We start from the raw sequence: 56,121 nt of genomic DNA on the forward strand, positions 1-56,121 counted from the left end.
CCCGCCACCCAGTGACCCGCCACCCAGTGACCCGCCACCCAGTGACCCGCCACCCAGTGACCCGCCACCCAGTGACCCGCCACCCAGTGACCCGCCACCCAGTGACCCGCACTCGCCGTGACCCGCACCCGCCGTGACCCGCACCCGCCGTGACCCGCACCCGCAGCCCGCGAGTTCAGTGGTCAAGGCCTGAGATGTCGCCATGACCGCGAGCACCTCTCCGGCCGCTCAAGGGCCGGAGGTGACCTGTGGAGACAGCTCGCCACTCATCAGATCGGAGAGACGATGCAAGCCCGCTTGCCTCTTCCCCAGGCGAAGTCCGACGTGGCCGGGAACGGTGCGGCGGGGAGCGGGACGCGAGGGCGGTGGCGGATGAGGTTCGGGCGTGGGGACCGGGGGTCGGGGACGGTTTGGGTGTTGGGGTTCGCGGTCGTCATCTGGGTGGTGGGGGTGGCGGCGATCCTGGTCGGCGGGGTTCGGGGCGCGCGGCATCGGGGGGAGGCGGCGGCGGACATGGCGGCGCTGGCGGGGGCGACGCGGGTCGCCGACGGGGGCCGGGCCGCCTGTGCGAGGGCCGAGGAGATCGCGGTCGGATCGGGGGCACGGGTGGTGCGATGCCGGGTGCGGGGAGAGGTCGTCGACGTCTCGGTGGCCGTCGATGTCCCGATGCTCATGGGGCTGAAGGGACGACGGATCGTTTCTCGGGCGAGGGCTGGCCCTGTGGAGCAGGACGGCGTACCCTGGCGCCACATGTCTCGTTGCACTGAGTGTCAATAGAGGCGGAGAGGGGTGCGGAGAATGAAACACGTTCCTCTTCGTCATCCCTCTGTGACTTTTGCTACCCGGTGGTACGTTACGCTGCCGTAAGCCCATAGTCATCGCCAGGCGCGGCGCGTCCGGCGGAAGGCCGGCGCGAGTTGTCGAAGGGATTGAGGCCGTGACCATCATTCGCAGGATCGGTGCGATCGCGCTCGCGGCACCCCTTGCGATGAGCTTCCCGGTACTCGCCGCCCTGCCCGCGCAGGCGGCCTCGACCAGCGTCATCACCCCGGCGAACGGCGCCGTGATCAGCAGCGGGTCCCAGGTGACCGCGAAGGCCCACTTCGACTTCGCGATCACGATGCAGCTGCGGGTGGACGGCCCCGGGATAGGCGACACGTTCCTCCAGGAGAAGGGTCTCTCGGGCGATATGTCCGGAACCTTCTCGATCAACCGGAATGGTCGCTACAAGGTCTACCTGCTCGGCAAGCAGACGAACCATGTCTACGACGCCAACACCTTCACCGTGCGCATCGCGCCGGCGGCTCCCACCGGCGTGTCCGCCCGCGCGTCCGGCGGCAAGCTCGTGGTGAAGTGGAACCGCGGCCTCGAAGACGACCTCACCGGCTACACGCTCGCCGGGTCGGGCGTGAAGTCCAAGGCCGGCTCGCTGAACTCCCTCTGCTCGGGAACGAGTTGCTCCACCACCCTGTCGCTGACCAGGTCCAGCGGCGCGGCCTCCGTGGGCGTCAAGGCGATCCGGGCCACGGGCACGGGTGGATCGCTCTACTCGGGCACCGCTTCGGCGACCGCCTCGCTCGGAGGCGGGACCGGGTCCGCCCCTGGCGGATCGGTACCGTCCCTGCCGTCCGGCGGTTCCGGCGTCCCCAGCGCAGGGACGCCGCTGACGCCGTTCAACAACCGGTCGCCGGTCACCCTGCCGTCCGTCCAGCCGGACGGTGCGACGCCAGGGTTCACCTACCCCGCGCCGCAGATCGCCACCGACTCGCCGAAGGCCCAGAACGTCGCGGCGACCGACCGGCTCCAGTGGGGCAAGAGCGTCGGCATCGCGCTGGTCCTGCTGATCGTCGCCGCGCACCTCGGGACCTGGACGCGCCACCTGCGCTTCGCCCAGGCGGGCACGAGCAGCAACGGCATGGCGGCCCGCATCGCGCGCGGCGGCACCGGCCGCAAGCGGGTGAGCAGGTCGCGCCAGCAGATCGCGCGCGCCGAGGCCCTCGCCAAGACCGCCCCGGTCGCCGCGGCCGGAGCCAGGCGCGCCCGCTCGTCCAAGCGCACCACCGGCACGGCCGTCCTCGACTCGAAGCCGAAGACCGGCCGCCGCCCCGCGACCCTCGGCAAGCCCGCCGGCGGAGTGAACGTCCGCCTCGCCAACCCCGGCGCGAAGCCGAAGCCCAAGCGTGGCCGCCGCCGCAAGTGATCCCCTGAACCACCTCCGACCGAGTGAAGCCCAAGCCGCCTGCGGGTGAGCTGGACGGGCTGAGCCGGTAACGGAGAAAGGTGCACTCCTTTGCCGGTGTGACCGCTCGGCTGGTGGTGAGCCGAAGGCTGCGGGCGAGCTGCTTCCAGCGCGGATGGCTGCGTCCCGGCGTGAATCATGGTGAGGGTGCGAGGGGGCGCCTGCCGTGGTCGGCTCGTGCCGGAGTGCCGGAGTGCCGGAGTGCCGGAGTGCCGGAGTGCCGGAGTGCCGGAGTGGGGCCGCTACTAGGGGGTTGGGCGGTCTTGGGTCAGGCCGGTGAGGATGCCGGTCAGGCCTCGTTCGAAGCGGTTCGTCAGGCCGGGGCGGGCGGTGAGCGTGTCGGCGACCGCTACCAGGTTCGGGTAGCGGTCGGAGGGCAGGTCGCTCAGGAAGCCGCTGATCTCGGCCAGGCGCGCCGGGTTGTCGGGGCCCTTGCCGAAGGCGGTCTCCTGGGCCGCGAAGCCGACGACGTAGAACATCAGCAGCAGGTAGCCGTAACCCGCCAGCCGTTCGTCGAAGCCCGCGCGGCGCAGCACGCCGATGATGTGGTCGGCCAGCCGCAGCCCGTTGGGGCCGAACGCGAGCCTGCCCGGCATGAGCTGAGCGACCTGCGGGTGGGCGAGCAGTGCGCGGCGGAGCGCGAGGCCGATCTCGTGGAGTTGCTCCACCCAGGGCCGGGTGTCGTCCTCGGGTAGCGGCACCTCGCCCAGCACGGTGTCGATCAGCAGGTCGAAGAGCTCGTCCTTGCCGCGGACGTGCCAGTAGAGGGACGGGGACTTGATCTGCAGCGCGGTCGCCAGCCGCCGCATGCTGAACGCGTCGGCTCCCTCGGCCTCCAGGAGTTCCAGCGCGGTCCGGGCGATCCGCGCTCGGTCCAGCCGGGTGACGCCGCCGTCGTCGGACAGGCCAAGTGCCATGGGCTTAATCTAGCACTGCAAGGGAGTCCCTAGCAGTGTTAGGGTCTCCCTAACATCGCTAGGGAGGAGTCGACCGTGCGAACGGAGATCACGACGCCCGAGGGCACGGGCCGGACGGCCGCGGGGTGGTGGCCCCTGGCCGCCATCGCCCTCGCCGTCTTCATGCTCATGTTGGACGCGACGGTGGTGACCGTCGCGCTTCCGGATCTGGGCCGCGACCTGCACGCCGGCCTGGACGGTCTGCAATGGGTGATGAACGCCTACACCCTCGCGATGGCCGCGTTCCAGCTCACGGCCGGATCGCTCGCCGACCGGCTCGGACGGCGGCGCACCTTCCTCGCCGGGGTGGTGGCGTTCGCGGTGTCGTCCCTGGCCTGTGGCCTGGCGACCGCACTGCCCGTCCTCATCGCCGCCCGCGTGGTGCAGGGCCTGGCGGGGGCGCTGATGTTCGCCACCACGCTCGCCCTGATCGCCCAGTGCTACGACGGACGCGACTGCGGCATCGCGCTGGGGGTGCGCGGCACGGTCGCGGGGCTCGCCGTCGTGCTCGGTCCGGTCGCCGGGGGCGCCCTGGTCTCCGGGTTCGGCTGGCGCTGGATCTTCCTGATCAATCTGCCGGTCGCGGCCCTGACCCTGGCCCTCGCGCACCGGTCGCTGCCACGTCGCGAGCACCTGGAGGTGAGGCGGCTCGACCTCGCCGGACCGGTGCTGCTGGCGATCACGCTGGTGCTGCTGGTGCTCGCCCTGCTGCGGGGGGCCGACGACGTCCGTCTGTATGCGGGATCGGCCACCGGGGCGGTCGCGTTCCTGCTCCTGCAAAGGCGCCGGCGCGAGCCGATGCTGGACCTCACGCTGTTCCGCAGCCGCGTGTTCACCGGGACGCAGGTGGGCTCGTTCACCGTCCAGGCGAGCGTGTTCGCATTGCTGATCTACCTGTCGCTCTACTTCCAGGAGCACGAGCACTACACGGCGCTGCGGACGGGCCTGGCGTTCCTGCCGCTGGTCGTTCCCATCCTGCTGGCCGGGCCGGTGGCGGGCGCGGTGATGGACCGGATGCCCAAGGGGGCACTGGTCGCGGGGGCGCTGGCCTCGCTGACCACGGGTATCGCGCTGATGGACGCCCACCTGACCACCGGCTTGATCGTCGCCGGGTTCGGCTGCGGCGTCGTGCTGCCCGTCCTGGGCGGCCTGGCCGTCGACATCCCCGACGAGCGGCATCTCGGGATGGCCTCGGGCGTCAACAACACCGTCCTCCAGGTCGGCATATCGGTCGGTATCGCCGTCTACGGGGCCGTGCTGGGGGCGGGTGCCCCGTCCCATGCCGATCTCGGCCGGCTCTTCTCGCTGGGCGCGGCGATCGCCCTCACCGGTGCCGTGCTCACTGCGATCATGCTCTGCGGCCGATCCCGTTGAGCAGGGCATCCGGTCGGCCGTCGAGCCGGGCGGGAAGGCGCCCGATCCGCTCGCACCCGGTGTCGAGTCCGGCCTCTTCCCGTCCGGGCACTGGAGCCCTGCCCCAGCGAGCCGTCCTGCTCCTTCAGCCGCCGATCCGCTCGATGAATCCGCCGTGCGCGTGCGGGTCTGCCGAGGTCACGGCCGTGGCGGGTGGTGTTGGGCGACGTAACGTGGGTTTATGCGTGAGCGGGGGAGCCGCCACTTTCCAGGACGGTCGGTGCCGCGGGGGGCGGCACCTGGATGCCCGACGCCCGTTCTGCGGGCGCCGCCGTGGGCGGGCTGAGGGATGGCCGGTCTGCGGGCTCGGTTGCTCGGGGGCGTGGAGTTGCGGCTCGACGGTGAGCCGCTACCGCCGCTGGAGTCCGCAAGAGTGGAGTCGCTGCTCGCCTACCTGCTGCTCCACCGGAACGTGCCGCAGTTGCGGCAGCGGCTGGCGTTCCTGCTGTGGCCGGATTCCACGGACGCCCAGGCGCGCACCAATCTGCGCAAGGTCCTGCACAATCTGCGCCGCTGCCTGCCGGAGACCGATCGCTTCATCGACATCGGCGCGCGGACGCTGCGGTGGCGCGAGGACGCGCCGTTGTGGTTGGACGTCGAGCAGTTCGAGCAGGCGCTCGCCGACGGGCGGCTGGAGGACGCCGTGCGCGTCTACCGCGGCGAGCTGCTGGAGGGCGACTACGACGAGTGGATCGCGGACGAGCGCGAGCGGCTCGCGGAGCTGCACATGGAGGCGCTCGGGGAGCTGGCGCGCTGGCATGAGCGGGAGCGGAACTGGCCCGCGGCCATTCGCCGCGCCGAGCAGCTGGTCGGGTGCGACCCCCTGCGGGAGGAAGGCCATCGCCTGCTGATCCGGGTTTCCGGCGAAGGCGGGGACCGGGTCCGGGCGCTGCGCACCTACCACGTGTGCGCCGCGACGCTGGAGCGGGAGCTCGGTGTGGAGCCGTCCCCGGAGACGCGGGCGATGTACGAAGAGCTCCTGGCGGAGACGGCCCCCGCCGCGGACGACCGGCATGCGACGTCGCCGTTCGTCGGGCGCGAGGAGGAATGGGGCCGGCTGGCGGGGACGTGGCGGGCGGCCGCCGGCGGAGCCGCGCGGTTCGTGCTGGTCAGCGGGGAGGCGGGTATCGGCAAGACCCGGCTGGTGGAGGAGTTGCGCGTGCGCGTCAACGCGATCGCGGTCGAGGCGCGCGCCTACCCGGCGGAGGGGACGATCGCCTACGGGGTGGTGGCGGCATGGCTGCGCTCCCGTCCGGTGGCCGCGCGGTTGGCGAGGCTCGACCGCGCGGGGCTGACCGAGCTCTCCCGGCTGCTCCCCGAGCTGGACGGCGACGTGGCACCGCCGGCGCCGGTCTCCGAGACGGAGCTGCGGCGGCGGCTGCCGCGCGCCATCGGCCGTGCGCTGCTCAACGCCGGCGCGCCCCTGCTGCTGGTCGTGGACGACGCGCAGTGGGCGGACGCGCAGTCCCTGCGGTTGATCCACTACCTGGTCCGGGCGGCGCCGTCCGCGCGGCTGCTCGTCGCCGCCACCGCCCGCCGCGAGGACCTCGACGCGGGTCACCCGCTCGGCACGCTGATCGGGTCGCTCCAGTCGCTCGACCGGTTCACCGAGATCGGGCTCGGCCGGCTCGGCCGGGCGGAGACGGCGCTGCTGGCCGAGCGCGTCGCGGGAGCCCCGCTCGACGCCGGGCGGCTGCGCCGCCTCCACGGCTACAGCGAGGGCAATCCGCTGTTCGTGGTGGAGGCCATGCGGGCGGACGCGCCGGCGGACACCGCGAAGGTGCAGGCGGTGATCGCGGGACGGCTGGAGCGGCTGTCGCGGCCGGCCGCGGAGCTGGCGGGCATCGCCGCGGTGGTGGGACCCGCCTTCCCCGCCACCGTCCCGGCGAGGGTGAGCGGCTTCGACGAGCGGACGTTCGTCGCCGCGCTGGACGAGCTGTGGCGCCGCGGGATCGTCCGCGCGCACGGCCCCGGCGCCTACGACTTCAGCCACGGCCGGATCCGGGACGCCGCCTACGCCGCGCTGGGCCCGCCCCGCCAGCGTCGCGTCCACCTCGCGGTGGCCCGCGTGCTGGAGGAGTGCGGCGGCACGGCGGCGGCGCTGGCCTCGCACTACGAGAGGGCCGGGGCGGTCGCGGACGCCGTCCGGTGGCATGAGCGGGCGGCCGGGGACGCGCAGTGGCTGCACGCGCACGCCGACGCGGCCAGGGAGCTGGAGCGGGCGCTGGCCCTGTCGGAGGGCTTGCCGCCGGGTCCTGACACCGCCAGGACCCAGCTGCGGTTGCTCACCGCGCTGCCCGCGCCGCTCGTGGCCTGCGAGGGGTACGGGTCGGAGCGGATGGCGCGGGTGCACGCGCGGGCGCTGCGGCTCGCGGACCGGCTCGGCGCCGAGCCGGAGCCGCCGCTCGTGTGGTCGCTCGCGCTGGCCGCGCTCACGCGCGGCGAGTGGGCGGCGGCGCACGACTTCGGCGAGCGGCTGCGGGACCGCGCCGAGCGCGACGGCGACCAGGTCCTGCGGGTCGAGGCCGACCACGTCCGCGGGATCGCGGCCTACTGGTCGGGCGACCTGGAGCGGGCCCGCCGCCACTTCACGGCCGCGATACGGCGGTCCCGGCCGGCGCGGCGCGGTGCGCACGTGCTGCGCTACGGACAGGACACGGAGCTGATCGTCCGGCTGCGCCTGGCGCACGCGCTGTGGCTGCTCGGCCGCGGCGCCGAGGCCGACCGCGAGCGCGACGCGGCCCTGGCGGTCGCGCAGGGGTCCACCCATGCCTACAGCCGGGCGGTCACCTGGCTGTGGGCGGCGGTCGACGCCGTGGACCGCGGGGACGACGCGCAGTTCCGCCGTCACGTGCGCGGCTTGGAGGCGGACCTGGTGGAGGACGCTCCACGCCAGGTCCGCGTTTCCATGGAGCTGTTCGGCGGATACCTCGACCTCCTCGCCGGACGGAGGGGTCCGGGCCTGGCACGGCTGCGCCGCTTCCGCGACCAGGTCGTCCACGGGGAGGCGCCCGCGCCGGGCCTGCCGGGCGTCGCGACGCGGCTGCTCCTGGAGGGGTACGCGGTGGCGGCGGAGCCGGCGGCCGGGCTGGCCCTGGCGGACGAGGCGCTCGGCATGGGACGCGGCGCGCGGCTGTGGGAGGCCGAGATCCGGCGGCTGCGCGCGACGTTCCTCGCCACGCTCGGCGCACCGGACGGGGAGGTGGACGCGGAGCTGCGGCGGGCTCTCGCGGCGGCGCGCCGCCAGGGGCAGCGGGCGTTCGAGGAGCGGGTGCGCGGAACGCTCGCGGAACGCGGCCTTCGCCAGGATCGTGCCATCTGATCCGAGGAGGAGCCATGGCCACGATCGACCCGGTGAACGCCCTGCGCGGCGCGCTCTCCGGCACGGTACTGCTGCCCGGCGAGTCCGGTTACGAGGAGGGGCGCCGCGTCTTCAACGCGATGATCGACCGCCGTCCGGCGGCGATCGCCCGGTGCGCCGACGCGGCCGACGTCGCGATGGCCGTCGACACCGCCCGCGAGCACGATCTCATCGTGGCGGTCCGCTGCGGCGGCCACAGCATCGCGGGTCTCGGCACCTGCGACGACGGCATGCTGATCGACCTGAGCGGGCTCAAGTCGATCAGCGTGGACCTCGCGGCGCGGACGGCGACGGCGGGCGGCGGCGTCCTGTGGGGCGAGTACGACGCGGTGACCCAGGAGTTCGGGATGCACAGCCCCGGCGGGCGCGTGACCACCACCGGCATCGGCGGGTTCACCACCGGCGGCGGCTACGGCTGGACGTCGTCCAAGTACGGTCTGGCCTGCGACAGCCTCGTCTCGGCCGAAGTGGTGCTCGCCGACGGGAGCATCGTGCGGGCGAGCGAGCGCGACAACCCCGAACTGTTCTGGGGGATCCGGGGCGGCGGCGGCAACTTCGGCGTCGTCACCGAGTTCGAGTTCCGGCTGGACGCCCTCGGCCCGACCGTCTTCGCCGGGCTGACCCTCTTCCCGATGGAGCGCGCCCTGGAGACCATGCGGGGCTGGCGCGACTGGGCGGACGCCGCGCCTGACGAGGTGGCCACCGCGTGCGCCGTCATCACCGCGCCGCCGGAGCCGTTCGTCCCACCGGACCTGCAGGGCAAGCCGGTGTTCGGCGTCCTCGCGATGTACGTCGGCGCTCCGGAGCTCGGCGAGGAGGCGATGCGCCCGCTCCGGGACCTCCGGCCGGTCGTCGACGTCCTCGCGCCGATGCCCTACGTCGACTTCCAGGCCGTCATCGACCCGATCAACGCGCCCGGATCCCGGGGGTACTGGCGCGGCGAGTACCTGCGCGAGCTGAGCGACGACGCCGTCGACGCGTACCTCTCCCACGCAGGCGGCCTGGCCGGACGCGGCGCCCCGCTGTCCCAGATGGTCGTCTTCCGGATCGGCCAGGGCGTCGCGAAGATGCCGGACGAGGCGACGGCGTTCTCCCACCGGGACGCCCGCTACCTGTTCCATCCGATCTCGGCGTGGTCGGACCCGTCCGACGACGAAGCGATGATCGCCGCGACCCGCGCTTTCGCGGCGGCCATGCGGCCGTTCGGCACGGGGGCGTCGTACCTCAATTTCACCGCGGAGGGGAACCGCGTCCGGGACGCCTACGGCGAGGAGAAGTACGCGAGGCTGGTCGCGCTCAAGGACTCCTACGACCCCGCCAACGTGTTCCGCCTCAACCAGAACATCCGCCCGACGCATCCGGCGGAACCCGTTCTCGCGTGACGCGGGCCGGCTCGTTCGCCGGTTTCCCGGGGGACGGGTGTTGGTCGTGGGGCTGGCGAGCGTCCAGAGCACGGTCTAGGCTGCCTTGCCAGTCGGATCGTCTGGCTTGTGCGGCAATGCGGTCCGTCGTCCGAGACCTCGGCCCCCGTTCCGTACAGGGGCCCGATGGAGAGGGGAGCCTCCGCATGATCTTCCTGGGACTGCTCGTCGCGCTCGCCGCCGGCGCGGTCGGCGTCGCCGTGGCGCTGGACAACCCGGGCGCGGCCCGGCTGACCCTGTTCGGCGACGAGGTTCCGGGGATCACCTCGCAGTGGCAGGTCTTCATGGCCGGCGCCGTCGTCGCCATCGTGTTCATGGCGGGGATGATGGTCGCGTCGCTGGGGTTGCGGCGCGCGATGAGCATGCGGCGCGAGCTGCGGGACCTGCGGGACGAGCACGAGGAGTCCCTGCAGACCCTGGAGATGGAGCGGCGCAAGCTGCAGCAGGCGCTGGCCCAGGCCCGGCGCGGGATGGACGACCCGGCCTCCGTGCCCGCCCAGCGCGTCGCGCCCAACTGACCGGGCTACTCCGGGGCCTCGTGCAGGAGGACGGCCAGAAGGTCGAGGGCGCCGCGCTTGTCCAGCGGGTCGTTGCCGTTGCCGCACTTGGGCGACTGGATGCAGGACGGGCAGCCGGAATCGCACTCGCAGGACGCGATGGCGTCGCGGGTCGCGCGTAGCCAGGCTGCGGCGTCGCCGTAGCCGCGCTCGGCGAATCCGGCGCCGCCTTCATGGCCGTCGTAGACGAAGACGGTGAGCAGCCCGGTATCGGGGTGGACGGCAGTAGAGACACCGCCGATGTCCCAGCGGTCGCACGTGGCGAACAAGGGGAGCAGGCCGATCGAGGCGTGTTCGGCGGCGTGGGCTGCGCCTGCCAGGTCGAGGTCGTCCAAACGCGAGATCTGGGCTTCGGAGAGCGTCCACCATACGGCGCGCGTGCGGAGGGTCCGTGGCGGCAGGTCCAGAGGCTTCTCGCCGAGCATCTCCCCTGTCTGCAAGCGGCGCATCTGGTACGCGACCACCTGGCGGGTGACCTCGACGGTTCCGAAGCTGAGCGTGGCCTCGCCCCAGGAGACCGAGCGGAGCCGCTCCACGATGCTGATGTCGGTGACGTCGCGGGCGGTGGTCGAGTAGTCGGGGTCCGCCGCCTCGACGAGCGCGACGGAGTCGTCCAGGTCGAGGGTCTGGACGATGAACGACTCACCCTGGTGGATGTAGACGGCCCCCTCGTGGACGGTGGTGTGCGCGGACGGCTCGTCCACGGTGCCGAGGAGCCGTCCGGTGGAGGCCTCGACGACCTGGATGGGGGCGCCGCCCGCGCCCCGGATGTCGGCCAGGTCGCAGGCCCTGTCGCGGCGCGTCCAGTACCAGCCGGCGGGGCGGCGGCGCAGGAGACCGCGCCGCACCAGGTCCGGCAGCAGGTCGGCGGTCGCGGGCCCGAAGAGCGGGAGGTCGTCCTCGGTGAGCGGCATCTCGGACGCCGCCGCGCACAGGTGCGGTTCGAGGACGTAGGGGTTGTCGGGGTCGAGCACGGTGGCCTCGACCGGCGTCCCGAAGATCGCCTCGGGGTGGTGGACGAGGAACGTGTCGAGCGGGTCGTCGCGGGCCACCAGGACGGACAGGGCCGACTGCCCGGAACGTCCGGCACGTCCTGCCTGCTGCCAGAGCGACGCGCGAGTGCCCGGCCATCCGCAGACCAGGACCGCGTCGAGCCCGGAGACGTCCACGCCGAGTTCCAGCGCGTTCGTGCTCGCCAAGCCGATGATCGAGCGCGAGCGCAGGGCGGCCTCCAGGGCGCGCCGCTCCTCGGGCAGATAACCGGCACGGTAGGCGGCGACCTGCTCGGCCAAGCCGGGGGCGACCTCGTGCAGAGCGCGCTTGGCGCTGAGCGCCACCGACTCTGCACCGCGCCTGGAGCGGACGAAGGCGAGCGTCTGGACGCCTTCGACAACAAGGTCCGCCAGGAGGTCACCGGCCTCGGCGGTGGCGGTACGGCGAACGGGCGCGCCCTGCTCGCCGCGCAGGTCCGTCAGCGGCGGCTCCCAGAGGGCGAACGTGGCGGGCCCGCGCGGGGAGGCATCGTCGTCCACGGCCACCACATCGAGGCCGGTGAGACGGGACGCGGCCGCGGCGGGCTCCGACGCGGTGGCCGAAGCGAGGATGAACGTGGGGGACGCGTGGTACCGCGCGCACACCCGGCGCAGGCGCCGCAGAACCTGCGCGACATGCGACCCGAAGACGCCGCGATATCCATGGGCCTCGTCGATGACGACATACCGGAGCCGACGCAGAAAGGACGACCACCGGGCATGCCCGGGAAGGAGCGACCTGTGCAGCATGTCCGGGTTGGTCAGTACGTAGTTGGCGTGCTGCCGGACCCACGTCCGTTCGTCCTGCGGCGTGTCGCCGTCGTAGGTCGCCGCGCGCACCCGCGTGAGGCGCAGGGAGCGCAGAGCGCGGAGCTGGTCGGCGGCCAGAGCCTTGGTCGGCGAGAGATAGAGGACCGTCCCCTCGTGGCGAGGGTTCTCCTCGCCCGCGTAGATCGCCTCGACGCAGGGCAGCAGGTAGGCGAGCGACTTGCCCGACGCCGTCCCTGTGGCGATGATCACAGAGCGTCCGTCGCGGGCGTGCTCGGCCGCGGCGGACTGGTGCTCCCACGGGGAGGCGATGCCGGCGGCGGCCAGCCGTTCCACCAAAAGCGGCGGCGACCAGGAGGGCCACGCGGCCCGGCGTCCCTGACGTGCGGGAACGCTCTCCACATGGGTGATGCGTTCGCGCCGTGCGGGGTCGGCGAGCAGCCGGTCCAGGGGAGTTGAGGATCTTTGGGCGCCCATCAGGTTTTCAGTGTGCCAGCCGGGGCAAAACTACGGGAACGCCCCGGCGCCGGAGGGCCCGTTCCCCCTGCTCTGACCCTGAGATCAGCAGGTCAGACGGGATGGCGCGAACTTTCGCCCGTGTGGGCGATTACGCGCGTACGCGACGCCGGAGCGTGGTTGAATCACGGCGAAGTCTCGGCGGCCGGCGCCCTACCCACGGGGCCGGACGGCGGGATCGGATAGTGCTGCACGGCGCGTGGAGGATCTGTGGATCTGAAGGTTAACGACTACACCACCGACGATGGCCTCACCGTCATCAACGTGGAGGGCGAGATCGACGTCTACACGGCGCCGAAGCTTCGCGAGAAGCTCATCGACCTGGTCAACAAGGGCAAGTTCCACCTGCTCGTGGACATGGAGAAGGTGGAGTTCCTCGACTCGACCGGGCTCGGCGTCCTCGTGGGCGGGCTGAAGCGGGTGCGGGCCCACGACGGCTCGCTGGAACTCGTGTGCACCCAGGAGCGCATCCTCAAGATCTTCCGGATCACGGGGTTGACCAAGGTCTTCGGCATTCACGACTCGATCGCCGAGGCCGAGGAGAAGCGCAAGGGCGCCAAGTAGGCGCCCCGCGGCCGAGATGTCGACTGTTGAACTGTCCTTCAGCGCGCTGCCCGTCCACGTTCGGACCGCCCGGCTGATCGTGACCGCCGTCGCCCGTCGCAGCGGCGTCGCCGAACCTCTGCTCGACGAGGTCCGGCTCGCGGTCGCCGAGGCGTGCTCCCGGGCCGTGGAGGCGCACCGCCGGCACTGCCCGGACGAACCCGTCCGCCTCGAACTGCGCGGCGAGAAGGGCCGCTTCGAGGTGATCGTCAGCGACACCGTCCCCGGCGACCTCCCGCCGGAGGGGCTCCCCGCAGCCGCCGCGGACGAGGGAGCGGACGAGTTCGAGTACGGCCTGGGCGAGGGCATCGCTGAACTGGGTCTGGCCGTCATCGCCGGGCTCGCCGACGACGTGGAGATCGCCAACACGCCGAAGGGGGTCCAGATACGGATGAGCTGGCCGGCCGAAGCCGAGGCGACCATCTAGACGTTTTCATGGCAGTGCCCTTCTTCTTCGGGCCTTGGCGGCCCGAAGAAGAAGCGCACTGCGGGCGATCGCTGGCATCGCTTCGTCTCGCCTTGCGGCTCGCTGCGCGATCAGGTTCTCGCTTCGCTTGAACCTGCCTTCGGACGCGATCGCAACCATTGAGGTTGTTGCGGGGTTGCCCCTGGGGGCGGAGGTCGATGCAGTAGACGGCTTCCGCCGTCGTCTCCAGTACTTTCTGCTCCTGGCGCTACGCGCCTCCCCATCGGTCCGGTGTACCCATCGGTCCGGTGTCGGGCGAGCGTCGGCATCGATCCGGCTCGGCTGGCTGTCCGCCGCACCAGCACTTTCCTGCTGCAGCCGGACCTGCCTTCGGGCGCGATGGCAGCTCATGCACGTGTCTCTCTCAAGGAACGCGCCCCATCGGGCGCACCTGTCCGTCCGGCGGGCCCGTACCGGAGACTGCCTCCCGGCCTGCCGGTGATTCGGTCTGGCCCGCGCCGAGTGCGCCCTTGTGCCCACGTATCGCGCCAGGGCGCCTCGTGTCGGGCCTGCTCCCCTGCGTCTCTCAATGCGTCTGTGCGGGCGTGGTGGCCTGACGCCCGGGCTGGAGTCGTGGTGACCGTGTGTGAGCACGGGTGGGGTCGTGGTGGGGCTCGTGGGAGCGGTGGTGCCCGTGGTGTGAGACTCTCTTGCGATCACCCGGGATTCGCCCCGATTTGGGTCTAGACATATTCCGTGTTAATGCTTAGCTTGAATGCGGACGCCGGTCGTCGTGCCGAAGCGCCGGTCATGCCCTGTGCCCGTCAAGGTATCGGCAGGGCAATGAAAGCCTGGCCCGGCCTGACCTGGGACGATGCCGCTTGATCAGGCCAATGTGTCAATTTCCGGCGTATCGCATGTTTCATTTCGGCGACATCTTCGTGAAGGGCGTCGCGGCCTTAACATTCGACTTACGCGTGCGTAGACTCCCGGCACCCGCGTTGCCGTGCGAGGCGTTCCAAATCGTGACTCGTTGGGTACGCGGTAAAGATCGCTTTTATGTCGGTCGCGATCACAACGCCCCTGTCGAGGAGGACGGATGCCCGGGTTTTCCCTGTCAAGCCCGGCCAGCGCTGAAGTGGATCTCGGCGGCGGCGACCTTTCCCTGGTCGTCGTCGTCGCCGTGGTCGCACTGCTCGCACTGGCCGTCGCCGCGGGTCTCGTACGCGACGTCCTGGCCGCCGGCCAGGGCACCGCGAAGATGCAAGAGATCGCGCGCGCCGTTCAGGTGGGCGCAGGCGCCTACCTGAAACGCCAGTTCCGCACGGTCGCGATCTTCGTGGTCCTGATCCCGCTCATCCTGCTGCTCCTGCCCGCCGACTCCACCGGCGAGCGGATCGGCCGGTCCGTCTTCTTCGTCATCGGCGCGATCTTCTCGGCCGTCACCGGGTTCACCGGCATGTGGCTGGCCGTCCGGGGCAACGTCCGGGTCGCCGCGGCCGCCCGCGAGGAGGGCGGCGAGAAGACCGCGATGCGGATCGCCTTCCGCACCGGCGGCGTCGCCGGCATGTTCACCGTCGGCCTCGGCCTGTTCGGCGCCGCCGTCGTGGTCCTGGCCTACCAGGGCGACGCACCGAAGGTGCTGGAGGGCTTCGGCTTCGGCGCCGCGCTGCTCGCCATGTTCATGCGGGTCGGCGGCGGCATCTTCACCAAGGCCGCCGACGTCGGCGCCGACCTGGTCGGCAAGGTCGAGCAGGGCATCCCCGAGGACGACCCGCGCAACGCGGCGACGATCGCCGACAACGTGGGCGACAACGTGGGCGACTGCGCCGGCATGGCCGCCGACCTGTTCGAGTCGTACGCCGTCATGCTCGTCGCGGCGCTGATCCTCGGCACCGCGGCGTTCGGCAACCAGGGCCTGGTGTTCCCGCTGATCGTGCCGATGATCGGCGTGATCACCGCGGTGATCGGCATCTTCGCGGTGGCGCCCCGCGCGGGCGACCGCTCCGGAATGACCGCGATCAACCGGGGCTTCTTCATCTCCGCGGGGATCTCCGCGGTCCTCGTCGCGATCGCCGCGTTCGTGTACCTGCCCTCGTCCTTCGCGGACCTGGACGGCGTCACCGACAAGGGCATCGCGGGCCTGGACGCCGACCCGCGGTGGGTCGCGCTCGGCTCCGTCCTGATCGGGATCGTGCTCGCCAGCGCGATCCAGGTGCTCACCGGCTACTTCACCGAGACCAACCGCAAGCCGGTCAAGGAGGTCACCAACAGCGCCCGGACGGGCCCCGCCACCGTCATCCTGGCGGGCATCTCGCTCGGCCTCGAGTCGGCCGTCTACACCGCGCTGGTGATCAGCGCCGCCGTGTACGGGGCGTTCCTGCTCGGCTTCGGCAACACCACCGTCGCGCTGTTCGCGGTGGCGATGGCCGGCACCGGGCTGCTCACCACCGTCGGTGTGATCGTCTCGATGGACACCTTCGGGCCCGTCTCCGACAACGCCCAGGGCATCGCCGAGATGTCCGGGGACGTCCAGGGCGAGTCCGCCGCGGTGCTGGAGCGGCTGGACGCGGTCGGCAACACCACCAAGGCCATCACCAAGGGCATCGCGATCGCGACGGCGGTGCTCGCCGCGACCGCGCTGTTCGGCTCGTTCCGCACGACGGTGATCGCGGCGCTGGCGGACGCCTCGAAGGGCGCCAAGGACGCGATCGGCGCCGACTTCCTGAACTTCAACCTGTCCATCGCGAGCCCGAACGTGCTGATCGGGCTGATCATCGGCGCGGCCGTGGTGTTCATGTTCTCCGGCCTGGCGATCATGGCGGTGGGCCGCGCGGCGGGCCGGGTCGTGGTCGAGGTGCGCGAGCAGTTCCGCACCAAGCCCGGGATCATGGACTACACCGAGAAGCCCGACTACGACCGGGTCGTGGACATCTGCACCCGGGACGCGCAGCGCGAGCTCGCCACCCCGGGCCTGCTGGCCATCCTGACGCCGATCGCGGTCGGCTTCGCCCTCGGGTACGCGCCCCTCGGCGCCTTCCTCGGCGGCGCCATCGCGGCGGGCGTGCTGATGGCGGTGTTCCTCGCCAACTCCGGCGGAGCCTGGGACAACGCCAAGAAGCTCGTCGAGGAGGGCCACCTCGGCGGCAAGGGCAGCGAGGCGCACGAGGCCACGATCATCGGCGACACGGTCGGCGACCCCTTCAAGGACACCGCCGGCCCCGCGATCAACCCGCTGATCAAGGTGATGAACCTGGTCGCGCTCCTGATCGCGGACGCGGTGGTGACCTACGCGGGCAACACCGCGCTGCGCGTCGGCGTCACCGTGCTGTCCGTCGCGGTCGTCGTCGCGGCGATCGTGATCTCCAAGCGGCGCGCCGACCCGATCGGCGGTTCGTCCACCGATCCCGCCGTCGAGGGCGGCAAGCCGGAGCCGGACGCCGCGAAGAGCGGCGAGGCGGCGGGCGCACTCGACGAGGGCGCCCCGAAAGAGGCGGCCGTAGGCGCCGACCCGGCGGGAGCGAAGGCCGAGTCGGACGCCGAGGAGTCGTCCGCGGGCAAGTCCTGACCGACTGAACGCGAGGGGCCGGTGGCGACGCGCCGCCGGCCCCATGCGCGTTCCGAGGGGTCCCGTCCGACCACCCCGGGCCCGGTCGTACGCTGTGCGGGAGGGGTGGGGCGTCCCGCCCTCGACCCAGCGGATCGATCTCGGGAGGCGGCCGTGGCGAGCGGCGGCGGCAAGCGGGCGATGTCGGGGCCCAAGGGCTTCGCGATCGTGATCGGCGGAATGCTCGGCATCATGCTCGTGCTCTGGACCCTGGCGGCCCTCGCGGCCCCTTAATGTGGCGGCCATGCCCACGCTCATCGTGCTCCGCCACGCCAAGGCCGAAGCCGGCCTCGGCATACCCGACATCGACCGCAAGCTCACCGATCGCGGGCGCCGCGACGCGACCGCGGCAGGGGACTGGCTGCGCGCGAACGACCTCGTCCCCGGGCGGGTCCTGTGCTCGCCCGCCGCGCGGACCCGGGAGACCCTCGCCCGCCTGGCGCTGGACGCGGAAGTCGCCTTCGAGCCGGGCATCTACGACAACGATCCCGACGGGCTCCTCGCCCTCGTCTCCGAGACGCCGGACGAGACCGGCACGCTCCTGCTGGTCGGGCACAACCCGTCCGTGCACCACCTCGTCCAGGACCTGACCGGCCAGGCCCCCGACGCCTTCCCCACCTGCACCCTCGCCGTGATCGACCTTCCTCCCGGCGCGTGGACGGACGTCCGGCCCGGGCTCGGCACGCTGCGCGCCGTCCGCACGCCCAAGGACTGACGGTTCACCGGCGCGGCTCGGCGGCCTCCAGGGACGACGCGATGACCTGGTCCACGTCCCCGCGCAGCTCCCCGATCGTGTGGCGGGTCCCAGAGACCTGCAACAGGGCGTGACGCAGCGGGGTGAGCTCGTCGGGGCCGACGCCCTCCTTGATCTCCGCGCGGCGCCGCCGGGTCAGCGTGGACAGGTAGGAGTCGAGCTCGGCGAGCTCCTCGCCGAGCTCCTCGACGGGCGTACCGGCCTCCGGATCGTGCTCCCCCGGATCCTCCAGCAGGCCGGCCGCGTCCTCCAGCTGGTCGGCGAGGCGGTCGAGGATCTCGGGGATCGGCCCGGTGTCCACGGCCCGCTCCCGGGACAGCTTCGCGACCGCGATGAGGTGGTCGCGGGCGCGGTGCGCGGCGGCCACGACTCTGCGCAGCCGGTCGTTCAGTTCGAGGTCGGGCACCCGCTCGTGGCCGAGCCGGGTCCGGGTCTCGGCGACCGCCTCCGCCGCCCGCTCCGCAGTCACGATCGTGTCGTGCGGCAGCCGGGTCCGCTCCCCGGCGAGGACGTCCGCCGTCATCCGGACGAGCGCGGCGTGCGTCCGCAGGAGCCGTTCGAGCTGGCCGGGCAGCCGTTCGAGGTGCCCGGCGGGCCACAGCAGCAGGACGGCGAGGTAGGCCATCAGCGCCCCGGCGACCGTGAGGCCGATCCGCTCGCCGGCGATGCGCCAGTCGGCGGGCGCGGAGAAGTCCAGCAGCATCATCGCCAGGGGGGTCCCGAAGAGGGCCCAGTAGGAGAAGTTCACCGAACGCATCGCGAAACCGGCCCCCGCGAAGCAGAACGCGATCACCGCGACGGTGGGCTGCCCGGGCGCGAGCGTCAGGATGACCGCGGCGACGGCGGCCCCGGCCGCGGTGCCCCCGACGCGCTGGACGAGCCGGTCCACGGTCTCGCCGTAGGTGGCGCGCAGGCTCAGCATCGCCGTGATCGTCAGCCAGTGGCCGTGCGGGATCCCCAGCACGGCGGTGAGCGCCATCGACACGACCGCCGTCACGTACACCCGCGACGCCTGCCGGAACGTGGGGGAACGCGTGCGGACGGCGCGGCGCACCCGGTCCCAGACCGGCATCGGGTCGAGCGTGCCCGGCATCCGCGGCGCCGCGAACCCGATGCGCAGGCCGCCCGCGACGAGGCGGCGCGTGGAGGCGACCTCGCCGGCGATGCGGTCGACGGAGCGGCGGACCTGACCGATCAGCGCGACCGCGACCAGGTCCTCGTCGCCGGCGAGACCGGCGCGCCTGATCTGCTCGGCGGCGCGGACCATCCGCCGGACGGCGGCGGACTCCTCGCGGCCGAGCGGCGCCTCTCCCGCCGTCGCGACCGCCCCGGCCAGCAGCCGCAGCCGCGCCGCGAGCGCCGAGATCGCCGTCTGCGTCTCCAGCCGCCACTCGCGGTCCGGCGGGTAGTTCTTCGCCGCCTCCAGGACGGCCTGGAGCGTCACCGTCTCGTGCAGGATGCGCCCCAGCGCGTCGATCACCCGCTCGGGCCTCGTGGGTTCGTTCCCCGCCCGTCCCGACCGGTACAGCCCGTAGGTGGCGCGCGCCGCCGTCAGCGACTCCGACGCCGCCCTTCGCTTGGCCTCCCAGTCCGGGATGCGGGTGACCGCCAGCAGGTCGGGATTCGTCAGCTCGACGGCGTCGAGGGGCCCCGCGTCGTGGGCGCCCACGTCCTGCGCCACGGCGTCCAGCGCCTCGGCGACCGCGTCCGCGGCCTCGCTCAGCGCCTCCCGCAGCGGCCGCAGCCGCCGCGCGGGCCACGGCGCCAGCAGCAGCCCGGCGGTGAGCAGCCCGCCCACCAGCTCCAGCAGCCCGATGTTCACCACGTCCGCGGACGGCGGCCGGACGGCGCTCAGCAGCACCGCGAGCCCCGCGGTCGACCCGATCCGCGGTACCGCCACGCCGAGCGCGACCAGCGGCGGCACCACGATCACGGCCGGCCACAGATGCCCGCTGAGCAGCCCGCCCACCCCGGACCCGACCGCGACGATCAGCACGCCGACGGTGAGGTTGCGCGCCCGCGCCCCGTACGGGCCCTCCGGTGCGCGCAGCGCGACGAGGTAGGCCCCGAGCGCGATCATCGACCCCTGCGCGGCGTGCCCGGTCAGCGCCCCGACGAGCAGCGGAACGGAAACCGCGACCGCGGCGGCCAGCCCGTAGAAGGGCGCGGCCTGCCCATGCACCTGGGCATAAGCCCCCCGCGCCCGCCGCAGCATGAGCAGTGTCTACCCAGGGGGACGACCCCCTGGAACCCGCTGTGTCTTCCCAGCGGGTCGCTACCCCTGGGGGTCCTCAGCGTCGGCGGCTTCTACCTCTTCGCGGGAGATGCCCAGGAGGAAGACGATGGTGTCCAGGTAGGGGACGTTGACGGCGGTGTCGGCGGCCTGGCGGACGACTGGTTTGGCGTTGTAGGCGATGCCGAGGCCGGCGGCCTGGAGCATGTCGAGGTCGTTGGCGCCGTCGCCGATCGCGACGGTCTGGCTGATCGGGATGCCGGCCTCGCGGGCGAAGCGCTCCAGGGCGGCGGCCTTCCCGGCGCGGTCGATGACCTGGCCGGTGACGCGGCCGGTGAGCTTGCCGTTCTGGATCTCCAGGGTGTTGGCGGCGGAGTAGTCGATGCCGAGGTCCTCGACGAGGGCGTCGGTGACCTGGGTGAAGCCGCCGCTGACGATCGCGAACTTGTAGTCGAGGCGCTTGAGGGTGCGGACCATGGTGCGGGCGCCGGCGGCGAGGCGGAGCCGGTCGCGGACGGCGTCGATGGCGGCCGCGTCCAGCCCGGCGAGGAGCGCGACCCGCTCGCGCAGGGAGCCCTCGAAGTCGAGCTCGCCGCGCATGGCGGCCTCGGTGACCTTGGCGACCTCGTCGAGGCAGCCGGCGTGCTCGGCGAGCAGCTCGATGACCTCGCCCTGGATGAGGGTGGAGTCGACGTCCATGACGATGAGCCGCTTGGCGCGGCGGTGCAGGCCGCTGTGCTGGACGGCGACGTCGACCCGCTGCTCGACGGCCTCGGCGGTGAGCGCGGCGCGCAGACCGTCCGGGTCGGCGCCGGAGACGTCCATCTCGATGCAGGTGACGGGGTTCTGGGCGAGGCGTTCGATGCGGTCGATGTTGGCGCCGTGCGCGGAGATCCGCCCGGCGATGCCCGCCATGGCGGCGGGCATCAGCGGGTTGCCGAGCACGGTGACGTGCAGGCGCCCGCTGCGCTTCGGCATCCGCTTGTTGCGCCCGGTGGACAGCTCGATCTCCATGTCGAGGTCGTTCGCGACGCGTTCGGCGGCGTTCCACACCCGTCCGATGTCGGCGCCCTCGGTGTAGGCGAGCAGGACACCGAGGACGAGCCGTCCGCGGATCACGACCTGCTCCACGTCCGCCACCGTCAGTGGGAACTGCGAGAGTGTCCGGAAGAGGCGCGACGTGACGCCGGGGCGGTCGCGGCCGGTGAGTGTGATGAGCAGCGTGCGCTCTGCTGACCCGTCCATGCTGCTCCCAACGGTACCGGCCGCGCCGGGCGTCCCGCCCGTCAGGTCCGGCATGCGAGACGCTATCCGGGCAGGATCAGGTTCAGATCGCCGAATTCGTGCCAGAGATAGCGCTCGGCGAGGGCGGCCTCGTAGGTGGCGGTGAGCAGGTCGCGGCCCGCGATGGCGGTCAGCATCATCAGGTGGGACGACCTGGGCTCGTGCAGGCCGGTGAGGAGGCCGTCCACGGCTTGGACCCCGCCCTCGGGGGTCACGACGTGCTCGGTCCAGCCGGAGGACGCCTGGACGCGTCCCGCGGCGTCCACGGCCGTCTCCAGGGCGCGCACGGCGGTGGTGCCGACGGCGATCACCCGGCGGCCCTGGGCCCGGACGTGCCCGACGAGCGCCGCGGTCGGTTCGGGGACGGTGTAGCGCTCGGCGTAGGGCGGTTCGTGGGCCTCGGGGGACGCGACGCCCGTGTGGAGGGTGATCGGGGCGATCAGGACGCCGCGCGAGACCAGCCGCGTCACCAGTTCGGGTGTGAAGGGGCGGGCGGCGCTCGGCATCTCGGCGCCGCCGGACGAGCGGTCGTGGGCGAAGGCGGTCTGGTAGGCGGTGGCGGGCCAGTCCCGGTGGACGTACCCGTACCGGATCGGGACGCCGTGGCGCCGCAGGTAGGGGACGACCTCGGTGCTCAGCCGGGCCTGCCAGAGCCGGTCGGACTCCCCCCGGGCGCGGTGCCCGTGCCGTCCGACGAGGGTGAGGGTGGCGCCGCCGGGCATCGGAATCCACTCGCCGGGGGAGCCCCCCGCGTACGGGCGGCTGCCCTTGCCGGCGGGGCGGCGCAGCTCGACGAGCCACAGCCGGTCGTCCGCGCCGGGCACCGGGGTGGAGAAGTGCACGCTGATCCGGTCGAGCCGGACGGCGGCGGGCAGCGTGGCCGAGGTGTTGACGACGAGCAGGTCGCCCGGGTCGAGCAGGCCGGGCAGGTCGCGGAACGCGTGGTGGGAGACCTCGCCGGCGGCGCGCCGGGAGACCAGGAGCCGGACGCCGTCGCGGGTCCGGCCGCGCGCCTCGGGCGGCTCGTGCGCCTCCAGCGCGGTGGGGAGGGTGAAGTCGACGGTCATGTCCGGACCTCCAGGCGGAGAGCGGCGATCGCGCCGAACGCGGCGATCGCGGCGAACAGCGCCCCGGCGACGGCGAGCCCGGCGTCCAGCCGGGCGGCGCCGAAGCCGGTGACCAGCGCGCCCGCGACCCCGACCACGAGGGACGAGCCGAGGGTGTCGCTGATCTGCAGCGCGGAGGAGTTGACGCCCTGCTCGTCCTCGGCCGACAGGTCGAGCAGCAGGACGGAGAGGCTGCCGATCGAGAAGCCCATCCCGGCGCCGCCGATGATCCATGCCGGGGCGGCGAGCCAGCCGGAGAGCTGCAGGGCGACGGTGGCGAGGACGATCCCGGCGGTGACGAGGACGGCGCCGAGGAGGGCGAAGAACTCGCGGGAGCGCTCGGAGCGGCCCTGGATCTGGGACGCCGCCGACCAGCCGAGCGCGCCGACCGTCAGGACGATCCCCGCCTGCGTGGCGCTGAAGTCGTGCAGCCGCGTCAGCGCCAGCGGGATGAAGACCTCGGTGCCGAAGAAGGCCCCCGACAGCAGGCCCCGGACGAGGATGACGCTCGGCAGCCCGCGGCGGAGCCGGAGCGTTCCGGCGGGCACCAGGCGGGGCAGCCCGAACGCCAGGCCCGCGAGGCCGGCGAGCACGGCGGGCAGCATCGTCCAGCCCGTCCCGTCGAGGCCGTAGAGGAGGACGCCGGTGCCGGCGGCGACGCAGAGGGCGGCCGGGTAACGCGAGCGGCCCGGGACCGGGGCGGCACCGGACGGCGCGATGCCGCGCAGCACGGGGAGCAGCAGCAAGGCCGGCGGGATCACCAGCGGGACGAGCCCGAGGAACACCCACCGCCAGCCGGCGTGCTCGGCCAGGGCGCCGCCGGCGGCCGGGCCGATCAGCGACGGCAGCACCCAGGCGGCCGACAGGGCGGCGAACACCCGGGACCGCAGATCCTCCGGGTAGACGCGGGCGATCACCACGTACAGGGCGACGAGCGGGACGCCCGTGCCGAGGCCCTGCACGGCGCGCCCGGCGACGAACACCCACATGGACGGCGCGGCGCCCGCGACCACCATCCCGGCGACGAACACGCCGAGCCCGATCAGGAACGGCCGGGTCGGTCCCGACCGGTCGACCCAGCCGCCCGCGAGCACCGTGGACAGCAGGCTCGTGATCAGGGTCGCGCTGAAGCCCCACGCGTACAGGGCCAGGCCGTCCAGGTCGCCCGCGACCACCGGCATGACGGTGCCGACGGCCATGCTCTCGAACGCCAGCAGCGTCACGACCAGGACGATCCCGAGCGTCGCACCCCGGAATCCCGTGCCCAATATGCCCTGTTTTGTTGCCACCCGTTCATGATCAAGGACGCTGGTCATCCCGCGGCCGCCAGGTCCGCCGCCCGGTACCGCCCGCTCGGAAGGCGGCGGGAGACGAGCCGGTGGAGCGCGGCGGCGGCCTCCTCGGGCGGCGGGGCCGCGTCCGCGTCCTCGCCCGCCGCGCGGAGCATGTCGGTGTTCATCTCGCCCGGGTCCGCCCACCACACGGCCACGTCCGGCTCCTCAGCCGCGAGGACGTTCGACAGCTGCTCCAGGGCCGCCTTGGACGCCCCGTAGCCGCCCCACGTCTCGTAGCCCTCCACGGCCGCGTCCGACGTGATGTTGAGGATCGCGCCGCGCCGCTCCCGCAGGCCGGGCAGGACGGCCTGGATCAGCGCGAGCGGCGCCAGGACGTTCGTCGCGAACGTGTCCGCCAGGGCGCCCTCGGGAAGCGAGGCGAGCCGGGGCATCGGCGTCGGGCCGAGCGTGCTCGCGTTGTTGACGAGGAGGTCGAGCCCGCTTTCGACCGCGCGGGCGAGGGCGTCCCGGTGCGCCGGATCGGCGACGTCCCCGGGGACCGCGGTCGCGCCGGTGCCGGCCGCGACCGCGGACAGCGCGGCGGCGTCGCGGGCGTCGATGACGAGGTTCCAGCCGTCTTCGGCGAGAGCGCGGGCGAGCGCCCGGCCGAGGCCCCGGGAGGCCCCGGTGATCAGTGCCGTCTTCATGCCCTCGACGCTAGGAACCGGCGCGCCCGTCGGCATCGGCCTACGGGTCCCCCGGGCCGTCGTCAGATGGTCCTAGGACCGGCGTCCCGCGCCCCGGGGAGGGACGGCGCGGCACGTACTCCCGCCGGCTGATTCGAGAAGACCCGCCTAGAGAGTACGGTCTTCACATGCGGGGCGCCGAAGGGCGCCCGCCGGGGAGAGCGAGAGGCCGGAATGGTGACGGACGAGGGCTGCCGCGGCGACCAGGGCGCGACCCTGCACGCCGTCAGCTCCGCCGTGCTCGCCGTGACCCGCCACCTGTCCGTGCACGAGGTGCTCCAGGTGATCGTCCGGGCGGCCGCGCAGCTGCTGGACGCCCGGTACGCCGCGCTCGGCGTGCCCGACGACGAGGGCTCGTTCGCCGAGTTCGTCGTCGAGGGCGTCTCGGAGGAGGAATGGGAGCGGATCGGCCCGCTGCCCCGCCAGCACGGCATGCTGGCCGCGATGCTGAAGGGCGGCGCGCCGAAGCGGCTCGGCGACATCCGCAAGGAGGCCGAGTTCGAGGGCTGGCCGGTCGCGCACCCCGTCCTGAAGGACTTCCTCGGTGTGCCGATCCGCGACGGCGATGACGTCCTCGGCATCGTCTTCCTGGCCAACAAGCGCCGGCCCGGCGGCTTCACCCAGGACGACGAAGACCTGCTCACCCTCTTCGCCGCGCACGCCGCGATCGCGATGGCGAACGCCCGCCTGTACGAGCACAACCGCGAGCTCACGGTCGTCGCCGAACGCAACCGCCTCGCCCGCGAGCTGCACGACGCCGTCGCGCAGAAGCTGTTCTCGCTGCGGCTGACGGCCCGCACGGCGTCCGCGCTGGCCGAGCGCGACCCGGTCCGGACCGTCCGGGAACTTCAGCAGGTGGAGCGGCTCGCCGCCGAGGCTCTCGCCGAGTTGCGCGCCGTCATCTTCGAGCTGCGTCCCGCCGATCTGGCGGACGGCCTCGTGGCCTCGCTGCGCAAGCACGTCGAGGTGCTCGACCGCGCGCACGAGTCCGCCGTCCGCCTCTGCGCCGACGAGGCGATCGTCCTGCCGGAGGCACACGAGGCCGTCGCCTTCCGCATCACCCAGGAGGCGCTCTACAACGCGCTGCGCCACGCCGGGGCGAGCACCGTGCAGGTGCGGCTCCGCACGGAGGACGAGCGGGCCGTGCTAGAGGTCTCCGACGACGGCACCGGTTTCGACGCGTCCGAGGGGGAGCCCCAAGGCGGGCTGGGTCTCACCTCCATGCGCGAGAGGGCGTACTCGATCGGCGGCGACCTCACGATCGACGCCGCGCCCGGTGAGGGCACGACCGTCCGGCTGGAGGTGCCGCTGTGAACGCCGCGCGAGGGCCGATCCGGGTCCTGATCGCCGACGACCATCCGGTCGTCCGGCAGGGCCTGCGGACCTTCCTCGGCATCCAGGACGACATCGAGGTCGTCGGCGAGGCCGAGGACGGCACGTCGGCCGTGACACTGGCCGAATCCCTGAAGCCCGATATCGTGCTCATGGACCTGAAGATGCCGGGCGCCGACGGCCTGACCGCGCTGGCGGAGCTGCGGGCTCGCGGGGTGACGGCACGGGTCCTCGTCCTGACCAGCGTGACGGAACGCGGGCACGTGCTGCCGGCGGTCCAGGCCGGGGCGGCCGGGTACCTGTACAAGGACGTCGACCCGCAGGCGCTGGTCCAGGCGATCCGGGCGGTCCACGACGGGCACGTCCTGTTCGCGCCCGACGCGGCCGAGGCGATGCTGCGGAACGGGACGGCGGGTGACGCGGGTCGGGACGACCGCGGCCTCGCCGCGCTGACCGAACGGGAACGGGAGGTGCTCGTGCACATAGCGCGGGGCAGGTCGAACCGGGAGATCGCCCGCGCACTCGTGGTGTCCGAGAAGACGGTCAAGACGCACGTCAGTAATCTGCTCATGAAACTGGGAGTCCAGGATCGGACGCAGGCGGCGCTGTACGCGGTCCGGCACGGTGTGGGAAACACGAGTGCCGCCGGGGAAACCGGGAAGACCACCGCCCGCGGCTGATACAACTCCTCTGACAGGATCGTCATCGAAATTGGTATGAACGTAGCAATCAGGTACGCAGCAGGCAGCGACATCGGGTGCAACCGGGAGAACAACGAGGACTCCGGGTACGCCGGTGCGCGGTTGATCGCGGTCGCGGACGGCATGGGCGGGTATGCGGGCGGCGAGGTCGCGAGCTCGACCGTGATCGGCTCACTGCGCTCGCTGGACGCCGATGCCCACAAAGACGATCTTGTCGACATTCTGGGCCGCGCCGTGGCCGAGGCCAACGAGAAGTTGCGCATCGTCCGGGAGGAACGCCCCGACCTGAGCCGGATGGGCACCACGCTCACCGCCATGCTCTGGTCCGGCGAGTCCGTCGCGCTGGCGCACGTCGGTGACTCGCGCGGCTACCTGCTGCGCGACGGCGAGCTCTTCCAGATGACGCAGGACCACACCATGGACGAGCTGCTCAAGGCGGAGGCCGAGCAGGCCGGCCAGCAGGCCGATCCCGCGGAGACGTCCCGGCTCTCGCACGTGCTCTACCGCGTGCTGGACGGGCGCGAGGACCGCGAGCCCGACCTGCGGCTGCGCGAGGCCCGTCTCGGCGACCGGTACCTGCTGTGCTCGGACGGCCTCAGCGGCCCGGTCGACGCACAGAAGATCTACGAGGTGCTGTCCGCCGAGGCCGACCCGCAGCGCGCCGTCGACCGGCTGATCGAGATGGCCCGCGACAACGGCGGTCCGGACAACATCACCGCGGTCATCGCCGACGTCGTCGAGGCCGAGCACCTCTCCGGCTCCGACGAGCCCGTCATCGTCGGCGCCGCCGCCCAGGCCTGACGCCCCGCCCGGCCCCGCAAGCCCCGGGCCGGACGCCGGACCCGGCCCGACGCTCCCCGGGCCGGTCGCTCCTTCGGGCCTCCATGCCCCGGGCCAGGCGCGACGGCGCCGGCCCGCCCGCCCGTGCGACACGCCGCGCGCCATGGCGTCCCGCCGCTCTCCTTCGCCTCCGGCGCATCCCCCTGCCCTGCCCGGTTCGCGCGCACGTCCCGTTCGCCGCACGTCCCGAACCGGACGATTCATTCATACTCGTAACGCGAAAGAGTGCCCATGTAGCAGGTGATTTGTCCTACTCTTGCCCGAGAGGTGGTGTCGCCGAGCGCTGAGTAACGGTCTAATAGCGGATCGTTGCCCGGACTTGACCCGCCTCAGGGTGCACCCGATATACGGGTCACTCACCTGTATGTCATCGAGGCGGAGGATTCGTTGGGGGGAGCGCCCGGGGCGGCGTCCGCCGGTGCACCGCGAGGTGCGCTCGGGGGGATCGTCAGCCGGACCCTCACCGCAGCGCGGCACGGACCCCAGGGTGTGGTGCTGCGTGTCGCGGCGATGGCCGTCGCGGCCATCGGCGCGTCATGGATCCATCGCGTGAACGACCCCGGCGTGCTCTGTCCCCTGCGGGCGCTCACCGGAATCCCGTGTCCCCTGTGCGGAGGCACGACCGTGTTCATCGAGTTCGGCTCGGGCAGTCCCGGCCAGGCCGTCCTCGCGAACCCGGTCGCGCTCACCGGCGCCGTCGCCGTCGCCGCCGCACCGCTGGGACTGGGTGAACGGTGGTGGGCACTCCAGCCGAAGACCCGTGCCTGGATGCTCGGCACCGCCCTCGTCGGGTCGGAGCTGTGGCAGCTCGTCCGGTTCGGTGTTCTGCGGGTTTGAGCCGCGGTCGGTCCTCGGTCAGACTTGCGGAGCCCACCGGGTCCGGCGGGCGTCACATAACCACAGGGTCAATCAATAAGGAGCAAGTGTGGGCAACCCCTACGACCCGTACGGTCAGCAGCCGGGCTACGGGCAGCAACAGCCCGGGTACGGCCAGCAGCCCCCGGCCCAGCCCGGCTACGGGCAGCCCGGCGGGCAGCCCGGCTATGGCCAGCCCCCGGCGCAGCCCGGTTACGGCCAGCAGCCCCCGGCCCAGCCGGGCTACGGCCAGCCTCCGGCGCAGCCCGGTTACGGCCAGCAGCCCCCGGCCCAGCCCGGCTACGGCGCGCCCCAGGCGCCCTCCCAGCCGGGCTACGAGGTGCACCACCACCACTACGGCTCGGGCGGCCAGCTCGCCGAGTGGGGCTCGCGCGCCGGCGGCTACATCATCGACTACCTGATCTTCGGTGGTCCGGTGTTCGTGCTGTACATCCTGATGATCATCCTCTCCAGCTCCGGCAGCTCGGGCGCGGCGCTGTTCGGCGTCCTGCTCATGCTGATCGGCGCGGCCATCTCCATCGCGGGCGGCCTGTGGATCTGCTACCAGGAGGGCACCACCGGCCAGTCCATCGGCAAGCGGCAGATGGGCATCCGCCTCGTCAGTGCGCAGACCGGCCAGCCCATCGGCTTCGGCATGGCCTTCGTGCGCAAGATCGCGCACGTCGCCGACAGCTTCCTGTGCTACATCGGCTTCCTCTGGCCGCTGTGGGACGAGCGCAAGCAGACCTTCGCCGACAAGATCTGCAACACCATCGTGGTCCGCGCCTGACCCACGACCCACGACAGCGGGGCGCCCCATCCGGGACGCCCCGCTTTCGCTGTCCAACCACAACCACACCAGTACAGCTAGCGCTCCGGTCCGGGGACCGGGCGGTTCTTCTGTGGGGGGCGACCCCCCACACCCCCCGGCAAGAGCGGATCCGACCCGGCCCCCTCCGCTCCGCTAGCGCTCCGCTCCGGGGACCGGGTCGAACGCACTGTTGCAAGCCGCCACAAGGGCGCGGCGCACGGCGGCGTCCAGGAGGCGGAGGGCTTCGCCGCGGCGCTTCATCTGGTCGGCGCTGAGGCCGCGCTCGTCCATCTGCCGGGCGAGGTCGACGACGAAGGAGAGGCGTCCGGCGAGGGCGGCGACGCGGTGGGCGCGGGGCGGGTAGCCGGGGGACAGCGGGTGGTCGCCGCGGTCGGGATCGCGCAGGTCGACCAGCGCGTCCCCGATCTCGGGCGGCACGCCGGCGAAGTCGTCGACGGTCAGCAGCGCCTCGGTGGCGTCCCGCATGGCGAGCGTGAGCCGCCGGTCGGCCTCCGCGAGGGACGGGACGTCGGGCGGCGCCGCGGACGCGTCGTGCGTCGTCCAGCGGACGCCGACGTAGGACGAGCCGCGCCGGTCCTCCGACGGGACGAGCCCCATCGCCCGCCCGTCGAGCACGGCGACGGCCGCGGCGCCCGCATCGATCGCCGCGGCGTTGAAGGACGGCGGTCCGGTCAGTCCCAGCGGGTCGCCCGGCTCCGGCAGCGCCAGCCGCAGCGCCGCCAGCCCGCCGACGCGCAGGTCGCCGAGGCCGCGCCGCAGCGTCACCTCGGCGGGCTCACCGCCGACGATCTGCGGGCCAGCGCTCTTCTCGATCTCGTCGACGGCCTCGTCCAGGCCGACGTGCCCCGTCAGCCAGGCGTTGCCCCAGGCGACGAGGGCGATCGCGACGGCCCTGCTCATACGTCCGTGCTCATTCTCGGTCTCGTGCGTTCCGCAATGGGCATGCGATCCACGATAAGCGCTCGGATCGCCGGTGCCACCGGACGTAAGGGACCTCTCGCGGCGCGGGAGCGTTCCGGGGCCGCTCCCCGGGTGCGATCCCGGGGGGCCACGGCCGCCCCGGATCGCATAGGTTCTTTCCTGCAAGCGGGAGCACGGACCACCGGATTGGGGACGAAGGCGCGCGATGGCAGGCGAGGTGCTTCAACTCCGCGGAGTCGGGGTCAGGCGCGGCGGGGCCACCCTGCTGCGCGACGTCACATGGACGGTGAACGAGGGCGACCGGTGGGTCATCGTCGGCCCGAACGGCGCGGGCAAGACCACGTTGCTGCAGGTCGCCGCCGCCATGCTGCATCCCACCGAGGGCAGCGTCGAGATCCTGGAGGAGGAGCTCGGCCGCACCGACGTGTTCGAGCTCCGGCCGCGGATCGGCCTCGCGAGCTCGTCCGTCGCGGAGAAGGTCCCGTCCGGCGAGACGGTCATCGACCTGGTGCTGACCGCCTCGTACGCGATCCTCGGGCGCTGGCAGGAGGAGTACGACTCGACCGACCTCGACCGCGCCGTCGCGCTGCTGGAGGCGCTCGGCGCCGCCGACCTGATCCGCCGGACGTTCAGCACCCTGTCGGAGGGCGAGCGCAAGCGCGTCCAGATCGCCCGCGCCCTGATGCCCGACCCCGAGCTGCTGCTGCTCGACGAGCCCGCCGCCGGCCTCGACCTCGGCGGGCGCGAGGACCTCGTCGCCCGCCTCGCCGCCCTCGCCGACGACCCGGCCGCGCCCGCCATCGCGATGGTCAGCCACCACGTGGAGGAGGTCCCGGAGGGCTTCACCCACGCGCTGCTGCTGCGCCGCGGGGAGATCGTCGCCCAGGGCAAGGTGGACGAGGTCTTCACCCGGGAGCACCTGTCGGAGACGTTCGGGCTCCCGCTGGCGATCGACCGCCAGAACGGCCGCTGGTACGCCCGCTCGGCCCGCTGAACCGGGCGGGACGTCACGAAACGACACCCCGATCGACGGGGGCGCGCGGCGGAGTCCCTACGATGTGCGCCGTCGGGAACTCGTAGCGCAGGGATGGGACGGACGTGAATCTGCTGGACGCGGCCGCCGTCTTCGCGGCCGGTGTGGCCGCCGGAGGCATCAACACCGTCGTCGGGTCCGGCTCCCTGATCACCTTCCCGACCCTGGTGGCGCTCGGCTACCCGCCCGTGGTCGCGAACATCTCCAACAACATCGGGCTCGTCCCGGGCGGCGTGACGGGCGCCTACGGCTACCGCCACGAGCTGAAGGGGCAGCGCGGACGGCTGACGCGCCTGGCCTCCGGCTCCCTCATCGGGGCCGTGATCGGCGGCCTGCTGCTGCTCGGCCTGCCCGCCGAGGCGTTCGACGTCATCGTCGTCGTGCTGATCATCATCGCGCTGGTCCTCGTGATCGTGCAGCCCCGCCTGCAGAAGTGGATGCTGCGCCGCCGGGAGGGCGAGCACCGTCCGCAGCACGGCGGCCCGGCGCTGTGGGTGGGGGTGCTGCTCGCGGGCATGTACGGCGGCTACTTCGGCGCCGCGCAGGGCATCATCCTCATCGCCCTGCTCGGCATCATGCTGGACGACGATCTGCAACGCCTGAACGCGGGGAAGAACGTCCTGTCGGCCGTCGTGAACGGCACCGCCGCGATCCTGTTCACGCTCATGTGGCTGTTCGCCGACACCGAGATCGACTGGTGGGTCGTGCTGCTCATCGCCGCGGGCTCCACCTGCGGGGGCATGATCGGTGCCAAGGTCGGCCGCCGCATCCCGCCGCTGGCACTGCGCGCCGTGATCGTCGTCGTGGGCGTCGTCGCCATCGTCAATCTTCTGGCCTGACCAGGGCTTTCGCACCTTTCGGGAGGATTGCGAGCCGCTCGTTCCGGGTATGAGTCGAATATACGTTCGACTACCGGAGGTTCGCGCGCATGAAGGGCGACAGGGTCGAAATAGTGATCGACGCCGGGGGCGAGGGGACGCGGACGTACGAGGTCGCGGCGAGCCGGGCGGGCCGCCGCGTGGAGATCGCGACGCGGCGCGGCGTCGTGGAGGTCAGCGAGGTCACCCGGACGGGCACCCCCGTCCGCACGGCCCGCTTCATGGCGAGCCGTGTCCTGGCCCTGGTGGAGCACCCCGTGGCCTCCGACGGCCGCGAACCGTCCGGCTGACCGACGCCAGACGGTCCCGGCGGCCGGGCCCGGCCCGTCCGGTGACCGGCGGTCAGGACTTGCCGTGGGTCTCCGGAGCGGCGTTCTGAGGCTCGGGAATCAGGGACGCGTAGACGATCACGTTGTCCACGTAGTGCCCCCGCCTGCGGTCGAATCTGCCGCCGCAGGTGACCAGGCGCAGTTCAGGCCGTCCGCGCTGCCCGTAGACGCTGTCGGTCGGGAACTCGTCCTTGTCGACGCGCTTGATCCGGTCGATGCGGAAGGCCGGCGCCGTGCCGTCCTCGCGGACGACCTCGATCCGGCGGCCCAGATGGAGCGCACCGAGCCGGTAGAAGGCGCCCGGGCCCGACTTGGAGTCGACGTGGCCGACGAGCACGCTGCTGCCGTTCTCGCCCGGCGTCGGGCCGTCCTCCCACCAGCCGACCTCCCGGACCCGGGTGAGCGGCGGAACGCCGAGCGTCCCGTCGCGTTCCGTGGTGACGCGGCGGATCCGCGCGTCGACCTTGATGGACGGTATTTTGATGCGTTCGGGCACGGACGGCCGGAGTGCGTTGTCCGGTTGGGGCTCCGCACTTCTGGGAGCGGGCTGCACGAGGTCCGAGGACGGCGGTTGCGGCGGCGGATCGGTGCGGTCGCGCACCAGTCCGACGACGAACATCGCGGTCCCCGTCGCGATGAGCGCGGCGGCCAGCCGATACCAGAAACGGCTCGACCGGCCACCGCGCCTTCTCCTGTCCATGGGTTCAGGAAACGCCCTTCACCTGACGGCGACGGGCCACGACGACGATGCCGCCGCCCAGGGCGAGAACTCCGAGACCGGCGCCGGCCAGCATCGGGAAGCTCGACATCGAGGTGCCGCCGCCACCGGCGCTGACGCCCCCGCTCGGCCTGATCGGCTTGAGGTAGGTCCGCGAGACCCACTTGCCGATCAAGGCGGGCGGGACGCTGCCGCGCAGCTGGGTCCAGCCGCTGTTCTTGCAGTCGGCGCTGATGTGCATGCGGTAGGCCAGCGTGCCGACCCGCTTGAACCTGGTGCCGGGACCGTTGCGGACCGCCAGGCCGGACCGTGCGGTGACCTCGTAGCGGCAGACGCGGATGGGCGTGATCGGCTTGAGATAGGCGCGCGAGACCCACCTGCCGATCAGGGCCGGCGGGACGCTGCCGCGCAGCTGGGTCCAGCCGCTGTTCTTGCAGTCGGCGCTGATGTGCTTGCGGTACGGCAGCGAGCCGACCTTCCGGAACCTGACGCCGGGACCCGTGCGGACCGCCAGGCCGGACCGTGCGGTGACCTCGTAGCGGCAGACCGCCGCCCGGTCGGCGGTGGTGGTCGCCGCCTCGGCGTGGGTCGCGGCCGTCGCCGCGACGGCGACGGCTCCGCCGGACAGCAGCGTCAGCCCGCCCGCCGTACCGGCCACGGCGAGTGCCATGCCGGTTCGCGCGCTTGTCCTCATGCTTCCCCCAACGAAATGATCTTCGATGCCGGAGGTGTCCGGCATCGTTTCCTTGATCACGCTTCCCGAGGGGAATTCCGCGCATGTCGTGCAGGTCGCAAACATTGGGAATGGTGATCAGTGTGCGGGGTGAAGACTTCCTCGCGGAACGGCCAACGGCAATCTCCTTACCGCAGACGAAAGGCTCATAATGGACATCCAGACCCCTCTAAAAGGGGTCAATCAGTGAAAAGCCCAAGATCTCCCCGGTGTCCGGGCCATACCGGCACCATCGCGAAGGGCGGCGGGCATGCGGAAGGCGCCCGCGCGGATGTGCGCGAGCGCCTCAGAACGGAGCCCTCAGAACGGAGAAGTCAGACCGAAGAGGTCAGACCGGGCGGACCTGGAGGGTGCCCTCCTCGGTCACACGGGTCTCGAAGGACGGCTGGCGGGCCGTGGCCGGGCCGTGGACGACGGAGCCGTCGGCGACGCGGAACGTGCTGCCGTGCCAGGGGCAGACGACGCAGGTGTCGGCGCCGTCGTCGGTCAGGACGCGGCCCTGGTGGAGCGGGCCGGCGAGATGGCTGCAGCGGTCGGCGAGGACGTGCACGTCCTCGCCCTGCCGCAGCACGAACAGGTCGATGTAGCCGAGGCGCCGCGAGACGGGCCAGCCGTCCGGGAGGTCCTCGACGGCGCACAGGTCGTGCCAGCCGAGCGGGACCAGGTGGGCGAGCTGGTCGGCGTGGCTGGCGCCGGCGGCCTGCCGGAACGCCAGATGCCCGCCGAGGTAGGCGCCCGCGACGAGGGCGCTGAGGCCCGCGAAGCCGAGCGCGCGCCCGGCGGCGTCGCGGCCCTGGTAGCGGGCCACGAAGGACGCCGAGTACAGCATGCTCGCGGTGGCCGTCCCGGCGGCGTGGACGAGCCCGACGCGCTGCTGCTCGCGGTGCAGGGCCGACCAGTCGGCGATGCCGGTGAGGACGGTCGGGACGGCGCCGGCGAGCCCGGCGGCGACGAGGACCTGCGAGGCGCGGCGCGTGCCGGGGACGAGGTCGAGGACGGCGGCCGACATCCACAGTCCGATGGGCAGGTCGGTGAGCGGCGCGTGGGCCGGATGGCCCACCGGGACGCCGTGGAGGGCGTCCTTGACCGGCCCGGGACGCAGCACCCGCCGGACGGCCCCGGACAGCACCCGGATGGGACCGTCCAGGGCGCTGGCGTGCTCCAGCCCCTCGGTGGCGTCGGCCAGCCGCGCGGTCGCCTGGGGGCTCTCCCCGCGCCGGAAGATGTTGACCCGTCGGTTCATGCCCCTCCTTCGCGGTCCTGCTGGGACGCCTGTTGCGACCCTAGTCTCCCGCGTTCCTCCGCGGCCAGTCATACCTACCTGGTGCCGGGAGGGGCTAAACAACGGGTCAGCGCGCCGCCTCCAGGGTGACGGGCACCCCGTTGAGGACGGCGTTGCCCGAGAGCGGGTCGATCTCCTGCTCGTCGGTGACGGCGTTGACGTTCACCCCGGCGTGCCGGCTCGCGACGCGCGTCCTGGTCCCGGGGCGGTCATGGCCCCAGCCGTGCGGCAGGCTGACCACCCCGGCCATGATCGTGTCGGTGGGCTCGGCGACGGCCTCCAGAGCGCCTGCCCGGGACGTGACGCGGACGGTGTCGCCCGCCGCGACGCCGAGGCGGTCGGCGTCGGCCGGGTTGAGCTGGAGGGTGCAGGTGTTCGAGCCGCGCACCAGCTCGGGGACGTTGTGCAGCCAGCTGTTGTTGGACCGCAGGTGGCGGCGCCCGATCAGCACCATGCCGCTGGACGTCCCCGGATCGCGCAGGGCGGAGCGCAGCCGGTCGACGTCGGCGGCGCACGTGGACGGGCACAGCTCGATCCGGCCGGACGTGGTGCACAGGACCTCGTCCAGCCGCGGCTTGAGGGCACCGAGATCGAGCCCGTGCGGGTACTCGGTGCGCAGCCGCGTCAGCGTGAGACCGGTGACGCCGGAGGCGCCGCCGGGCTCCTCGCGGAGGGCGGGCTCGCCGCCGAACGCGTCGCCGTAGGGGCCGAGGCGGAGCATCATGTCGAGCCGCTGCTCGGTGAGGGGGCCGGTGTCGAGCATCTTGCGCAGCTCGTCGGGCTCGCGGCCGAGCACCGGGGAACCGGGGAGCGCGACGGCCTTCTCCAGCGTCGCCTTGATGATCATCTCGTCGAGCAGGGCGGGGTCGCCGTCCGTCCCGGAGGCGGCCAGGGCGAGCCGCGCGAGGATGTCGGCCTCGCTGGGCCGCCCCTCCGGCAGCGGGACGGCCGGCGGCGAGTAGCGCGCGTAGTCGCGGACGGCGAGCCCGGTCAGCGCGATGTCGTAGTGCGGGGTCTGCGCCGGGCGCGGCGGCGGCAGGACCACGTGCGCGTGCCGGGTCGTCTCGTTCAGGTAGGGGTCGACGCTGACCATGAACTCAAGGCCGGCGAGCGCGCGGTCGAGCCGGGCGGCGTTCGGGGCCGACAGGGCCGGGTTCCCGCCGATCGTGATCAGCGCCCTGATCCGGCCCTCGCCGGGCGTCTCGATCTCGTCGGCGAGCGTCGCGACGGGCATCTCGCCGTTGACCTCGGGCAGCCCGCGGACGCGGCTGCGCCACCGCCCGGTCGTGAACGGCTTCTTGCGCCGGTACACCGGGGCGTGGGCGGGCCGCGGGAACATCGCCCCGCCCGGGCGGTCGAGGTTCCCGGTGACGGTGTTCAGGACGTCCACGAGCCAGCTGTTCAGCGTCCCGTAGGCCTGCGTGCACGTCCCGATGCGGCCGTAGACGGCGGCGCGCTCGGCGGCGGCCAGCTCGCGCGCGGTCCGGCGGATCGTCGCGGCGCCGACGCCCGTGACGGCCGCGACGTCCTCGGGGGCGAAGTCGATGGCGAGGGCGCGCAGGTCGTCCAGGCCGTTGACGCGGCCGGCCAGGTGCTCGGCGGTCCTGACCAGATCCTCGGCGAACAGGGTGTGGACGAGCGCCATCAGGAAGAACGCGTCCGTGCCCGGACGGATGAACAGGTGCTCGTCGGCGAGCGCGGCCGTCCGCGTCCGGCGCGGGTCGACGACCGTGATCTTCCCGCCGCGCGCCCGGATCGCCTTGAGCCGTCCCGGGAAGTCGGGCGCGGACGCGAGGCTGCCGTTGGACTCCAGCGGGTTCGCCCCGAGCATGAGCAGGTGCCCGGTGCGGTCGAGGTCGGGCACGGGGATCGCCAGGGGGTCGCCGAACATGTGCCCGCATGCCACGTGCTTCGGCATCTGGTCGGCGGTGCTCGCCGTGTAGAGGTTGCGGGTGCCGAGCGCCTTGACGATCGCGGACCCGTACAGCGGCCCGGCGATCGAGTGGGCCGTCGGGTTCCCGATGTAGACGGCGACGGAGTCGCGCCCGTGCCGCGCGACGACCTCCGCCAGCCTCCGGCTCACCGTCTCGAACGCCTCGTCCCACCCGGAGGCCTCGCCCGCCACGAGCGGCTCCGCGAGACGGTCGGGGTCGCCGTCGAGGCTCCCGAGCGTCGCGCCCTTGGGGCAGATGTAGCCCTTGCTGAACGGGTCCTTCTCGTCGCCGCGGACGCGCGTGACCGTCCCGGCCTCGTCGAGGGTCAGTTCGAGCCCGCACAGGGCTTCACAGAGGGGGCAGGTGCGGAAGGCCGTGCGGTCGCCCATCGAGACACTCCTTGTGAACGGGACCGTCTCTCTATCATGGCCCGCCCGTCCCGGAGGGCGCCATGGCGGGGCATGGCCCATAGAGGCACTTTCGTGGTTCGGGCAGAGCCTGGACGCGCGGTCCGCGGGACGGGGTCAGGCGGAGAAGGGCGGGGCGGTTTTGAAGTCGGGGTGGAGTTCGATGGTGGGGGCCAGGGCGGTGAGGATGCGGCGGGCGCGCGACAGGGGGTGCTGGGGGAAGTGCGGGTCCCAGCCGGGGTCCTCGGAGAGGTTGCGGGGCAGGCCGCCCTGGATCTCCGGGGCGTAGGCGTGCTGGGCCCACCAGCGCATCATGTCCTGGAGGTCGCGGCCCTGCCCGTACTCGGTCAGGTAGTGGTTGAGCGCGGTGCTGTCGCGCATCCCGGTGACGCCCTGCTCCAGGCACTGGATCTTCAGGACGAGGCTGCGGTCCGCGCGCGGCACGGTGAAGGAGGCGATGTAGGCCACACCGGTCGGACGGTCGGGCAGCGGCAGCTTGACGATCTGCTGGACGGCCGGGAGCCCGTCCAGCGTGGTCACGTCCAGTTCGATCAGTCCGCCGCCGGATTCGGCGGTCTTGGCGGCGGTGCCGCGGCGCAGGTGGTCGAGCTGCTCCAGGGGGGCGGGCAGGTCGGGCGGGAGGTCGAAGCCGTAGAGGGCGACGGTGTCGCCGTCGGCGTTGCGGAAGGCACCGGGTTGGAGCGGCTGCCAGCCGGTCTGGTCGAAACGCAGGGACATGAAGGTGCACGTTAACGCACGAAACGGGACGGAGGGAGCGGCCGGGCGGGAGGTCGCCCGGCCGCTCCCGGGTGAGGGGCGGCCGCGAGGCCGGGCCTCCCTCCGGGGATGGTCAGTCGACGTCCGCGGGGGGACGGCAGGCGGGACACAGGCCCCGGAACGTCACCTCGGCCGCCTCGATCCGGAAGCGGGTGCCGGTCGCCGGCTCCAGGCAGGGGTCGTGCTCCGCGGCGCGGCCGGCGTCCTCGGCCGCTCCGCAGTTCCGGCACACCAGGCGGTGGGCGCCGGCGGCGCGGCGCTCCGTCCGGGCGGGGCTCGCCACGGTCATCGGGTGCGCGGCCTCGGCGTCCGGGGTGCGGTCATGCGGGTCAACCTATCCCCGTAAACATGAACGGCTCAAGAGAAAGAGTTGTGCGTCTTTGCCGGGGCGCGGCGCGCTCGTGGCATGCTGGGCCGATCCGACCCAGAGGTCCATGGGGGGCCGGACGGAGGCGAGGCGATGGCCATGCGGGGGAAGACGGGCGTGCGGGGGGTGACGGCCCTGGTCATGGCCGGGGTGTCGCTGGCCGCGGCGGGGTGCGGCGGCTCGGGTGAATCGGAGGCGGAGGGTCCGTCGCCTTCGGCGTCGCCGTCAGGCGGTCAGCAGGGCGGGACGCGGCCGACCAAGACCGCCAAGCAGCCGATCCTGCTCGCCTTCGGCGGCGACACGCACTTCGAGGGGTCGCTGCGCGGGCGGCTGGCCCGACCGTCCACGGCGCTCGGCCCGGTCGCCGAGCAGCTGCGCGCGGCGGACCTCGCCATGGTGAACCTGGAGACGGCCATCACGACCGGGGGGACGCCCGCGCCCGGCAAGCAGTTCACGTTCCGTGCCCCGGCGACCGCGTTCACGGCGCTGAAGGCGGCGGGCGTGGACGTGACCTCCATGGCCAACAACCACGGCATGGACTACATGGAAGGCGGCCTGCGCGACTCCTTGGCCGCCATCAAGCGCAGCGGGTTCCCGGTGGTCGGCATCGGCAAGAACGCGGACGCCGCCTACCGCCCGTACCGCGTCACGGTGAAGGGCAACAAGATCGCCATCGTCGGCGCCACGCAGGTGCTGGACGACCAGCTGATCCAGGCGTGGACGGCCACCGGCACCAAGGGCGGTCTCGCGTCGGCCAAGGACATCCCGCGCATGGTGCAGGCGGTGAAGGAGGCGCGCCAGGGCTCGGACGTCGTCATCGTCCACCTGCACTGGGGCGCCGAGCTGAAGGGGTGCCCGCTGCCCCGGCAGCAGGAACTCGCCAAGGCGCTCGTCGCGGCCGGCGCCGACGTCGTGGTCGGTGGGCACGCGCACATCCCGCTGGGCGGCGGCTACATGAACGGCGCGTACGTCCACTACGGCATGGGCAACTTCGTGTTCTCCTCCGCGCAGGGCCAGACGGCGAAGTCCGGCGTGCTCTTCCTCAAGGTGGAGAACGGCAAGGTCACCAAGGACAAATGGAATCCCGCGCTCATCTCCGGCGGCATCCCCGTGCCGATGAAGGGCGCCGCCGCCAAGGCGGAGGTCAAGCGGTGGAACGGCCTGCGTTCGTGCACCGGTCTGAGCGCCCGTCCCTCCTGAGCCCGCCTCTCCCGCCGTACTGGACTCTCCCACCATGGGAGGGCGCAGGGTGGGGTCCGTGAGCAAGGATCTCCTGCCGATCGGACGGTTCGCGCGGCTGTGCCGGCTGAGCGTCAAGCAACTGCGGCACTACGACGACCTGGGGCTGCTGGCCCCGGCGTGGATCGACCCCGCGTCCGGCTACCGGTACTACCGGCCCGGCCAGGCGCGGGACGCGCTGCTGATCGGGCTGCTGCGGTCGATGGACGTGCCGCTGCCGAACGTCGCGCGGGTCCTGTCCGGCGAGGGTGGCGCCCTCGCGGAGGCGCGGAACAGGGTCGAGGCGGAGGTCGCCCGGCGGCGGCGCGCCCTGCGGCTCCTGGACCGCGTGGTCGCCGAGGGCCTGCCGGAGACGGAGGTGTCGGTCGTCCGGGAGCCGGCGCGGCGCGTGTTCGTCGCGCGGGAGTCCGCGACGCCGACGACGATCGCGGAGGCGACGTCGGCGTGCGTGGCCCGGCTGCTGCCGAGGATGGGGCCGGGCGGCCTCCTGGTCGGCCTGTTCCCGCTGGACATGGGGGGCGAGTTCGACGTGCGGGTGACCGTCCAGCACGAGGACGGCGACGACCTCCTGCCCGGCGGCCGGTTCGCCGCGGCCCTCCACGTCGGTCCCTACGACGAGATCGCGCTCACGGTCCATGGCGTGCTCGCGTGGTTCGGCGACTACGGGCACACGCCCGCCGGGCCGGTCCGCGAGGTGTACCTCAACGACCCCGCGACCACGCCGCCCGAACACCTGGAGACCCGGGTGATGATTCACGTGGAGGATCCTCGATGAGGAGCGCAGCCGACCGGTAGACCGCGTCCGCGCACCCGTTCCTCCGGCTCGTGGACGGGACGGCCACGATCGACGCCGCCCGTGCCGAGGTCTGCTCGGGGCTGCCCGCGGCCGCACGCGTCCAGCATGTTTCCTATACCGACGGGCGGTGCGTGCAGGTGTTGCACTTCGGACCGTACTCCGACGAGCCCGCGTCCCTCGCCCGCATGGAGTCGCTGATGGAGGCCGAAGATCTCGTGCCGCACGGCCTGCACCACGAGGTCTACCTGTCCGACCCCCGGGAAGAGGATCCGGCCAAAATGCGCACGATCCTGCGCCAGCCGGTCCGTTAGGGAACTGTGGACACGCCGCTCCAGGGGCGTAGTTTCACGGGAAACGAGCTCCTAGGGACAGGCGGGCGTGCCGATGCGTGACCAGTGGGTGAGGTCGGGCGAGATCGAGCTGGCCGTGCGGGTGCGGGGCGTGGAGAGGCGGCCGACGGTCGTCCTCGTCCACGGCTACCCCGACACGGGCGCGATGTGGGACGAGGTCGCCGGGCGGCTCGCCGAGCGGTTCCGCGTCGTCGTCTACGACGTGCGCGGGGCCGGGGCGTCCGGTGTCCCGGCCGACCCGCTGGACTACCGGCTGGACGCGCTCATGGACGACCTGGAGGCCGTCCTCGACGGCGTGGGCGCCGACGAGCCCGTCCACCTGGTGGGGCACGACTGGGGCTCGGTGCAGGGCTGGGAGGCCGTCATCGGGGACCGGCTGCGCGGCCGCATCGCCTCGTTCACCTCGATCTCCGGGCCGGACCGGCGGCACATGGCCCGCTGGGCGCGGGAGGCCGTCCGGTCCGGGCCGCGGGGCGCCGCGCAGGTGCTCGGGCAGGCGCGGCGCAGCGTCTACATGCCGGTCCTGATGACGCCCTGTGTGGGCGAGGCCGCGGCCCGCGTGCTCGCCGCCGGGTTCGGCCGGGTGATGCGGCTGCGCGAGGGCGCCGAACCGCGCTCCGGGCATCCGGCCGACACGCTGCCCGCGGACGCCCGCAACGGGCTCGGCCTCTACCGCGCCAACATGGGCCGCGGCCGTGCCGACATGCGCCGCGCCCGTGCCGGCACGGACCGCGGCGCGGGCACCCTCGGCGATGGACGGACGGACGTCCCCGTCCAGCTGATCGTCCCCGTCAGAGACCGCTACGGCTCGCAGTCGCTTCTGCTGTCCGCGCGCGGGCCCGTGGAACGCCTGTACGTGCGGCGCGCACCGGCGGGGCACTGGGTGGCGCGTAGCCACCCCGATCTCGTCGCCCGCTGGATCAGCGAGTTCGTGGAGCACATCGAGGGCGGGCCGGAGACGCCCGCGATCGCCCACGCGCGCGCGGCGGGACTTCCCGGCAAGGACTTCGGGGGCGATCTCGTCGTCATCACGGGGGCGGGCAGCGGCATCGGACGCGCCACCGCCCAGGCCTTCGCCGCCGCAGGGGCCCGCGTCGTCGTGGCCGACATCGACGAGGCCGCCGCCAAGCGCACGGTGGAGGAGATACGGGCGGCCGACGGCGAAGCCCATGTCTACGGGGTGGACGTGGCCGACGCCGAGGCGATGGAGCGGTTCGCCGACCACGTCCGCGACACGTTCGGCGTCCCCGACGTCGTCGTGAACAACGCGGGCATCGCCCTCGCGGGGTCGCTGCTGGAGACGTCCGAGGAGGAGTGGAACCGCATCCGCTCCATCAACCTGGACGGCATGTACCGCGGTTCGCGCCTGTTCGGCCGCCAGATGGTGGAACGGGGCGAGTGGGGCCACATCGTCAACATCTCGTCGATGGCCGCCTACCTGCCCAGCGCGGACATGCCCGCGTACGGCGCCACCAAGGCCGCCGTCCTGCAGATGACCGAGAGCCTCCGCCTCGACCTCGACCGCCACGGGATCGGTGCCTCCGCCGTCTGCCCCGGGGTGATCGACACGCCCATCGTCGGCAGGACGCGTTTCGTCGGGCTGCCGCCCGGCGCGGAGACCGAGCTGCGTCAGCGGATAGGGCGGGCGTCCGAGCGCCGGGGGTTCTCGCCGGAGAAGGTCGCGCGGGCCATCCTGCGGGCCGTCCGGCAGGACAGGCCGGTGGTGCTCGTGACCGCCGAGGCGCGCTTCGGCCGCGCGCTGTCCCGCGTGTCGCCCACCGCGAACCGGGCCCTGGCCCGCGTCGGGCGCCGCGCCGGTGACCGCCTCCGGACGGGCATGGAGCGGCCGCGGGGCTGACTCAGGCCCGCATAAGGGTCTGCGAGGGCGTCTCGCCGAAGCGCTGCCGGTAGTGGGCGGCGAACCGGCTCATGTGGAAGTACCCGGCCGCCCCGGCCACCTCGGTGATCGCGCCGGGGCCGGGCCGGGCGACGGTGAGCGCGGCGCGGGCGCGGTCGAGCCGCACGCCGCGCAGGAGCTGCGTGGGCGTCATGCCCCACTCGGTCTGGCAGACGACCTGGAGCTGCCGCACGCCGAGCCCCACCGCCGCCGCGATGTCGGTGACCCCGATCGGGCGCTGGTGGTGCGCCTCGACCCACTCCCGGATGATCCCGGACAGATGGTGGGGGACCCGGTCGGAGGGCTCGGCGAGGCTCGGCGTGCCCGTGTGGGGCAGGCCGAGGAGGATCGCCGTCAGCAGCGACTCTTCCAGGCTGCGCTCCGCCAGCGGGTGGAGGCCGCCCTGTGCCGCCGCGTCGTCGAGGACGTCGCACACGTAGCGCCAGGTGCGCTCGACGATGGAGGACGGCACGAGGCTCTCCTCCGCGACGTTGTGGAAACGCAGCGGCGTGGCGTGGTCGCGCCCGAGATGGGCGCCCAGATGGTCGGCGAGCCGCCCGGTGCTCGTCGCGATGACCAGGCAGCCCTCCGTCGGATGCGGCGTCATCCGCATCGACTCGTCGTGCGACAGGACGAGGCTCCCCCTGGAGGTCTCCCGGCGCTTGGAGGCCCGGTACTCCACGCCCATGGGCGCCATCGGCGCGCACATGGCGAAATTTCCCTCCGTGGGCGGCGTGTCCACGATGACGCCGCCGCCCCCGTACCGCACCCAGACGAGGTTGACCGAGCCCACGCCGAGGGCGTTGACCAGGCCGTCCATCGGAACGCCGGGTTCGAGCGCCTGGAGGTCGTGGCCGACGGCGAACGGCTCGACCGTGTCGTGCAGGACTCCCATGTCCTTGCTCAGGACACGGCGGTGGGCGGACAGGGGCGGCTTTGTCGCGGAAGAAGTCATCGTCCTGGCCGGGGAGCCGTTTCCTCATCGTCGACGGACACAACACCTCGGGCCCGCAGCCGCGGCATGACCTCGGCGGCGAAGTAGCCCAACTCGTCAGCGTAATTGAGGAACGACAGAGCGATACCATCGAATCCCGCATGAGCGAAATCCGCCAGGCCGTCCGCGACGTCGTCGGGGTCGCCGACCAGCGGGCAGCTGCCGTGGCCGGCCGCGAACCTGTCGCGGTACACCTGGAGCATCTCCGGCGTGAACGACTGCGCGTGCAGCCCCTGCAGCCGCATCACCTCGTCGACGGCGGGCCAGTCGGCGCGCTCGTCGGCGTAGTAGTGCAGGAAGTCCTCCGCCTCCTTCCTCGTCGGCCGGCACACGACATGGCCGAGCGTGAAGACGCCCACCGTCCGGCCGTGGGAGGCGGCCTCGGCGCGGATGGCCTTCACGATCTCGGCCCCGTCCTGCGGGCCGCCGACGACGGTGAACGCCCGGTCGGCGTTGCGGGCGGCGAACGTGCGTCCCTGCCTGGACGACCCGGCGTTGATGACGGGGAGGCTGTGCCCGTTGAACGGCTTGGGCCTGCCCACGACGTGCTTGAGCTGGAAGAACCGTCCCTCGTGGTCGAACGGCTCGTCGGACGACCAGATGCGCCTGACGACGTCCCACCATTCCTGCGCGAGGTCGTACCGCGTGTCGTGGTCGCCGGGCAGCGAGAGGCCGAACATCTCGTACTCGGGAGCGTGCCACCCGGCCACGATGTTCAGCCCGACCCGCCCCTTGCTGAGATGGTCGGCGGTCGCGAGCTGCTTGGCCGCGACGACGGGATGGTGGAACGCGGTGTGGACGGTGGTGAACACGCGGAGCCGGCTCGTCTGGGCGAGCAGCCCGGACGCCCACACCAGCGGATCGAGGGCGCTGCGGTGGAAGTCGGTGTCCGGCCCCCAGTCCGTCCAGCGCGCGACCGGCAGGAGGAAGTCGATGCCGACCTCGTCCGCGATCCGGGCGAGCCGGAGATTGTCGTCCCAGGTGGCGTGCCATCGCTCCGGCGCGGTGGTGATGGCCAGCCCCGATTCGGTGTTGGGGGAGAACAAGCCGAGTTGGAATTTCATGCAGAACCTTTCCTATCCAGCGCGTCCGATATTGCCGGTCCGTTGTGCCCAGTATCGGAAGGCGTCACCACGATGGGCAACGCGGGGACATAGAGTGGCCGCCATGCAGGCGCGCGTGCTCACCTTCAACACCCTTTTCAGGGGAGAGGCCAGGGCCCGGACGGGGGTCCTGGCCGAGACGATCGAGCGGTCGGACTACGACGTCGTCTGCCTGCAGGAAGTCGTCTCGTGGCGGGTCCTTGGCCTGCTGCGGCGCGTCGCGACCTCGTACCCCCACCTCGCCTACACGCCGATGTTCCCGCTCGTGCGCGGCGGACTCGTGACCCTTTCCCGCCACCCAGTGACCCGTCGCCATTTTCGGGCGTACGTTCCGGCCCGGCCGGCACGTCCGGAATGGCTGCTGGGCAAGGGCGCCCTGTTCACCCGGATCCGCCTCCCCGGCGGTCACCTGACCGTCGTGAACACTCACCTTTCGGCGAACCTGGACATGGACTGGTCCCCGACCAACGTCTACGCGCAGGTCGAGAAGGCCGAGTTGCACCGGCTGGCGGCGGCCGTCAACCAGATCCCGAAGGCGGAACCGCTGGTGGCGATGGGCGATTTCAACGTCCCCCGCGATTCCCCCTACCTTGCGGAGTTCGTTTCGAGCACCGGCTTGCGGGACGTTTTCGGCGGCGATACGGAACCGACCTTCCGTCCCGAATACGCCGAGATCGGCGCCATCGACCAGCTCCTGGTCAGGCCGGGCATCGAGGCGAAGACGCGCCTGGTCTTCAAGGAGAAGGTCCGGCTTCCCGGCGGGCGTTCGACCGTCCTGTCCGACCATTACGGGATCGAGGCCGACCTCACCGCCGGAGGCGCGGGCGACAGCTAGCCGTCCTTGCGGGCCACGGCCGTCCAGCCGGCGTCGGTGATGTACTCGCCGCCGTAGGGGCGCCATTCGTGCAGGCGGACGACGCCCGGGTCGACGATGGTGAGGCCGTCGAGGAGGGCGGTCACCTGGTCACGGGTCCTGGCCACCAGGCTCGCGCTCGCCGCCTGCGACCGGTAGGTCTCCCCGACCCGCACGTTGCGCTGCTCCTCCAGTGCCGCGTGCGACAGGATGACGTGGCTGCCCGCGGGCAGGACGTCGGTGAAGCGCCGAACGAGCGCCGCCGGGTCCTCCTCGTCCTGGAGGAAGTGCAGGACGGCGACGAACAGCACGCACACCGGGCGCCGGAAATCGAGCAGCGCGTGCACCTGCGAGTCGTCCAGCACCGTGTCCGGTTCGCGCATGTCGGCCTGGACGATCGTGGTCAGCTCGTCCGTGGCGACCAGTGCCCGCGCGTGGACCGTCACCATCGGATCGTTGTCGACGTACGCGACCCGCGCGCCGGGCTGCTCCTCCCGCGCGATCTCGTGCACGTTGCCCTGCGTGGGCAGGCCGGTGCCGATGTCCAGGAACTGGTCGATGCCGCGACCGGCCACGTACCGGACGGCGCGCTGGAGGAACGCGCGGTTCGCGCGGGCGACCCCCTCGACCGTGGGCAGCGCCTGCGTGACCGCCTCCGCCGCGTCGCGGTCCGAGGCGTAGTTGTCCTTGCCGCCCAGGAAGTAGTCGTACATGCGGGCCACGCTCGGCGTGCCGGTGTCGACACCGGGCACGGACGAGGCATCTCCGGAGTCCGCCATCCCGTCGCCACGACCTTCCTCACCGGCCCGAATCGTGATCATTCAGTCTACGCCGCCCGGGAGTCGCGCGAGGGCGGGCGGCGGTTAGGCTGACGTCATGTGCGAGACCGCCGGTGGCATGGGGGAGGCGGCGGCGTCGACGCCGCGCCCGGTGCGCGGGGCGGCGGTCGATCCCGTCGCGCTGGAGCCGGTGGACGAGGTCGAGATCGTCACCCTGGTCGACAACGTCTACGACGCCCTCCTCGGCGATGACGAGCGGACCCGCCGGGCGGGCTCCGGCGCGGGCGTGGTGGCGGCGCCGCAGTTCGAGGGCGGCCGCACCACCGCGGGGATGATCGCCGAACACGGGTTCTCCGCGCTGGTCACGGTGCGCCGGGCCGGCCGCTCCACCACCCTGCTGTTCGACACCGGCCGGTCGCCCGACGCGATGGTCACGAACGCCGACAGGCTCGGCATCGACCTCGGTGACGTCCAGGGCGTCGTCCTCAGCCACGGCCATTTCGACCACGCGGGCGGGCTGGCGGGGATGGTGGGCCTGCGCGGCGTGCGGTCGATGCCGATGGTGCTGCATCCGCTGGTCTGGACGAGGCGCCGCCTCGCCGTGCCCGGCCGGGACGTGGAGGAACTGCCCACGCTGAGCAGGCGGGCGCTGGACGGGGAGGGCTTCCAGGTCATCGAGCGCCGCGAGCCCTCGCTGCTGCTGGACGGCAGCGTCCTGATCACCGGCGAGGTGGACCGGACGACCGGGTTCGAGCACGGCATGCCGCCCCCGCACCAGGCATGGACGGGCAAGGAGTGGGTGCACGATCCCCTCGTCCTCGACGACCAGGCGCTCGTCGTCGACGTCCGGGGCCGCGGACTGGTCGTGCTGACCGGCTGCGGCCACGCGGGGGCGATCAACATCGTCCGGCACGCGCAGCGGCTGACGGGGGTCGAGAGGCTGCACGCGCTCGTCGGCGGGCTGCACCTCGGCGGTCCGGCCTTCGAACCGGTCATCCCGCCCACCGTCGCCGCCCTCACCGACCTCGCGCCGGGGCTCGTCGTCCCGGGGCACTGTACCGGCTGGCGCGCCCAGCACGCACTGGCCGCAGCCCTTCCCGACGCCTGGGTGCAGGGCAGCAGCGGCACCGCCTACCGCCTGAGCGCCGCGTAGCGCGCCCCCTTCACGACGGCTTGCGGGCCTCGATGAGGGTGCGGGACGAATGGGCGGTGAAGACGCCGTCGCGCCGGATCTGCCGGTCCAGTTCGCGCAGGCGGTCGCGGTGGCCTTCGACGGTGAAGCCGGGGACGATCCAGATCACCTTGCGCAGGAAGTAGACGACCGCGCCGACGTCGAAGAACTCCATCGGCAGGCGCTCGGCGCGCAGATCGACGATGTCGAGCCCCGCGGCCCGGGCCTCGGCGCTCTCGGCCTCCGGGTCCCGTTCGCGGCGGGCTGCGGGCTGGGGGCCGAGGAAGAACTCGGTCAGCTCGAAGACGCTCGCCGGGCCGACGTGCTGGGCGAAGTAGGTCCCGCCGGGGGCGAGGACCCGCGCGATCTCGTCCCACCGGATCACGACCGGATGGCGGCTGACGACCAGGTCGAACGCCTCGTCGGCGAACGGGAGCGGCGGCTCGCCGGAGTCGGCGACGACGACGGCGCCCCTCGGGTGCAGGAGCCGGGCGGCCTTCGCGACGTTCGGCGGCCAGGACTCGGTCGCCGCCATCGTCGGCGGGAGCTTCGCGGCTCCGGCGAGCACCTCTCCCCCGCCGGTCTGGACGTCGAGCGCCGCCCGTGCCCGGCCCAGCCGCTCGCTCATGAGCCGCTGGTACCCCCAGGACGGGCGCTGCTCGGTCGCGCGGCCGTCCAGCCAGGAGAAGTCCCAGCCCGCCACGGACACGCTGCCGGCCTCGGCGACCAGATCGTCGAAAGTCCGCTCCGTCATTTCGGAAGCCCCAGCATCGTCCGGCAGGGGGCGAGACCCTCGATCGTGACGGGGACGGTGCGGTGGCGTTCCCAGTCGTCCCGGGTGAGCCGGTACCGCTGCTCGACGGTCATGGCCCCGCGTACGACGTGGCGCTCGACTCCGTTGGGCTGGTACCCGAGCTTGCGCGACACCGCGTTCGAGGCATGGTTGGCCTCGAACGCGACGGAGGCGGCTTCCTCGGCGTCCAGGCCGGCGAAGGCCAGGTGCAGGACGGCCGCTCTCATCTCCGTGCCGATCCCCCGCCCGTGATGGCGCCGACCGAGCCACGAACCGGTCTTGACCTGCCGGAGGACGAGGAGGTCCTGCGCCCAGAGGGACTGCTGCCCGACGACTTCGCCCTCATGGAACACGGTGAGGTCGAGCTCCCACTTCTCGGGCGTCCATTCCGCGAGGTTCCTCCAGTGATGCTGGATGACGCCGCGCGCGACCTCGGCGGGCGGGCGGTCCGTCCACGGCACGAGGAACGGCATCGTCTCCGGGTCGTGCACACCCTCGGCGGCGAGGTCGGCCAGCGCGGCGAGTTCCTCGGACGAGGGCAGCCGCAGCTCCAGCCGCGGCGTCGTCAGCCGCAACCCGAGCGGCGGAAAGTGATCGACCAGCATCCCCTTACCATGACCCGTCCCGCCCTCTCCGGCACCTGGTTTTGCGGTCCGATCAGTGCCCGAGGACGAGGAAGACGATGCCGCCGACGACGTGGGCGATGACGGTCAGGGCCAGGACGGCCACGAACAGGGCCTTCGCGGTGGGGTGGTCGAAGTGGGAGCCGGGGCGTCCGCGCTGGGACGACCTGCTCTGCGCCTGCTGTTCGAGCTCGTCCAGGGACGGCAGGAAGGACGGTCGCTTGAGGGCCATCGAGGGAGCGTCCTCCTTGGTCGGGGTGCTGTGTCCACCTCCTTCAACGCGCCGCGAGCCGCTTCTCATCCGCCGCCCGCCGGGCGTCATGACCGGCGCACGCCCAGGGCCGCGCCGAGGTCGGGACGAGGACCCTGCGCGCAGGCCGCGTGCGACTCCTCGATCTCGCGCATCAGGCCGTACGGAGCTCGTTGATCGCCACCTTCTGCTTCGGGGCGCCGTCCGTGCCGCCGCCCGCGACGCCCTTCTTGGCGACCGCGTCCACGATGTCCATGCCGGACGTGACCCGGCCGAAGACCGTGTAGGACGCGGGGAGGCTCGTGGTGTCGCCGTACAGGATGAAGAACTGGCTGCCGTTGGTGTTCGGGCCCGCGTTGGCCATGGCCACGGCCCCCCGCGTGTAGCGCGCCGAGCTCAGGCTCTCGTCGTCGAACTGGTAGCCGGGCCCGCCCGCCCCGGTCCCGCTCGGATCGCCGCACTGCAGGACCTGGAGGCTCGGGTCCGTCGTGAGCCGGTGGCATGAGGTGCGGTCGTAGAACTTCTGGGCCGCGAGGTAGGCCAGGGAGTTCACCGTGCAGGGCGCCGTCCCGGCGTCCAGCGAGATCTGGAGCGTGCCGAGCCCGGTCTCGACGGTGGCGCGGGACGGGGCCGTCGCCGGGAGGGCGACCGGGGGCTTCCCGACCTCCTTGACGTTCGCGCCGGTCGCGGGCCGGTAGGCGCACGACTTGGACGGCGCGGACTGGGCGACCGGCGTCCGGCCGCCCTCGGCCCTGCCGTCGCTCTTGAGGAGGAGCGCGGCGACGAGCCCGCTGGCCAGGATCACGACCGCGGCGGCCGCTCCGGCGAGGAGGAGCACCCGGCCGCCTCGCCCGGTCTGGGGCCGGCTCCCCGGGTACGTCCCGAGAGGCGGTGGGGACGGGGGTGGCGTGGGTGGCGTCCAGCCTGCGGGGGACGGGTGCGTCGCGGCCGGTGGCGTCCAGTTCCCGGCCTGGGGTGGTGCGGCCGGTCGCGCGACGGCCGAGGTCCCCTCCGCGAGGAGGTCGGCGTTCGGGCCGAGTCCGAGCAGCCGCTGCAGCACCTGGAGGGCGGTCGGGCGGGTCGCGGGGTCCTTCTCCAGGCTGGACGCGACGAGCGTCCGCAGGTCCCCGGTCAGCGCGCCCAGGTCCGGCTCCTGGTAGAGGATCCGCTGCATGATGGCCGGCACCGAGTCGCTGCCGAACGGCGGGACGCCGTTCGCGGCGAACGCCATCGTGCAGCCCCACGCGAACATGTCCAGCGGCGCGCCGCCCGCGGACCCCGCCACCTGCTCGGGCGCCATGTAGGCGGGGGTGCCGACGGCGCCGGTCAGGGTGGCGGAGGTGGCCTCCAGCGGGCGCGCGATGCCGAAGTCGATGACCTTGGGGCCGTCCGGGCCGAGCAGCACGTTGGCCGGTTTGAAGTCGCGGTGGACGACGCCCGCCTCATGGATGGCCGCGAGCGCGGTCGCGGTGCCGATGGCGAGCGCGACCAGCTCCGCCGGGGACGCCGCGCCCTCCTGGAGGACCCGGTCGCGCAGGGAGGGCCCGTCGATGTACTCGCTGATGATGTAGGGGATGTCGCCGTCGGCGTCCGCCGCGAGGATGCGGGCGGTGCAGAACGGGGCGACGCGGCGGGCCGCCGCCAGCTCCCGGTCGAAGAGGGTGCGGGCCCGCTCGTCCCGTCCGATGTCGGCGTGCAGGAGCTTCACGGCGACCCGCTGCCCGGTGCCGGATTCGCCCAGGTAGACGATGCCCTGGGCGCCCTCGCCGAGCCGGGCCGTCAGCCGGGAGCCGCCGATCTCGCGGGGGTCGGTGGCGCGCAGCGGGCGGGTCTCCGGCATCAAGAACCTCCACGACGAAGCGGAGAGAGAAGCCTATCCGCGGCGGTGCGCGTGCTCGTTCAGCTCCAGATCGACGAAGGCGCCGATCATCGCCCGCCACACCGTCTCGGCGACCTCGGGCGAGAGCCCGGCGTCCGCGGCCCGCTCCCGCGCCAGGGCGACCACCCGCTCCACCCGGTCGGGCGCGCGGACCGCCCGCTCGTCGCGCTTGAAGGCGGCGGCCGCGCGCACCAGCCCTTCGCGTTCGGCCAGCAGTTGGACGAGCCGCCCGTCGATGGCGTCGATCCGGGCGCGCACGCCCGCGAGCGTCTCAGGAGTCTCCATGCGCATCAGCATGCCGCACTGCGGAAGACGGGCATGCGTCAAGCGTGGGAGCGGCCGCCCGCCGGGCCCGTCAGCGACGCCTGGACGACGCGATGAGGTCCCGGTACCAGCCGTAGGACGTCTTCGGCGTGCGCTTCTGCGTCTCGTAGTCGACGTGGACGAGCCCGAAGCGGGGGTGGTAGCCCTCCGCCCATTCGAAGTTGCCAGGAGCGACCAGGCGAAGTAGCCGCGGATGTCGACGCCCTCGTCGACGGCGGTCCGCACGGCGGCGATGTGGGCGTCCAGGAACTCGATGCGGGCCGGGTCGTCCACGGCGCCGTCCGGACCGGGCTCGTCGGCGAACGAGCAGCCGTTCTCGGTGATGTGCAGCGGCGGCAGGTCGTAGCGGGAGTCGAGGGTGCGCAGCAGCGACAGGAAGGCGTCCGGGACGATCGGCCAGCCCATCCCCGTCGTCGGGTACTCGGTGATGTCCACGATGTCGAACGGCAGCGGGCCCTCGGCCGGGGTCGCGATCCGTGTGGGGTTGTAGTAGTTCACTCCCAGGAAGTCGATGGGTGAGGCGATGACCGACATGTCCTCGGAGCGGATGTACGGCGCGTCCCCCATCAGGTCCGGGTAGCGGCCGAGCAGGACGGGGTCGGTGAACAGCCGGTTCATGAACGCGTCGAAGGCGTCGGCCGCGGGCTGGTCGGCCGGGGAGGCGGCCCAGGCCGGGGAGTAGTGGTTCGTCAGCCCGACCCTGCGCGCGCCCCGGCTGCGCAGGGCGTTGACGGCGAGGCCGTGGGCGAGGAGCTGGTGGTGCGCGGTGGGCAGCGCGTCGAGCAGGAGCGTCCTGCCGGGGGCGTAGACGCCGAACGCGTAGCCGTAGGCGGTGACGACCACGGGCTCGTTCAGAGTTATCCACATGTCGACGCGGTCGGAGAGGCGCTCGGCCGCCAGGTAGGAGAATTCGGCGAACCGGTAGGCGGTGTCACGCTCCATCCAGCCGCCGGCGTCTTCGAGCGGCTGCGGGAGGTCCCAGTGGTAGAGCGTGGCGGCGGGGGCGATGCCGGCGGTGAGCAGGCCGTCCACGAGCCGGTCGTAGAAGTCGAGGCCCTTGGCGTTGACGGCGCCGCTGCCGGAGGGCTGCACGCGCGGCCACGCGATCGAGAACCGGTACGCGTCGACGCCGAGGCCCGCCATCAGCGCGACGTCCTCGGGCCAGCGGTGGTAGTGGTCGCAGGCGACGTCGCCGGTGTGGCCGTCGCGGGTCCGTCCGGGCGTGTGGGAGAACGTGTCCCAGGTGGACGGTCCCCGCCCGTCCTCCCCGACCGCGCCCTCGATCTGGTAGGCGGCGGTGGCGACGCCCCAGCGGAAGTCCTCCGGAAGACCCATCCGCGCTTCCTTCCCCCATGGTCCGACCGAAAATGCGAATAGCCTTCGGATATTAGTGGCGGGGTGGTGCGGGCGGAAGACTCCCGCGACCCAGAGGTATGGCACGCCGTGCATGCTCAGCACCGCTGCGTCCGAGGGACAATGGCGGGGTGACCGAGATCCGAACCCCGCTCCGCCGCCGTCCCGCCCAGCGCCGCAGCGCCGAACGCGTCCAGCGGATGCTGGACGCCTGCGCCGACATCCTGGACGAGGACGGCTACGACGGCCTGACCACGACGCGCATCGCCCAGCGCGCCGAGGTGGCGATCGGCTCGGTGTACCAGTTCTTCCCCGACAAGCGCGCGGTCGCGCAGGCGCTCGCGCTGCGCAACCTGGAGGAGTTCGGCGACCGGATCTCCGCGCGGCTGGCCGCGGGCAGGTTCGGCGACTGGTCCGACACCGTCGGCGCGATCATCGAGATCTTCGTCGAGATGCACCGGACCGTGCCCGGCTTCCGGGTGCTGCGCTTCGGCGACGTCGCCGACGTCAACCTGCTCGACTCCGACGCCGACAACAACGCGGTGGTCGCCGACCGGCTCCGCCGCATGATCGTGGACACGTTCGGCGTCCAGGACACCCCCGGCCTCGCCACCGCGCTCGCCATCTCGGTCGAGGCCGGCGACGCCGTGCTGAAGATGGCGTTCCGCCGCAGCCCGGACGGCGACCCGGAGATCGTCGCCGAGGCCGAGCGGCTGATCCACGGCTACCTGGCCGCGCACATCCAGGAGTACTGACCCCGAGGTCGGACGCATCCGGGAAACGCCGGATGAAAGGGACTCGCTATGGCAGACTCCCCTCCGCAAACCGACACGGAACGGGTGAGTTCGCTGGACGAGGAAAGACTCCAGACACAGCGCAGGCTGCTGATCCGGCAGCGGGTGCGCCTGATGGTGAACCAGTACGAGGTGCACGCGGAGGGGCCGGGCGGCGGGGAGGGCGAGCTGCTCGCCTTCGCGCAGCAGAAGCGGCTGGCGTTCAAGGAGCAGGTCACCCTGTACTCGGACGACTCCAAGACGCGCCCGATCCTCGGGTTCAAGGCGCGCAAGCGCATCGACCTCGCGTCGGCGTACGACATCACGGACGCCCACGGGCAGCCGATCGGGGTGTTCCGCAAGGACTTCAAGAAGTCGCTGCTCGCCTCCACCTGGCATCTGGAGCAGCCGGGCCTCGGCGTGACCACCGGCAGCGAGCGCAACAAGTTCGTCGCCCTGCTGCGGCGTGTCTGGCAGTTCATCCCGTACGTGGAGAACCTGCCGTTCGCGTGGCCGTACCACTTCGACTTCTACGCCGGCGACCAGGTCGTCTTCAGCGTCGAGAAGAAGTTCGGCTTCCGCGACCGCTACGTCGTCGAGATCGGCGATCCGCGCCTGGACCGCCGCCTCGTCATCGCCCAGGCCGTCGGCCTGGACGCCCTCCAGTCCCGCTGACCCCGGGACCGTTCCGCCCGCTCGCCCGCACCCTCTCCCCGGGGGCGCGGGCGACCGTGTTCGGGCGACTGTTCCCGGTAGCCCTCCCGTCACGGGTTCCGGCGACTCCCTGGCCTCCGCGGGCTTTACATGTTACGAAGGCATGTAAAGCCAAGGGCGGTGCACACCCGCGTCGCGATCGTGCGGCGTCACCCCTGGAGGAGGATCCCCCCGTGAGTTCCCACGATCTCTACGTCACGCCGGTCCCGAACGACACGTGGAACGTCCCGATGGCGGGCGACACCCGCTTCACCTGGGAGTACGACGACGGCCGCGACCGGCTGCTGAACCTGTACCAGAAGGGCAAGGACAAGCAGTGGGACGCGCAGAAGCGCATCGACTGGGACCTTGAGGTCGATCCGATCAACATCGCCGGGCTGCCGGAGAACTTCAACCCGCTGTTCGGGTCCGACATCTGGGACAAGATGTCACAGAAGGAGAAGGACGAGTTCGGCCGCCACCAGGGCTCGTGGCTGTTCAGCCAGTTCCTGCACGGCGAGCAGGGCGCGCTGAACGTCTCGGCGCGCATCGTCCAGACCGTCCCCGACCTGGACTCGAAGTTCTACGCCGCCACCCAGACCATGGACGAGGCGCGGCACGTCGAGCTGTACGCGAAGTTCGTGCACGAGAAGATCGGCATGTACTACCCGATCAACCAGGACCTGGCGAAGCTGCTCGCCGAGTCGCTGGAGGACAGCCGCTGGGACCTGCCCTACCTCGGCATGCAGGTCCTCATCGAGGGCCTCGCCCTCGCCGCGTTCGGGCTGTACCGGGACATGTCGACGAACCCGCTCGTCAAGCAGCTCCTCGCCTACGTCATGCAGGACGAGGCGCGGCACGTCGCGTTCGGGCGGCTCGCGCTCAAGGACTACTACGCCGAGCTCACCGACAAGGAGCGGGCCGAGCGCGAGGAGTTCGTCGTCGAGGGCTGCTACCTGATGCGCGACCGATTCAAGGGCCGCGAGATCTTCGAGCAGCTCGACATGCCGGTCGACCGGTGCATGGAGTATGTCGACAACTCCGACATGTACACCCTTTACCAGTCGCTGCTCTTCAGTCGCATCGTCCCGTGTGTCCGGGATGTGGGCCTCTGGGGCGACAAGGTGCAGGCCGCCTACCTGGACATGGGCGTCCTCGACAACGCCAAGGCCGACCTCGAAGCCCTGATGAAGCAGGACGAGGAGATCGCCGAGAAGGTCGACGAGGAGCGCTACGCGACCGAGCTCGCCGCCCGCAAGGGCGAGGTCGACCAGGCCATCTCCCTCGGCGCCGCCGAGTAGCCCGGACGGCCCGCGCAGGCGGGGGTGCCCCTCGGGGCGCCCCCGCTCTTGTTTTATCGGAAATTGTCGGCATTTGACATTTCGCCGCACACCTATGATCAGTCCATCTAGATCTTTCTGGTTTCCCCAAGTCATTTTCGAATCGGCCGCATGCGGCACCGCCGTGTACTAGCGTCCCCGCTCGACGGTGCGCCGGGATTCACCAGCCGCTCGGGCGCACGCCACATGTGCAGGGCCAATCCGAAAACCCCGGGGGAAAGAATGAACCGCTCCGCCAGAAGCCTGTTGAGGGTCTCCGTCCTCGCCTCGTTCGCCACCGCGATCGCCGTGGCGGCCGCGCCGACGGACGCCGCACCCGCCAAGGCGGCGCCGAGCGCGGCGGCCGGCCCGTCGACGCTCCTCTATGAGACCGCCGCCACGAGCCACGGCATCGTGCGCACGCTCCCGGACCCGGCCGCCGGGACGGGCGGCCGGACCGCCGCGCTGGGCGCCGGCGCCTCGGACGAGTTCCTCCGAGCCGCTCCGGCGGGCCCGGGGATGCGCGCCGCCCGCGCGCGGTGCCGGGTACGCCCGGCCAAGACGGTCGAGTCGAGCACCGGGCTGGGGCTGCCGGACGCGCAGCTGCCGGCCGTCGGCCAGACCCCGATCGGCGGGCTCCCCCAGGGCGACTGCCCAGGTGCGACCCAGCGCGACGCGCGCGAACGCAAGCCGGGGACGGCGCTGCCCGTCCTGTCCG

General features: G+C 72.5%; 50 protein-coding genes and 1 pseudogene (1 of these 51 only partly in view). 28 read left to right on the top strand and 23 right to left on the bottom strand.

Annotated elements, in window-relative coordinates; translation table 11 throughout:
* Positions 1-372 precede the first annotated feature (372 nt).
* Together AB0H37_RS01555 and AB0H37_RS01560 are read left to right on the top strand one after the other, a co-directional pair.
* Positions 373-777, top strand: a complete 405-nt coding sequence (locus AB0H37_RS01555) for an Rv3654c family TadE-like protein (protein ID WP_360610603.1) — start codon at positions 373-375, stop codon at positions 775-777.
* A gap of 160 nt (positions 778-937) precedes the next feature.
* Complete coding sequence (locus tag AB0H37_RS01560) at positions 938-2,200, top strand: hypothetical protein (RefSeq protein ID WP_360610605.1); 1,263 nt, start codon at positions 938-940, stop codon at positions 2,198-2,200.
* A gap of 284 nt (positions 2,201-2,484) precedes the next feature.
* On the opposite strand, the gene AB0H37_RS01565 is transcribed toward AB0H37_RS01560, so the two are convergent.
* Positions 2,485-3,156 (bottom strand): TetR/AcrR family transcriptional regulator C-terminal domain-containing protein, encoded by a 672-nt coding sequence (locus tag AB0H37_RS01565; protein ID WP_179838180.1) that lies wholly within the window; start codon positions 3,154-3,156, stop codon positions 2,485-2,487.
* Positions 3,157-3,231: 75 nt separating this feature from the next.
* Between AB0H37_RS01565 and AB0H37_RS01570 the strand changes: the two genes are divergently transcribed.
* The 4 genes from AB0H37_RS01570 to AB0H37_RS01585 all read left to right on the top strand — a co-directional run bounded on the left by AB0H37_RS01570 (position 3,232) and on the right by AB0H37_RS01585 (position 9,908).
* Positions 3,232-4,569 (top strand): MFS transporter, encoded by a 1,338-nt coding sequence (locus AB0H37_RS01570; protein WP_360610607.1) that lies wholly within the window; start codon positions 3,232-3,234, stop codon positions 4,567-4,569.
* Between the two features lie 361 nt (positions 4,570-4,930).
* Positions 4,931-7,930, top strand: a complete 3,000-nt coding sequence (locus AB0H37_RS01575; protein WP_360610609.1) for an AAA family ATPase — start codon at positions 4,931-4,933, stop codon at positions 7,928-7,930.
* 14 nt (positions 7,931-7,944) lie between these two features.
* Complete coding sequence (locus AB0H37_RS01580; protein ID WP_360610611.1) at positions 7,945-9,351, top strand: FAD-binding oxidoreductase; 1,407 nt, start codon at positions 7,945-7,947, stop codon at positions 9,349-9,351.
* A gap of 185 nt (positions 9,352-9,536) precedes the next feature.
* On the top strand, positions 9,537-9,908 hold the full coding sequence (locus AB0H37_RS01585; RefSeq protein ID WP_329097637.1) for a hypothetical protein: 372 nt from the start codon (positions 9,537-9,539) through the stop codon (positions 9,906-9,908).
* 5 nt (positions 9,909-9,913) lie between these two features.
* On the opposite strand, the gene AB0H37_RS01590 is transcribed toward AB0H37_RS01585, so the two are convergent.
* Positions 9,914-12,223 carry a DEAD/DEAH box helicase gene (locus AB0H37_RS01590; RefSeq protein WP_360610613.1) on the bottom strand — a complete coding sequence of 770 codons (2,310 nt, stop codon included), beginning with the start codon at positions 12,221-12,223 and terminating at the stop codon, positions 9,914-9,916.
* Positions 12,224-12,472: 249 nt separating this feature from the next.
* Between AB0H37_RS01590 and AB0H37_RS01595 the strand changes: the two genes are divergently transcribed.
* The 4 genes from AB0H37_RS01595 (at position 12,473) to AB0H37_RS01610 (ending at position 17,593) form a co-directional block, all read left to right on the top strand.
* A complete protein-coding gene (locus tag AB0H37_RS01595) occupies positions 12,473-12,826 on the top strand; it encodes an STAS domain-containing protein (protein ID WP_021597910.1) in 354 nt (117 codons plus the stop codon).
* A 16-nt stretch (positions 12,827-12,842) separates the two neighbouring features.
* On the top strand, positions 12,843-13,292 hold the full coding sequence (locus AB0H37_RS01600) for an ATP-binding protein (RefSeq protein WP_179838174.1): 450 nt from the start codon (positions 12,843-12,845) through the stop codon (positions 13,290-13,292).
* Between the two features lie 1,078 nt (positions 13,293-14,370).
* Positions 14,371-16,839, top strand: a complete 2,469-nt coding sequence (locus tag AB0H37_RS01605) for a sodium-translocating pyrophosphatase (RefSeq protein ID WP_360610615.1) — start codon at positions 14,371-14,373, stop codon at positions 16,837-16,839.
* 283 nt (positions 16,840-17,122) lie between these two features.
* Positions 17,123-17,593, top strand: a complete 471-nt coding sequence (locus AB0H37_RS01610; protein WP_329097653.1) for a histidine phosphatase family protein — start codon at positions 17,123-17,125, stop codon at positions 17,591-17,593.
* A 4-nt stretch (positions 17,594-17,597) separates the two neighbouring features.
* Here AB0H37_RS01610 and AB0H37_RS01615 read toward each other — a convergent pair whose 3' ends face one another.
* The 5 genes from AB0H37_RS01615 to AB0H37_RS01635 all read right to left on the bottom strand — a co-directional run bounded on the left by AB0H37_RS01615 (position 17,598) and on the right by AB0H37_RS01635 (position 24,236).
* Positions 17,598-19,847: an FUSC family protein gene (locus tag AB0H37_RS01615; RefSeq protein ID WP_329097655.1), complete on the bottom strand. Its 2,250-nt coding sequence runs from the start codon at positions 19,845-19,847 to the stop codon at positions 17,598-17,600.
* Between the two features lie 60 nt (positions 19,848-19,907).
* Positions 19,908-21,110, bottom strand: coding sequence for a phosphoserine phosphatase SerB (gene serB, locus AB0H37_RS01620; RefSeq protein WP_179838170.1), 1,203 nt, complete (start codon positions 21,108-21,110; stop codon positions 19,908-19,910).
* A 62-nt stretch (positions 21,111-21,172) separates the two neighbouring features.
* A complete protein-coding gene (locus AB0H37_RS01625; protein WP_329097657.1) occupies positions 21,173-22,216 on the bottom strand; it encodes an S-adenosylmethionine:tRNA ribosyltransferase-isomerase in 1,044 nt (347 codons plus the stop codon).
* The gene (locus AB0H37_RS01630) at positions 22,213-23,544 is read right to left on the bottom strand and encodes an MFS transporter (RefSeq protein ID WP_229810046.1); all 1,332 of its coding nucleotides are present in this window, start codon (positions 23,542-23,544) and stop codon (positions 22,213-22,215) included. Before AB0H37_RS01630 ends, AB0H37_RS01625 begins: the two co-directional genes overlap by 4 nt.
* A 23-nt stretch (positions 23,545-23,567) precedes the next feature.
* On the bottom strand, positions 23,568-24,236 hold the full coding sequence (locus AB0H37_RS01635; RefSeq protein WP_329097661.1) for an SDR family oxidoreductase: 669 nt from the start codon (positions 24,234-24,236) through the stop codon (positions 23,568-23,570).
* Positions 24,237-24,449: 213 nt separating this feature from the next.
* Between AB0H37_RS01635 and AB0H37_RS01640 the strand changes: the two genes are divergently transcribed.
* The 5 genes from AB0H37_RS01640 to AB0H37_RS01660 all read left to right on the top strand — a co-directional run bounded on the left by AB0H37_RS01640 (position 24,450) and on the right by AB0H37_RS01660 (position 28,793).
* Entirely contained in the window at positions 24,450-25,589 is a 1,140-nt protein-coding gene (locus AB0H37_RS01640) for a GAF domain-containing sensor histidine kinase (protein ID WP_360610619.1), read from the top strand.
* Positions 25,586-26,287: a response regulator transcription factor gene (locus AB0H37_RS01645; RefSeq protein ID WP_179838165.1), complete on the top strand. Its 702-nt coding sequence runs from the start codon at positions 25,586-25,588 to the stop codon at positions 26,285-26,287. The genes AB0H37_RS01640 and AB0H37_RS01645 overlap by 4 nt, the downstream gene beginning before the upstream one ends.
* Positions 26,288-26,323: 36 nt before the next feature.
* Entirely contained in the window at positions 26,324-27,109 is a 786-nt protein-coding gene (locus tag AB0H37_RS01650) for a protein phosphatase 2C domain-containing protein (protein WP_179838164.1), read from the top strand.
* Between the two features lie 531 nt (positions 27,110-27,640).
* A complete protein-coding gene (locus AB0H37_RS01655; RefSeq protein ID WP_329097663.1) occupies positions 27,641-27,985 on the top strand; it encodes a DUF2752 domain-containing protein in 345 nt (114 codons plus the stop codon).
* 88 nt (positions 27,986-28,073) lie between these two features.
* On the top strand, positions 28,074-28,793 hold the full coding sequence (locus tag AB0H37_RS01660) for an RDD family protein (RefSeq protein ID WP_329097664.1): 720 nt from the start codon (positions 28,074-28,076) through the stop codon (positions 28,791-28,793).
* A gap of 174 nt (positions 28,794-28,967) precedes the next feature.
* Here the strand turns inward: AB0H37_RS01660 and AB0H37_RS01665 are convergent, their stop codons facing one another.
* Complete coding sequence (locus AB0H37_RS01665) at positions 28,968-29,735, bottom strand: hypothetical protein (RefSeq protein ID WP_360610623.1); 768 nt, start codon at positions 29,733-29,735, stop codon at positions 28,968-28,970.
* A 226-nt stretch (positions 29,736-29,961) separates the two neighbouring features.
* Here AB0H37_RS01665 and AB0H37_RS01670 point away from each other — a divergent pair, with 226 nt between their 5' ends.
* The 3 genes from AB0H37_RS01670 (at position 29,962) to AB0H37_RS01680 (ending at position 31,957) form a co-directional block, all read left to right on the top strand.
* Positions 29,962-30,750: an ABC transporter ATP-binding protein gene (locus AB0H37_RS01670; protein ID WP_329097667.1), complete on the top strand. Its 789-nt coding sequence runs from the start codon at positions 29,962-29,964 to the stop codon at positions 30,748-30,750.
* A 104-nt stretch (positions 30,751-30,854) separates the two neighbouring features.
* Positions 30,855-31,628, top strand: coding sequence for a sulfite exporter TauE/SafE family protein (locus AB0H37_RS01675; protein WP_179838160.1), 774 nt, complete (start codon positions 30,855-30,857; stop codon positions 31,626-31,628).
* Between the two features lie 89 nt (positions 31,629-31,717).
* Positions 31,718-31,957: a hypothetical protein gene (locus AB0H37_RS01680; RefSeq protein WP_179838159.1), complete on the top strand. Its 240-nt coding sequence runs from the start codon at positions 31,718-31,720 to the stop codon at positions 31,955-31,957.
* A 52-nt stretch (positions 31,958-32,009) separates the two neighbouring features.
* Here AB0H37_RS01680 and AB0H37_RS01685 read toward each other — a convergent pair whose 3' ends face one another.
* The 6 genes from AB0H37_RS01685 to AB0H37_RS01710 form a co-directional block, all read right to left on the bottom strand.
* Positions 32,010-32,696, bottom strand: a complete 687-nt coding sequence (locus AB0H37_RS01685; RefSeq protein ID WP_360610626.1) for a class F sortase — start codon at positions 32,694-32,696, stop codon at positions 32,010-32,012.
* A gap of 4 nt (positions 32,697-32,700) precedes the next feature.
* Positions 32,701-33,384: a hypothetical protein gene (locus tag AB0H37_RS01690; RefSeq protein ID WP_360610628.1), complete on the bottom strand. Its 684-nt coding sequence runs from the start codon at positions 33,382-33,384 to the stop codon at positions 32,701-32,703.
* 391 nt (positions 33,385-33,775) lie between these two features.
* Positions 33,776-34,690, bottom strand: coding sequence for a Rieske (2Fe-2S) protein (locus AB0H37_RS01695; RefSeq protein ID WP_329097674.1), 915 nt, complete (start codon positions 34,688-34,690; stop codon positions 33,776-33,778).
* Between the two features lie 106 nt (positions 34,691-34,796).
* Entirely contained in the window at positions 34,797-37,052 is a 2,256-nt protein-coding gene (locus AB0H37_RS01700) for a molybdopterin oxidoreductase family protein (RefSeq protein ID WP_360610630.1), read from the bottom strand.
* Between the two features lie 135 nt (positions 37,053-37,187).
* On the bottom strand, positions 37,188-37,808 hold the full coding sequence (locus AB0H37_RS01705) for a hypothetical protein (protein WP_218935448.1): 621 nt from the start codon (positions 37,806-37,808) through the stop codon (positions 37,188-37,190).
* Between the two features lie 112 nt (positions 37,809-37,920).
* Positions 37,921-38,136: a hypothetical protein gene (locus tag AB0H37_RS01710; protein WP_360610633.1), complete on the bottom strand. Its 216-nt coding sequence runs from the start codon at positions 38,134-38,136 to the stop codon at positions 37,921-37,923.
* A 171-nt stretch (positions 38,137-38,307) separates the two neighbouring features.
* Between AB0H37_RS01710 and AB0H37_RS01715 the strand changes: the two genes are divergently transcribed.
* The 4 genes from AB0H37_RS01715 to AB0H37_RS01730 all read left to right on the top strand — a co-directional run bounded on the left by AB0H37_RS01715 (position 38,308) and on the right by AB0H37_RS01730 (position 42,457).
* A complete protein-coding gene (locus AB0H37_RS01715) occupies positions 38,308-39,414 on the top strand; it encodes a CapA family protein (RefSeq protein WP_360610635.1) in 1,107 nt (368 codons plus the stop codon).
* Between the two features lie 58 nt (positions 39,415-39,472).
* Positions 39,473-40,228, top strand: a complete 756-nt coding sequence (locus AB0H37_RS01720; RefSeq protein WP_329097684.1) for a MerR family transcriptional regulator — start codon at positions 39,473-39,475, stop codon at positions 40,226-40,228.
* A 50-nt stretch (positions 40,229-40,278) separates the two neighbouring features.
* Complete coding sequence (locus tag AB0H37_RS01725) at positions 40,279-40,560, top strand: GyrI-like domain-containing protein (protein ID WP_360610637.1); 282 nt, start codon at positions 40,279-40,281, stop codon at positions 40,558-40,560.
* Between the two features lie 73 nt (positions 40,561-40,633).
* The gene (locus tag AB0H37_RS01730; RefSeq protein ID WP_360610740.1) at positions 40,634-42,457 is read left to right on the top strand and encodes an SDR family oxidoreductase; all 1,824 of its coding nucleotides are present in this window, start codon (positions 40,634-40,636) and stop codon (positions 42,455-42,457) included.
* Position 42,458: 1 nt separating this feature from the next.
* Here AB0H37_RS01730 and AB0H37_RS01735 read toward each other — a convergent pair whose 3' ends face one another.
* Positions 42,459-43,391, bottom strand: a complete 933-nt coding sequence (locus AB0H37_RS01735; RefSeq protein ID WP_360610639.1) for a helix-turn-helix domain-containing protein — start codon at positions 43,389-43,391, stop codon at positions 42,459-42,461.
* 56 nt (positions 43,392-43,447) lie between these two features.
* Positions 43,448-44,554 (bottom strand): LLM class flavin-dependent oxidoreductase, encoded by a 1,107-nt coding sequence (locus AB0H37_RS01740; protein ID WP_179838150.1) that lies wholly within the window; start codon positions 44,552-44,554, stop codon positions 43,448-43,450.
* Between the two features lie 103 nt (positions 44,555-44,657).
* Here AB0H37_RS01740 and AB0H37_RS01745 point away from each other — a divergent pair, with 103 nt between their 5' ends.
* The gene (locus AB0H37_RS01745; RefSeq protein ID WP_360610642.1) at positions 44,658-45,428 is read left to right on the top strand and encodes an endonuclease/exonuclease/phosphatase family protein; all 771 of its coding nucleotides are present in this window, start codon (positions 44,658-44,660) and stop codon (positions 45,426-45,428) included.
* Here the strand turns inward: AB0H37_RS01745 and AB0H37_RS01750 are convergent.
* On the bottom strand, positions 45,425-46,198 hold the full coding sequence (locus AB0H37_RS01750; protein ID WP_229810043.1) for an SAM-dependent methyltransferase: 774 nt from the start codon (positions 46,196-46,198) through the stop codon (positions 45,425-45,427). The two genes, AB0H37_RS01745 and AB0H37_RS01750, sit on opposite strands and share 4 nt — an antisense overlap.
* Positions 46,199-46,322: 124 nt before the next feature.
* Between AB0H37_RS01750 and AB0H37_RS01755 the strand changes: the two genes are divergently transcribed.
* Positions 46,323-47,378 (top strand): MBL fold metallo-hydrolase, encoded by a 1,056-nt coding sequence (locus AB0H37_RS01755; protein ID WP_329097694.1) that lies wholly within the window; start codon positions 46,323-46,325, stop codon positions 47,376-47,378.
* Positions 47,379-47,388: 10 nt separating this feature from the next.
* On the opposite strand, the gene AB0H37_RS01760 is transcribed toward AB0H37_RS01755, so the two are convergent.
* From AB0H37_RS01760 to AB0H37_RS01785, 6 genes and pseudogenes are all read right to left on the bottom strand, one after another.
* The gene (locus AB0H37_RS01760; RefSeq protein WP_360610644.1) at positions 47,389-48,150 is read right to left on the bottom strand and encodes a class I SAM-dependent methyltransferase; all 762 of its coding nucleotides are present in this window, start codon (positions 48,148-48,150) and stop codon (positions 47,389-47,391) included.
* On the bottom strand, positions 48,147-48,794 hold the full coding sequence (locus tag AB0H37_RS01765) for a GNAT family N-acetyltransferase (protein ID WP_329097698.1): 648 nt from the start codon (positions 48,792-48,794) through the stop codon (positions 48,147-48,149). Before AB0H37_RS01765 ends, AB0H37_RS01760 begins: the two co-directional genes overlap by 4 nt.
* 52 nt (positions 48,795-48,846) lie before the next feature.
* Positions 48,847-49,044, bottom strand: a complete 198-nt coding sequence (locus AB0H37_RS01770; RefSeq protein ID WP_179838144.1) for a hypothetical protein — start codon at positions 49,042-49,044, stop codon at positions 48,847-48,849.
* Between the two features lie 172 nt (positions 49,045-49,216).
* The gene (locus AB0H37_RS01775) at positions 49,217-50,902 is read right to left on the bottom strand and encodes a peptidylprolyl isomerase (RefSeq protein WP_360610647.1); all 1,686 of its coding nucleotides are present in this window, start codon (positions 50,900-50,902) and stop codon (positions 49,217-49,219) included.
* A gap of 33 nt (positions 50,903-50,935) precedes the next feature.
* On the bottom strand, positions 50,936-51,238 hold the full coding sequence (locus AB0H37_RS01780; protein WP_360610649.1) for a chorismate mutase: 303 nt from the start codon (positions 51,236-51,238) through the stop codon (positions 50,936-50,938).
* A 58-nt stretch (positions 51,239-51,296) separates the two neighbouring features.
* A pseudogene (locus tag AB0H37_RS01785) lies at positions 51,297-52,600 on the bottom strand (GH1 family beta-glucosidase).
* Between the two features lie 149 nt (positions 52,601-52,749).
* Between AB0H37_RS01785 and AB0H37_RS01790 the strand changes: the two are divergent.
* The 4 genes from AB0H37_RS01790 to AB0H37_RS01805 form a co-directional block, all read left to right on the top strand.
* Positions 52,750-53,373 carry a TetR/AcrR family transcriptional regulator gene (locus AB0H37_RS01790; RefSeq protein WP_229810042.1) on the top strand — a complete coding sequence of 208 codons (624 nt, stop codon included), beginning with the start codon at positions 52,750-52,752 and terminating at the stop codon, positions 53,371-53,373.
* A gap of 48 nt (positions 53,374-53,421) precedes the next feature.
* Positions 53,422-54,066: a hypothetical protein gene (locus AB0H37_RS01795; RefSeq protein WP_229810041.1), complete on the top strand. Its 645-nt coding sequence runs from the start codon at positions 53,422-53,424 to the stop codon at positions 54,064-54,066.
* A gap of 212 nt (positions 54,067-54,278) precedes the next feature.
* Positions 54,279-55,385: a ferritin-like domain-containing protein gene (locus AB0H37_RS01800; protein ID WP_329097709.1), complete on the top strand. Its 1,107-nt coding sequence runs from the start codon at positions 54,279-54,281 to the stop codon at positions 55,383-55,385.
* A 285-nt stretch (positions 55,386-55,670) separates the two neighbouring features.
* Positions 55,671-56,121 carry the 5' end (the start) of a hypothetical protein gene (locus AB0H37_RS01805; protein WP_329097711.1) on the top strand. It continues 572 nt past the right edge of the window, so only the first 451 of its 1,023 coding nucleotides appear in the window; its start codon is at positions 55,671-55,673; the stop codon falls past the right edge of the window.

Source organism: Actinomadura sp. NPDC023710 (genome assembly GCF_040639875.1).
In the GTDB taxonomy this organism is placed as follows: Bacteria; Actinomycetota; Actinomycetes; order Streptosporangiales; family Streptosporangiaceae; genus Spirillospora; species Spirillospora citrea.

Bases quoted from the DNA above. Each gene is read 5' to 3' on its own strand.
- AB0H37_RS01555 (WP_360610603.1), top strand. From the start codon at position 373: ATGAGGTTCGGGCGTGGGGACCGGGGGTCGGGGACGGTTTGGGTGTTG.
- AB0H37_RS01565 (WP_179838180.1), bottom strand. From the start codon at position 3,156: ATGGCACTTGGCCTGTCCGACGACGGCGGCGTCACCCGGCTGGACCGA.
- AB0H37_RS01580 (WP_360610611.1), top strand. From the start codon at position 7,945: ATGGCCACGATCGACCCGGTGAACGCCCTGCGCGGCGCGCTCTCCGGC.
- AB0H37_RS01585 (WP_329097637.1), top strand. From the start codon at position 9,537: ATGATCTTCCTGGGACTGCTCGTCGCGCTCGCCGCCGGCGCGGTCGGC.
- AB0H37_RS01590 (WP_360610613.1), bottom strand. From the start codon at position 12,223: ATGGGCGCCCAAAGATCCTCAACTCCCCTGGACCGGCTGCTCGCCGAC.
- AB0H37_RS01600 (WP_179838174.1), top strand. From the start codon at position 12,843: ATGTCGACTGTTGAACTGTCCTTCAGCGCGCTGCCCGTCCACGTTCGG.
- AB0H37_RS01605 (WP_360610615.1), top strand. From the start codon at position 14,371: ATGCCCGGGTTTTCCCTGTCAAGCCCGGCCAGCGCTGAAGTGGATCTC.
- AB0H37_RS01610 (WP_329097653.1), top strand. From the start codon at position 17,123: ATGCCCACGCTCATCGTGCTCCGCCACGCCAAGGCCGAAGCCGGCCTC.
- AB0H37_RS01615 (WP_329097655.1), bottom strand. From the start codon at position 19,847: ATGCTGCGGCGGGCGCGGGGGGCTTATGCCCAGGTGCATGGGCAGGCC.
- serB (WP_179838170.1), bottom strand. From the start codon at position 21,110: ATGGACGGGTCAGCAGAGCGCACGCTGCTCATCACACTCACCGGCCGC.
- AB0H37_RS01625 (WP_329097657.1), bottom strand. From the start codon at position 22,216: ATGACCGTCGACTTCACCCTCCCCACCGCGCTGGAGGCGCACGAGCCG.
- AB0H37_RS01635 (WP_329097661.1), bottom strand. From the start codon at position 24,236: ATGAAGACGGCACTGATCACCGGGGCCTCCCGGGGCCTCGGCCGGGCG.
- AB0H37_RS01640 (WP_360610619.1), top strand. From the start codon at position 24,450: ATGGTGACGGACGAGGGCTGCCGCGGCGACCAGGGCGCGACCCTGCAC.
- AB0H37_RS01650 (WP_179838164.1), top strand. From the start codon at position 26,324: ATGAACGTAGCAATCAGGTACGCAGCAGGCAGCGACATCGGGTGCAAC.
- AB0H37_RS01665 (WP_360610623.1), bottom strand. From the start codon at position 29,735: ATGAGCAGGGCCGTCGCGATCGCCCTCGTCGCCTGGGGCAACGCCTGG.
- AB0H37_RS01670 (WP_329097667.1), top strand. From the start codon at position 29,962: ATGGCAGGCGAGGTGCTTCAACTCCGCGGAGTCGGGGTCAGGCGCGGC.
- AB0H37_RS01680 (WP_179838159.1), top strand. From the start codon at position 31,718: ATGAAGGGCGACAGGGTCGAAATAGTGATCGACGCCGGGGGCGAGGGG.
- AB0H37_RS01685 (WP_360610626.1), bottom strand. From the start codon at position 32,696: ATGGACAGGAGAAGGCGCGGTGGCCGGTCGAGCCGTTTCTGGTATCGG.
- AB0H37_RS01690 (WP_360610628.1), bottom strand. From the start codon at position 33,384: ATGGCACTCGCCGTGGCCGGTACGGCGGGCGGGCTGACGCTGCTGTCC.
- AB0H37_RS01695 (WP_329097674.1), bottom strand. From the start codon at position 34,690: ATGAACCGACGGGTCAACATCTTCCGGCGCGGGGAGAGCCCCCAGGCG.
- AB0H37_RS01700 (WP_360610630.1), bottom strand. From the start codon at position 37,052: ATGGGCGACCGCACGGCCTTCCGCACCTGCCCCCTCTGTGAAGCCCTG.
- AB0H37_RS01705 (WP_218935448.1), bottom strand. From the start codon at position 37,808: ATGTCCCTGCGTTTCGACCAGACCGGCTGGCAGCCGCTCCAACCCGGT.
- AB0H37_RS01710 (WP_360610633.1), bottom strand. From the start codon at position 38,136: ATGACCGTGGCGAGCCCCGCCCGGACGGAGCGCCGCGCCGCCGGCGCC.
- AB0H37_RS01715 (WP_360610635.1), top strand. From the start codon at position 38,308: ATGGCCATGCGGGGGAAGACGGGCGTGCGGGGGGTGACGGCCCTGGTC.
- AB0H37_RS01730 (WP_360610740.1), top strand. From the start codon at position 40,634: ATGCGTGACCAGTGGGTGAGGTCGGGCGAGATCGAGCTGGCCGTGCGG.
- AB0H37_RS01735 (WP_360610639.1), bottom strand. From the start codon at position 43,391: ATGGGAGTCCTGCACGACACGGTCGAGCCGTTCGCCGTCGGCCACGAC.
- AB0H37_RS01740 (WP_179838150.1), bottom strand. From the start codon at position 44,554: ATGAAATTCCAACTCGGCTTGTTCTCCCCCAACACCGAATCGGGGCTG.
- AB0H37_RS01745 (WP_360610642.1), top strand. From the start codon at position 44,658: ATGCAGGCGCGCGTGCTCACCTTCAACACCCTTTTCAGGGGAGAGGCC.
- AB0H37_RS01755 (WP_329097694.1), top strand. From the start codon at position 46,323: ATGTGCGAGACCGCCGGTGGCATGGGGGAGGCGGCGGCGTCGACGCCG.
- AB0H37_RS01760 (WP_360610644.1), bottom strand. From the start codon at position 48,150: ATGACGGAGCGGACTTTCGACGATCTGGTCGCCGAGGCCGGCAGCGTG.
- AB0H37_RS01765 (WP_329097698.1), bottom strand. From the start codon at position 48,794: ATGCTGGTCGATCACTTTCCGCCGCTCGGGTTGCGGCTGACGACGCCG.
- AB0H37_RS01770 (WP_179838144.1), bottom strand. From the start codon at position 49,044: ATGGCCCTCAAGCGACCGTCCTTCCTGCCGTCCCTGGACGAGCTCGAA.
- AB0H37_RS01775 (WP_360610647.1), bottom strand. From the start codon at position 50,902: ATGCCGGAGACCCGCCCGCTGCGCGCCACCGACCCCCGCGAGATCGGC.
- AB0H37_RS01780 (WP_360610649.1), bottom strand. From the start codon at position 51,238: ATGCTGATGCGCATGGAGACTCCTGAGACGCTCGCGGGCGTGCGCGCC.
- AB0H37_RS01795 (WP_229810041.1), top strand. From the start codon at position 53,422: ATGGCAGACTCCCCTCCGCAAACCGACACGGAACGGGTGAGTTCGCTG.